This is a genomic window from Bacillus sp. AFS053548 (assembly GCF_002575105.1).
Lineage (GTDB): Bacteria > Bacillota > Bacilli > Bacillales > Bacillaceae_G > Gottfriedia.
Genome location: NZ_NUHI01000035.1, coordinates 57,672 through 114,995 on the forward strand (window position 1 = coordinate 57,672; position 57,324 = coordinate 114,995).

Sequence of the window (57,324 nt, forward strand, 5' to 3'; positions counted from 1 at the left end):
CCCACATGCTCGAACATGTTGTTTAGCTTCTGTAATAAATGTATGAAGCCTTTCTTTAGCACCCTCGACCGAATATAACTTAACATAAGTAGTTTTATCATTTTCTATATCACTACCAACTGGCTTACCAAGTACTTCTTCATCACCTATTACGTCTAAAATATCATCTTGTATTTGAAATGCGATACCGAGTTTATAAGCAAATTGTGTTAGGTGAGATAATTGTTCCACTGTTGCTTTTGAAATAATTGCACCTGCAATAACTGGATACATTAGCATTTTACCTGTTTTTCTTTCATGGATATATTGCAATTCTTCTCCACTAAGCTCTTTACTTTCACCTTCCATATCTGCTACTTGACCGGCAACCATACCTTCAGGACCAGCAGCAATCGCTAATTCACTAATTAATTGTATTTTCACTTGATCAGACACATGAAAATCATTCATTTCCGTAATTAATTTAAATGCGTATGTCAATAAACCATCACCTGCTAATACCGCAAGATCTTCGCCAAATACTTTATGATTTGTCGGTTTTCCTCTTCGAAAATCATCATCATCCATACATGGTAAATCATCATGAATTAAAGAATAAGTATGAATCATTTCTAAAGCACATGCAGGTTTTATCCCTATTAATGGGTCATTACCAAATGCATCTAGAGTTGCGAAAAGTAAAAGAGGTCTAATTCTTTTCCCACCACCTTGTAATGAATAGGACATAGATTCTTTTAATTTTTCTGGTGCTTTTAATTTTTCAACCGATTTAATCATTTCATCATTTACTATTCTACTGGAATACTCCATAAAATCTTTGAAAGTGTTCATTTTATTCCTCCTCAACAGTAAAAGGAGTTTGTTCACCCTGTTCATTTAATATAGAAGTCATTTGTTTTTCAACTTTAGTAAGCTTCTCTTGACAAATTTGAGAGAGTTTTATACCTTCTTGAAAGTATTCGATCGCTTTTTCAAGTGGTACGTCACCTTGCTCTAATTTTTGTACGATCATTTCAATTTCTTTTATTGCTTCTTCAAAAGAACGCTCATTTTGTGACAATTGATTCACTCTCCTTTTACTTCAAGTACTTCACAATTTAATTTCCCATCGGTCATTTGTAATTGGAACCGGTCTCCACTTTTTGCTTGTTTAACCGATTTCATTAATTCGTTATCATTTTTATATGCTAATGAATAACCTCTGGCCATAACTTTTAATGGGCTAAGTGCATCTAGTGTATGTACTGCTCTTTCCATTTCAAATTTCTTTTGGGTAATTAAACGATTAAATTCTTTTTGTAAAGCCATATGTAATTGCTGGTGCTTTTGCTTTTCAAGCTGAACTCTATTACTTGGATGATGAATAAGTAGCGATGAATTTAGTTCTTTATGCTTGTTTATTTTAGACTTAACAATTTCATTTATTGATGTATGTAAACGTTCATTAATCCGGTCAAATTGCTCTTGTTTTGGATGGAATAGAGAATTTGGATACCTAAAAACATAAGCATCTTGAACAGCCTTTAATTGCGCTTGTTTTCGTTCAATAATCGTATCCATCGCTTTATTAAGTCTTGCTTTTCGAACTGTAAATTGCTCAAGTATTTCTCTTTGGCTTAATGAAACTAATTCTGCTGCAGCTGTTGGTGTAGGCGCCCTTAGATCAGCGACATAATCAGCAATTGTCGTATCCGTCTCATGACCCACTGCGGAAATGATTGGGATTTTTGATTCAAAGATTGCTCTCGCTACTATTTCTTCGTTAAAGGCCCAGAGTTCCTCAATAGATCCTCCGCCCCGTCCGACTATTAACACATCTATTTCTTTCATTTTACCTGCTGTTTCAATTGATTTCACAATCGACGCTTTCGCCCCATCACCTTGTACAAGAGTCGGAATGACAACTATTTTCCCAATAGGGTATCTTCGTTGAATCGTTGTAATTATATCGCGAACTGCCGCACCAGTTGGTGAAGTAACAACCCCGATTACACTAGGAAAAGAAGGAATCTTTTTCTTAAATTTCTGATCAAAGAGTCCTTCTTCTAATAGTTTTTTCTTCAATTGTTCATAAGCTACAAAGAGACCGCCAACCCCATCAGGTTGCATGTCTCTTATGTAGATTTGATAGCTACCAGATCCTGGGTATACATTTATTTCACCTTGTACAATAACCTGCATACCATCAGTTGGTTGAAATGCGATATTTGCGTTATAGGATTGAAACATGACCGCTGCAATTCTAGCACCATCATCTTTTAACGTAAAATAATAATGACCGCTAGATGAATGACGTTTAAAATTTGAGATTTCTCCACGGAGCAGTATATTTTGCAAATTACGATCCGCTTGAAATTTTGCTTTTAAATATTTAGTTAATGCGGTAACAGTAACTGGTAGCTTTTCCGTCATGCATAGCCCTTCTTTCATTCTTACAAAGCAATTAGATTAAAGTTTATTACTCAAATTTAATTTATGATCAATTTGAGATGCTGCTTTTAACGTATTATGAAGTAGCATTGTAATTGTCATTGGACCTACTCCACCTGGTACAGGAGTAATATAACCAGCAACATTTTTTACATCTTCAAAATTTACGTCTCCGCATAATTTGCCATTTTCATCTCTATTCATGCCGACGTCAATAACAATTGCTCCCTCTTTAACATAATCAGCTGTAATTAATTTTGCTACACCAATAGCAACAATTAAAATATCAGCCTGCTTTGTAATATCTTTTAGATTAGTTGTACGTGAATGTGTATAAGTAACCGTTGCATTTTCGTTTAAGAATAGTTGTCCAACTGGTTTCCCTACAATATTACTACGCCCAATAACAACGACATGTTTTCCACTAATCGGAATATTTGTATTTTCTATTAATTTTAATATACCAAAAGGAGTACAAGGTAGTAATGAATCTTGATTCGTCATCATTCTTCCAATATTAATTGGATGAAATCCATCAACATCTTTTAATGGAGAAATTGTTTCAATTACTTTCTTTTCTGAGATATGAGCAGGTAATGGCAATTGAACTAAAATACCATGAATTGACTGATCATCGTTTAATTTGTTTACAACGGATAATAACTCATCTTCAGTAACCGTTTCAGGTAATTCAATTACTTCAGAATACATTCCTAATTCATTACATGCTTTATGCTTCGAATTCACATATGTTCTTGAAGCAGAATTATTTCCAACTAAAACAACTGCTAAACCTGGTGTAACACCTTGATTTTTTAAATCTGAAACACCATTCTTTAATTCCTCACGAATTGATACTGAAACTTCTTTACCATTAATTAATGTTGCTACCATTTTAGTTTCCCCCTATGCATATAAACAATCTATCTATTTAGAATTTTGATAATACCGCATTGATAAATTTACTAGAATCATCATCACCGTAAACTTTAGCAATTTCAATCGCTTCATTGATTGTTACACTTTTCGGAACATCCTCTAAGTAAGTAATTTCTACAAGAGCGATTCTAAGGATATTGCGATCAACGTTGCCTAAACGATCAATCGTCCAGCTTTCGATATTTGAAGCTAATTGTTCGTCAATCACTTCTTTATGAGTAACAAAATTGGTTACAATTGCCTCTAAAAATGCATCTTGTTTTTCTTCAGCTTCTTCTAATACATGCTCTAATGCATCTGAAGCATTCGCTTCACTTAAATCCATTTGGAATAATGTTTGTAATGCAAGTTCCCTTGCTTTTCTACGTTTCATCAAAATAATAAACTCCTTTAAGCTAAATTCATCATTCGTTGCATAGGTAATAACGAATTCTAATTTTGTATAGTAACACGTTATTTTACCATTTTTTTTAATAAGTTCCAACGACTGTCTGTATTAACTCTAATTTTTATTATTATTAACGTTTCTAAGCAAACTCAATACTTTAAACTGTTTTCTACATTTTAACTTAAAATCTAATAAAATAACAGAATAATGTTTGTGTTTTTATAAAAAAAATTCCTTTTTCTTACTTTAAAATAATATTTATATACCAAAACACGAACATTCTAATAGATAGTTTAAGAAAATGCGGGATTAAAGGGGGTGCAAAAGATTTTTAAGAAATAAAAAAACTTTCCAACTAATACCAAATTTTATTATCTTTCCTGTCCTTCCTGACCCCCAAGCCATTCATGTTCCAGTATGCTGTATAAATAAGTGTCTCTCCAGCCGTCTCTTAATAATAGATCTTCACGCATTTTACCTTCTAAATTTAATCCGCATTTTTCAAGTACTTTTGCTGATGCAATATTTCTAACATCACATGTCGCAAATATTCGATGAAGTTTAAAATTTTTAAATCCAAATGAAATTACTTCTTTAGTAGCTTCACTAGCAAATCCCATACCCCAATAGTTCGGATGAATTATATACCCTATTTCACCTATTTGATTAACATCATCCCTAATATTAAACTCGATTGATCCTATTAATTCATCGGTTTTCTTTTCTATTATTGCAAATGCAAATCTAGTCCTATTTATTTGTTTCATATCTTCTAGTATTTTTCGAATGAATTCCTTAGTCTCACTCTCTGTATTCGGTCCCCATGGCTGAAATTGACATACAACTAATTGTGATGCATATTTATGTACTTGCTGCCAATCGCTTTCAACAAATTCACGTAAGTTTGCTCTATTTGTGCTCAAATTTAAGATCATATTGTCACCTATTTCTATTTCATTTATAAATAAATTTTAACATATTTCAAAATATTTAATCCGTTATATTAGAACTGGACGAAGGATACACCAAAATGAAAAACTGCATAAAACTTTAAAGACTGTCCTTATTTCTGATCTAGCAAAACAAAAAAAGAGCCTCTATTAAATAGAGACTCTTTTTATAATATTAAAGTTCAATTGGAGCTTCTTGCTCAGGTTTCGTATCGAATTGAACTCCTACTACGTGAACATTTACTTCAGATAATTCAAGACCTGTCATCGTTAATAATGCTTGACGAATATTGTCTTGTACATTACCTGCTACAGTTGGGATTGACTTACCAAATTTAACTAGAATGTATACATCGATTGTAATTCGATCTTCTGATAAATCAACTCGGACACCTTTACCGTGATATTTCTTACCGATAATTTCAGAAATACCAGATGCTAGGTTTCCACGCATGCTTGAAACACCTTCAACTTCAGCAGCTGCAATACCAGCAATTACTTCGATTACTTCAGGTGCGATTTCTACTCGACCTAATGTCGCAGTACCCATTTCTAAAATTTGATTTTCGTTCATACAGATCCCTCCACTTTATCCTTTAACAAGCGCATGCTCCTCAAGGAATTTAGTATTATACTTCCCTTTTACGAAGATTTCATTTTGCAATAAATTTAAATGGAATGGAATTGTTGTGTAAATTCCTTCTACCACAAATTCTTCAAGTGCTCTTATCATTATAGCAATTGCTTCTTCTCTTGTCTTGCCATGCACGATAACTTTCGCAATCATTGAATCATAATATGGCGGAATTGTGTACCCGCTATATACAGCAGAATCAACACGAACATTCGGACCACCTGGTGGTAAATACGAATTGATTTTACCAGGAGACGGCATAAAGTTCTTATCTGGATTTTCAGCATTAATACGACACTCAATTGACCATCCTTTTAAAGATACGTCTGATTGAGTTATTTTTAATGGATGACCTTTAGCAATTAATAATTGTTGCTTAATAAGATCAATACCAGAAATATATTCAGTTACAGGATGCTCAACTTGAATACGTGTGTTCATTTCCATAAAGAAGAAGTTTTTAGTATGTGGTTCATAAATAAACTCAACTGTACCTGCACCCCAGTAATTTACTGCTTCAGCTGCACGAACAGCTGCTAGACCCATTTTTTGACGAGTTTCTTCGTCTAAAACAGGAGATGGCGCTTCTTCTACTAATTTTTGAAGACGACGCTGAATTGTGCAATCACGTTCTCCAAGATGTATCGTATTACCATGTTCATCTGCTAAAACTTGAATTTCAACATGTCTAAAATCAGTTATATATCTTTCAAGATATACACCCGGATTACCGAAAGCTGTTTGAGCTTCTTGTTGAGTAATTTGTATACCTTTTTCAAGTTCGGTTTCATCTTTTGCTACACGGATACCTTTACCACCGCCACCTGCTGTAGCTTTGATAATAACTGGATAGCCGATTTCTGCAGCAATCTTTTTACCATCTTCTATACTTTGAATAATACCTTGTGAACCAGGTACTACTGGTACCCCTGCTTCTTTCATTGTTTCACGAGCAACGTCTTTTGTACCCATTTTAGAAATGGAATCAGCCGTTGGTCCAATGAATTTCACATTGCACTCTGTACATAATTCTGCAAAACTAGCATTTTCTGATAAGAAACCATAACCAGGATGGATTCCGTCACAACCAGTTAATTTTGCAATACTAATGATATTAGTCATATTTAAATAACTATCTTTTGATAATTTAGGACCTACACAATAAGCTTCATCAGCCATTTGAACATGTAATGCTTCTTTATCTCCTTCAGAGTAAATAGCAACTGTTTCAATATTTAGTTCTTTACATGCTCGAATAATACGAATGGCGATTTCTCCTCGATTCGCTATTAAAACCTTTTTCATTTCTTCACCTTCTCTAGTAAAGTACTGTTAATTTTGTAGATATTAGGCCTTTACCAAGAATAATGGTTGACCGTATTCTACTAATTGACCATTTTTAGCAAGTACTTCAACGATTTCGCCTTCAATTTCAGCTTCAATTTCATTAAATAGCTTCATTGCTTCAACGATACAAACGATTGAATCATTTTTAATACGATCGCCGATTGATACGTATTCTTTTGCATCAGGAGATGGAGATGCGTAGAATGTACCTACCATCGGTGATGTAATCTTATGTAAGTTACTTGTATCTTCTTTTTCCACTACAGGTGCAGCAGCTTCTGCAGCAACTGGTCTTTCTAAAGTTGCAACTGGAGCAGATGTAACTACAGGAGCTACCTCTTGGTGTAAAACAGGAGCAGATGTAACTACAGTTGTTTGTCCACCTTTTTTAATTTTAACGATAGCACCATTATCCTCAAATTCGAATTCATTTATTGTTGATTGATCGATTAACTTAATTAATTCTCTAATTTCATGAATTTTCATTCTGTTCACCCCTTAAGACATATAGTCTAATCTTATAACCTAATACTAAACTTTTCAACAAATTATTTTAACCAAAGTAATTCCTAATTATTTTTAGCTATTTTACAAGGAATATTTATATTTTATTCCTTACCAAAAATAATTCAATATAAACTATTATAACAGGGAAAACCAAAGACGTAAAAGTGTATAGGAATTAGGAATAATCCTAAAATTCATATAAATTATTTATAAGGTTATTAAAAAAAATGAAGAGCAATTTGTTAACCCTACTGACAACAGGAGATCTAAACAATGGACAGCCTTTTATTTTGGCTATTACATACACAATGTTCTTCTAAATTGGTACTTAGTCGATTTTCATTCCAGGTTGAAAATCACCATTACGCTGGCTTCATTTATTGAGGAAAATTGATCAAATTGACAATTGCCTTTTACAACAAAATGATAGCCAGTAGAATGACTTCTACTGGCTTTGTCCATAAAATTATTTAACTTGGAATTTTACAACTACTAATTTTTCACCTAAGACACTTCTTGTCATTTGAATGATGTCATTCGCTGCTTTTCGGCTTGGTTTTGCAGATGTTACATCTACTTTTACTTCATCTTTGTCAGAACGAACTAGTGCATCTTTATAACCAGCTTCTTTAATCATCGTTTCTACATCTGATTCTAATGCAGTTAATTTTTGAAGTTCGTTCATATTAGTGAATGCATCACTCTTCTCTTGTGCTGATGCAGTTGCTGAGTCAACAGTAGCTTTATATTCATCAATTAATTGACTTCTTTCATCTTCTTGTTCCATACGTTGTTTTAAGAATACTTCACTAGTAGAATTTTCTTGAGAAGCAGTTTCTTTATCGTTTTGTTTAGAAGTATCTGAGTTTTGTTTAGAAGTATCTGTTTTAGAATCTGTTTTCTTAGTATCTTTAGGCGTTGAGTCTAGTGAATCTGTATTTGTGCTATTATTCATGTTCATAAAACTTGTTGTTTTTAAATTATCAGGTGTCGTAACATAATAAACTGATAATACAACTACTAAACTTAACATTGTTAATAACCAAATTGTTTGTTTTTTCATTTAACTTTTACCTTCTTCCTCTTATTTTTTGGGTTGTACAGAGACACGATAGCTTGGTACATCAAGTAATCGTGTAACAGCTTCTCTAATCATTTGTTTAATTTCTAGGTTTTGTGCACCTTTGGCTACAATAAGTACTCCTCTAATCCTTGGCATTTCAGTCTCGACTATTACTGGTTCTTGTTTATCTCCGTTATCAATAATGACAACTTGCTCTTCTTGTGATTGATCATCAATATTTCGTGTTCCACCTTGTTTATCTGTTTCATCAGTTTCTTGAGTTCGATTTGTTTTATTTGTTTGATAGACTTTCTTTTCACTACCTTCAAGATTTACTTCTACTTTTACATTACTTACACCAGCCATATTATTTAATGTGTCTGTAAGTTGCTGCTCGTATTTTTTTTCAATTTCTTCTATCTTGTTCGATGAGGATTTTCCACCACCACTTCCAAGAGTCTCAACAGCTTGTTCATTATTTTTTGGTGTTCCACTCGTTTCTGTGGAAATAGGTGAAAGCATTGAATTCGTTTTTTGATTTGTATTAGTAAATAGACTGCTTGCAATCATCCAACAAATCCCGAGTCCCAGTAGAGCTAGTACATATTTTCTCGTCAGTTTAAATGGACTTTTTTCTTTGTCAGAAGAGGTTTTGTCATCGCCATTTCCTTTTAGAAAGTCTGCTAATTTTATTGGTGGAATCTTTTTCTTCATTTATCATTACTCCCCTCCTTCCATTTTGACTTCGATTTGCTTGTCCTTAAGCTCCCATTTATTTGCTAAAAAAGTTTGTAACTCTTGTTGTTTAATTTTTTCATCGTCTGTCTGAACAGGCTGATCGGTATTAATTGATACTTCTTGAACAGGTTCTACATTGCTTGTCTCATCTTTTTTAGGGCCAACGTAAACGATTACTTTAGAAAGATCCTGAGCTGTTTTGACTGTATTAACTCCATCTTTTACTTGTAAATCCACATTTGTTATGACCTGTTCAAATTCTTTTGTAAAGTTTTTTTCAACGTCCTTTTTCATTTGGACAGCCATTTGTTTTAATATATATGCACGTTCTGCTTCTTGTATTTCATTTTTCTTATTATTTATTTCATTTTTTATTTCACCATTTGCTTCATACGTTTTAGACTGGTACCCAGCTAGCACTTCTTTTATATTTACTCTGAATAATTGAAAAATTGGTTGGAGCATCATGACAATTAATAATAGACTGGCTACAAATCGTACATATTTTGCTAAGCCGGTATTTGGAATTAACATCATAATGACGGTTGCAACTAATATATAGACGATAATATTTGAAACCCAGTGTATAAAGAATTCCATTTTTTCACCTACCTAAACATGACGACAATGTTTCCTGCCGCTATTATTAAAGTCATACTTAAGAAAAACATTAATGAAACAATTGATAAACAAACAAATAAATAAGTTACACTTTTTCCGATCGTATCAATTGTGCTAATGATATTTTTACTTCCAACTGGTTGTAAAATCGCCGCTGAGAATTTATAAATTAAAGCTAAAACCAATATTTTAATAGCTGGGAATACAACGATTGCTAGTAAAGTAACTAAACCTACTATCCCAACCGTATTTTTTAATAATAAAGACGCACTAATAACTGTATCAGTAACGTCCGCAAAAACTTTACCAACAACCGGAACAAAATTACTTGTTACAAATTTAGCTGTTTTTACTGCTACCCCATCCGAAACTGCGGTCGTCAAACCTTGTACACTTAATACCCCTAAAAAAATAGTTAAAAAGATTCCTAGTACACCTACAGCAACATTTCTTATTAAAGAAGCTAGTTTTGTCACCTTTAATTCATCATTAATAATACTTACAATACTTAAAATTGTAGATACAAGAATTAAAGGTAGTACAAAATACGTCACTAGTAATCCACTTGTATGCATTAAAAAAATTAAGATTGGATGGAAAACACCAACAGATATGACACCACCTGATGTCGCAATTAAAGCTAGTAAAATAGGTATTAGTGCTCGTAAAAAATCAATCATGACTGTAATTGCATCTTGGGTGGCCTGCGTGGCAACATAGAAACTATTTAATGCAAAAACTACTAATACTAGAAAGACCACATTATCAGCAATCTTACTGACCGTACTCTTCTCAAATGCATTTTGTAATGATTGGAGTAAAGAGCTAAAAATAACTAACATAATTAAGATCCCTAATATTTTCCCATTACTTAATAACTCAAAAAATATATATTTAGCAAATGCAATAAACCATTCTTGCAATGAAAATTTCTTTTCTCCCTTTATAAATTCGATAAAGTCCCCTTTTTGACTTTCTGGTAAAAAACCACCATATTGATGAACAACTTCATCCCAATATTGTTGAACTTCATCGATTCCTAACTTTTGTATTTGTTCATTTACTATTTCTGCAGGTGGAGGAGCAGCTTGTACAATTCTTGGTATTAAAAAAAAGAGAGTAAAGAAAAGAAGAAAAACTTTCATCCTTTTTGACATAATGTCCTCCTTTCCTTACATCTAAGAAATTTTTGGTAAAAAACTTAAAATTGTTTCAATTAGAGCTGTTAAAATCGGTACTGCAAGAACCAAAATGAGTACTTTGCCCCCTAGTTCAATCTTGGAAGCAATTGCCCCTTGGCCGGCATCTTTCGTAATTTGAACTCCAAATTCAGCTATGTATGCGATCCCAATTATTTTTAATAAAGTTTCAACATACACATTTTTAATGCTCGCTTGATTTGCTAGTTTTTGAATTTGATCTAATAAGAATTGCACCTTATCTAATAAAAATAAAAACAAAACACAGCTTATAAAAACAGTTATTGCTAAAGTAAAATTATTCATTTTAAATTGATTTAATAGAAGAATAACAAATGTAGCGGCTAACCCAATGCCAACAATTTGGATGATTTCCAAAGACTCTCACCCCTAATCTAATGAAATAGAAATACATCCCTAACTTTATTAAAAAGATCACCAGCTTTAGTGATAACTTGAAGAAATACGATAATGAATGCAGTAATAATCGTCCATGTAGCAAACTCTTCCTGTCCGGCTTTTTTTAAGACCGCATGGATAATTGCAGCAATTACTCCAATCCCAGCTATTTGAAACATCAGTGCATAATTTGTAATCAATTTAAATTCCTCCTACAAGAGTAATATAACGATTAATATTCCACTTAAAACGCCTAGCATTTTAGACATTCGTTCATAACTGCCCTGCGAATCGATTGCTTCTTGCTCTTCTCTTTCCAAATGTTTTAATGCTAAAATGATTTGTTTTTGTTGTGAATATTTATCATGCATACCAATTGTCTCACCAAATTGTAATAACACTTGTATGTCAGACTCTTTAATCGAGACAGTTTTAGCATATTTCATTAATGAATTTTCCCAGGCTTCTTTCGCTGAAAATGCACTCGTTTCAAGTTGAACTGCAAAATCCTTTAGACAACTATTAATCGGTCCTTTCAATTGACTCGAAATTCTTCTAAACGCTTCTTGAAGTGGCAATTGACTATACATTACCTCTGCCTCAAGAGATTGAAGAGCCAACTTCCAGCCCCTTAATTCTTTTGTTCGTTCTGATAATCTACCTGCAAAATAAAATCCAAGCCAGCTTGTTGAAAAAATGATAATAAGTGCTCCAATCCACCTCATCTAAAGCACCGCCCTCGGATGAAATAAACTAGTAAAATCCTTATTTTTAATATCCGTTACAGTACCAGGTGACGGAAAATTTGAAATTTCAATAAATCGTTCAAATGTCCCATTTTGAAACAAAGGCAAAAGTGAAGGGCGTTTTCTTATTTCCTCTAGTGAATAGCCATGGACGGTCACTATTAATTGAACACCGGCAAAGATCGCTTCTAAAATTGCATCGACATCTTCCTTTTTTCCAATTTCGTCTACAAGAATGACATGAGGACTCATCGACCTTACAAGCATCATCATTCCTTCAGCCTTTGGGCACGCATCTAATACATCGATTCTTTCACCAAAAGTATATTGAGGAACCCCTTTAACTGAACCTGCTATCTCAGATCGTTCGTCAACAATGCCAACTTTCCCAGGCCTTATTCCCCTGATGGCATCACCTTGACTCACCACTCTAGCAAAATCCCTAAGTAATGTTGTTTTCCCTGCTTGTGGCGGGCCAATCAGCATAGTGTTTTTCCATCTTCCTTCATAAACATACTTTACAAATGGACTAGCTATTCCTACTTTTTCTTTTGCAATACGAAAATTATAAGAACTAATATCTCGAATCATTTTAACCATTCCGTTTTCGGTTACAACGCGACCAGCTAACCCGACTCGATGCCCACCTTTAATTGTGATATAGCCTTTTTTCAATTCTTCCTCAATCGTATAAATTGAAAATTGACTTAACTTCCCAAGAATCTGGCCGCCTTCTTCTTCTGTTAGTATATAAGGAATAAAATTTGACTGATTATTAGAAATCACTTCAACTGGACGCCCGATTCTTAACCTTAATTCCTCGACTTGATGTAAGTCTCCATATGAACGCTGTAACTTTTCTTTTATTAATGTAGGCAATACGTTGAAAACCTCTTCCATAAAAGGTCACATCCTATCATTTAAAAACTGCCAACAATATTAAAAACACACCACAAACTACTAAAACTAATCGAATAGGATCCAATTTAGATGCAACCCCTATAATTCCAATAGCCATTGTTGAAATGAGGATAATAGGTCCGACAGTTGCCAAAACACTATTTACCGCCAATGCTTTCTTAATGTCGTTTAAATACAAAATTGTAAAAGCAGCAATCAATTCTACACTTCCACCAAAAACTCTGAGCATTCCCATACTTAGAACTGCTCGATCCATTGAATCAATCCAATCCTTCATAGCTACACACCTTTTTTCATTCTTTTTTATTACTAATATGCTGAACATGTCCATTTCAGAAGACAAACATTAATTCGAATGCACAAAAAAGAGAGAAGTCGTATGACTTCTCTCTTTAGACTTGCTTATGAATGGTGGTTGATATGTATCTGAAAAATTAAATATGAAAATAACTAACTCATAACAAGTCCATGAGTTAGTTAAAAAGCAGGATCCTGAAAATTACTTACTCATACAGGGGTCATGAGGTACTATTAAAGCTAGATAATTTGGTTTTATGATTAATTTATCAATTAGAATAAGTTGATTGGAATGAATCTTGATCGACTCTTATGGGAGATGCCGGAAGCCTGAGCCCCCGCTGGAACGAGGAGGCTCAGGTTCGGCCCCATGGAAAGCGAGCATCCTGTAATGGAAATCACTATGACAATACTTACTTTAAAACAAAATACATTCTTCGTTGTTTTAATATAAAATTCTAAAAAACAAATTAAAATATAATATAAACGAAAAAGATTATTACCATAATAACTTGCAATACCGCTTTTGCTAATGAGCTACTAATAAAGGAGACAACTGTCGCCCATGCAGATTTTATCGACTCATTCGTATTCTTCCCTTGTAATTTCTCAGCTATAAAAACAGAAATGAATGGGACAATAATTAAGCCAAAGGGAGGAAAAACAAACGAACCAACGATTACAGCCAAACAACCTACTCTTTCACCAGTTTTTGTACTGCCGTATTTTTTAAGAAAATATTTATTAGCTAGAATATCCGCTAGAAATATAACAGCTGTAAAAATCAGCATAATAATCCAAAACGATATGTTTAAATTAGTTTTATTTATACCAAAGTAATAAATTAAAAAGCCTACCCATAATACTGGTACACCTGGAATTATTGGTTTGATTAACGCAATAAACGCCAATGCAAAACAAATGATAATCAATGTCCAAAGAACAATTGATGTAACCATTTAATCACCCTTACTTATTTAAATTTGTTAATAAGAAAAAAGAGACACTCTTAAATAAGTGCCTCCATTTTTACATTTAATTAAGCTTTTGAACGTGAAACGTAGCTAGCTTCAGTTGTGTTAATAATCAATACTTCGCCTTCATTAATGAAGATTGGTACTTGTACAACTAAACCAGTTTCCATCGTAGCTGGTTTTGTAACGTTAGAAGCAGTATCACCTTTAATACCTGGTTCAGTTTCAACTACTTTTAGATCAACTGTGTTTGGTAATTCAACACCTAAAATTTCACTTTCAAAAGTCATGATATAAACTTCCATATTTTCTTTAAGGAATTTTAATTCACGTTCAATATTTGCTTCTGGTAATTCAATTTGCTCATAAGACTCATTGTCCATGAATACATGTTGGTTACCATTAGCATATAAATATTGCATTTTACGGTTTTGAATATGTGCTTTTGCTACTTTTTCACCAGCACGGAATGTTTTTTCTTGTACAGCACCTGTACGAAGGTTACGAAGTTTTGAACGTACGAATGCAGCACCTTTACCCGGTTTAACGTGTTGGAAATCCATTACTTGCCAAAGTCCACCGTCAGTTTCAATTGTTAAACCTGTACGAAAATCATTTACTGAAATCATTAAATATCCTCCTAAAAAATGAAATGGTTCTATAAGTATGTATTGTGTAAAAAAAGAACCATTTCTCTTACCATGAATTTCTTTTACAACTTTATATCATAAAGTAAAATACGCTTTTTGTGTAGTTCTATTTTCTAATCTAATAAAAACTTATAAAATGATTAGATTTTTTGGTGAAGACATTAAGTTTTCGTTACCACCAGTTTTAACGATTAAATCATCTTCTATACGAACTCCACCTAGATTTGGAATATAAATACCTGGTTCACAAGTTACGATCATATTTGGCTCTAATACTGTATCAGAACGGAATGATACGCCCGGTCCCTCATGTACTTCTAGACCAATACCATGGCCAGTTCCATGTCCATAATATTCTCCATAACCTTTTTCAGTAATATAATCACGAGTTAAAGCATCAGCTTCTTTACCTGTAATACCTGCTTTAATCCCATTAACACCACGTAATTGAGCTTCAAGAACGATATCATAAATTTTCTTCAAATCAGAATGAGGCTCACCTACAGAAACTGTTCTAGTCATATCTGATACATAACCTTTATAGTATGCTCCAAAATCTAACGTTACAAAATCACCAGTTTCAATTACTTTTTCTGATGCTACACCGTGAGGAAGAGCAGAACGAGTACCAGAAGCAACGATTGTATCAAATGATGACGAAGTAGCACCTAATTTACGCATAAAAAATTCTAACTCATTCGATACTTCTAATTCAGTAACACCTGGACGGATAAATCCTAAAATATGATCAAATGCAGATTCTGCAATTTTAGCAGCTTCCTTAATGATTGAAATCTCTGCATCTGTTTTAATTAAGCGTAATTTTTCAATTAATCCACTTACAGGAACTAATTCTGCTTTTACCACTTTGCGGTAAGAACCAAATTCTGTAAACGTAACATGATCTTGTTCAAACCCAAGTTTTGCTACGCCAAATTTCTCTGTTAAAGCTGAAACTTCAGCTGGAATTGAACCTTCATGTTTAACAATCTCATAACCTTCACATTGGCTAGTAGCTTGTTCAATATAGCGGAAATCAGTAATGAATAAAGCTTTGTCCTGAGTAATTAAAGCAACACCAGCAGAACCTGTGAAGTTCGTCATGTAACGTCTATTGTATGTACTAGTAACTAATAATGCGTCTAATCCTTTTTCTACTAAAGCTTCACGTAACTTTTTAATTTTTTCCATTGTTTTTCTCTCCCCTACTAATCTTTTTTAACGCACTTAAACCTAAATCATATCCATACACACCTAAACCAACGATTTGCCCTACAGTTACTGCAGCTAAAACTGAAGTATGTCGGAACTCTTCTCTTTTATGTATATTTGAAATGTGTACTTCAATTGTTGGTACGGTAATACTTGCAATTGCATCACGAATTGCATAACTGTAATGAGTAAATGCGCCAGGATTAAACAGAATCCCATCATAGACATTATTTGCCGCATGCAGTTGATCGATTAATTCACCTTCATGATTCGATTGAAAGCAATCAATCGTATCCCCATCTTCATGTGCAAGCGATGTTAAATGATCCTCAATATCCTTTAATGTAGTTGAACCATAGATAGAAACTTCTCTCTGACCGAGCATATTTAGATTAGGTCCATTCAATAATAAAAACTTAGCCATTTTAAAAGTCTCCACCCATCATTTTTTGCATATTTATCCCAAACACTCATATCTTGGAATACCCAAGGTTTATTTTATCATAGGCCAGACTATTTTGAATAGCCACGCAAATATGCCTTTTGCTCTTGAAATGCAAAAGAAACAGAATATGCAATAAAGGTTCCGTATAAAATGAATAAACAGATTGTAGTAACTGTCGTATCAGACGAGTAATCCTTAATTGCTTTTAAATCGAATGCTATTTTACCAAGAAGAATAAATACAATAACCCACAGAAGCAATCCAAAAAATATACCTGGCAGAACTCCGTTAAATTTTCTACCGATAAAATAAAATACAAATGCAATAAGGATTGAAATAATTCCTATACCAACTATAGAAATTAAGTTTTCAACATTACCATTTGCCCATTTTCCAAGTTTGATTCTTTCTAAAACAAAATTTGGACCAATTTGAGTAAAGTCAAAATAACTAAGAACTAACAAAACAGTAGACCAAAATATGCCACCGAAAAACCCAATACTTACAATCTTATTAAAGTTCTTATTCCCTTTTGAATCACCATCGCCACCTTGGACTAGGTATTCATTTTGACTTTGACTCTGATTTTGATCTTGGTTTTGATTGTTTTCTTTACCTTGCACATCCTTTTCTTGTTCTTGATCCTGACCTTGCTTTTTTTCTTGTTCTTTATCTTTTTCCTGCATTTAACATTTCCCTTTCCATACATTGCTAAATATCTCTGAGTATTATGTCCAACAAAGAAATGTTTAATGTGATTCCGGTTTTTTGTTAGAAAATTAAAAATATTATGATTATTATTTAGATTTTCCTACTTCTTACTTGCACCATTATTATGCTTACATTTACAATAGATAGTAATAGATAAAAAACAAGTTTAGGTTGGTGCAACATGAGAGAGAAAAATAAAGCAGTTTATGGGGGTCAAGCAATCGTAGAGGGCGTAATGTTTGGTGGCAAAACACATACAGTCTCTGCTATCCGCAGGACAAATGAAGAAATTCAATATTATGAAGAACCGATACATATAAATCGGACAATGCAAAAATTAAAGAAAATTCCTTTTGTCCGTGGTGTAGTCGCGATTATACAAGCAAGTATTAATGGATCCAAGCATTTAAATTACTCAACTGAAAGATATGGAATTGATCCAAAAGATGATGAGCAAATTGCAATTGAGCGTGAAAAACAAAAAGGTACGCTTGCAACTTATCTAGGACTTTCATTACTAGCCGTTTTATCATTTTTAGTTGGGAAAGTTATTTTTACACTTGTACCGGTACTACTAGCAGCAACACTGAAACCAATATTTGAAACCGATTTTCAACAAGTCGTAATAGAAACTATCTTAAAACTAGGTTTTTTATTAATTTATATTTACTTAGTTTCCTTGACTCCATTTATAAAAAGAGTGTTTATGTATCACGGTGCCGAACATAAAGTGATTAATGCATATGAAAATAATATTCCTTTAACGATTGAAGGAGTCCAATCACAATCTCGACTTCATTATCGTTGTGGAAGTAGCTTTATCCTATTTACTGTAATTGTTGGTATGTTCATATACTTCTTAGTTCCAACAAGCCCACTTTGGCTAAGAATTGTCGATCGACTTTTATTAATTCCAGTCGTTATAGGTGTTTCGTTCGAAGTTCTTCAATTAACAAATAAAGTTCGAAATATTCCTATATTAAGATGGGTAGGTTACCCTGGATTATGGCTTCAATTATTAACAACTAAAGAACCATCTGATGATCAAGTTGAAGTCTCAATCGCTTCATTTAACCGACTTTTAGAAGTGGAAAAAAATAACAAGATTTAATTGACAGAATTTTATAAAAAATATCAACTTATTGGATAAAATGTAATAAACTATAAGAAACAATATTTTTCTAATACATTATTTACACTTCACCATAGGAGGTGCTTAAAGTGAATCAAAAAGTGTACACATCAATATTTTATGGAATAATAGCATTAGCACTTTTTGGCTTAATTTCTCAGTTGATAAACGATCCAGCAAAATTATTACAACGATTTTTGTTTATTGGTTTAATCCTTTTAATTATTTATTTTATTTATAGAGTTTTTTCATCTTCAAACAGTCAAAGAAGCCAACAAGACTCCTATCGTAAGGCTGCAAAACAAACTGTAAAAAAATATAACACTCAAAAATCTAGCTCGTTTAAAAAATCGATTAACAAATCAAAGCCCACTTCAAGAAAAAGTACCTCCACGCCTTTGTTAAAAAAACGATCAAAGGATGCAAGTCACTTAACTGTGATTGAGGGTGAAAAGGGCAAAAAGAAAGACCGTGCTTCCTACTAAGCACGGTCTTTTTAGTTATTTGAATTCGATTGGGCCTCATTCGACTTCTGTATATCTTTTAATGCTTCGATTCGATTTTTATCTTCTTCAAAGAACTGAACTAGTTCTCCAATTCGATCAATCGCTTCCCAACTCATATGATGTTCCATTCCTTCAACATCTTGATAAATTAAGTTTTCATCCACACCAATAATTCTTAAGAATTGCTCTAGTAATACATGGCGATAGACAAGTCTTTTTCCCATCTTTTTACCTTTTTGTGTTAGAATTAATCCTCTATATTTTTCATAAATTAAGTAATCGTCTTTATCTAGTTTTTGCACCATTTTGGTTACTGACGATGGGTGTACAGATAATGCTTCAGCAATATCAGATACACGAGCATACCCTTTATCTTCAATTAAAAGGTAAATTTGTTCAATATAATCTTCCATACTAGGTGTGGGCATGTTCTTCCTCCAATACACTCATTCAAACTTTATTCCGTTACAATAAGCATCAAATAAAATGATACAACACATAAACCAAAAGTGCAATTAACATGAACACATTTAAATGATAATAGATCTTCTTTCTGTATAAGAGTATGATAAAAATAATAAGAGTGTACCTATAAAATAGATACACTTCATTATGTAAAATACTGAATTTCTCCATTAGGAAAATACTTTTTTATATAACCTGAAACGGTCTCTTCAATTGAAGCAGCCTCTTCCTTTTGATAAACATATTTTCCAATTCCATATTTGCCCCATTTATATTTCCTTTTCTCTTCATCCATTTCAAGTTTAGTATTAGGATACCTTTCTAAAATCACCTTTTTGGCAGGCTTAGTAAAACGATGCTGTATAAGTTCAAATGTCATCTTCTCATTTGCCAATTCACCTAATGCATCTTTTAATCGAATAAAAAGCTCCTCATAGCCCTCTTCCCAATCTTCATGCATATAAATAGGTGCAACAATAAAACCAAATGGATATCCTGCATATGCAACTTTTTTCGCGGCTTCTATTCTCTCATCAAATGAGCCAGTTCCAGGTTCGAAGTTTTTGATAACATATCTTGAATTTATACTAAATCGAAATGTTGTTTTTCCATTATGTTTTGCATCAAGTAAATGATCTACATGTGGAAATTTCGTTACAAATCGTAAACGACCGTATTCTGTTTCACCAATAAATTCAATCGTTTTCTTAAGAGAATGTGTTAAATAATCTATGCCAACTATATCAGAAGTACAAGCAGCCTCAAATCGTGTAATCTCAGGTTCGCGTTCCTTTATATATTTTTGGGCTTGCTCAAAAATATCTTCTAAATTTACATATACCCGAATATAAGGTTTGGAACCAAGCGTTGTTTGTAAGTAACAATAATGACAATGCCCCATACAGCCTGTAGCAAGAGGAATTGCATATTCCGCTGAAGGTTTAGATGTTTCAAACTTTAAAGTCTTACGCAACCCAACCACTAAAGTTGACTTAGCAATCCGGTATTTTTCCACATCATTTTCACCAGGTAAATTTCGAATTTGATTATGGGATGTTGTTTCTCTTATTTCTAAACCCATCTGCTCAAATTTCTCCTTTAATTCCTTACCTAACGGATACTCTAAAGCTTGGGGCTCGAAATAAACAAGCTTTGGTAAAAAAGGCTTCATATAATCTACTCCTTCTCCACTTTTTTGTTTAGTATTAACCCCGATAATAATTAAAACAATGGAAAAGGTAGGAAGTTCTCTTGTGATGCTCCTTTATTCATTCGTTGATGCCTAAAATTGAACGGATTGAGGGTATTTTATTGCTTGATCTACAATTTTAAAAATAAATCGGATTGATTTATTTAAAAAGGATTAACTTTTTATGGAATTAGACTTCATTCCGGCGGTTCCATTAAAATTTTGTATCTATAGGGACTTATATTACACTTTAACTTCGCTGGGATACCCTTAGCCGTATTAGTATATCTTTGATTTATTTGCAGTTTTCGTGTTTTTATTTGCAGTTTTAGAAATTTAATTGCACTTTTGCCTTTTTTATTTGCGATTATTGAATTTTAATTGCACATTTACCTTTTTTATTTGCACTTTTAATTTTTTTGCACTCTTCCCCCATTTATTTGCACCCATTTCTCCTTTATTTGCACCCTTACCTCTTTTATTTGAACTTCTACATTTATTTGCACCTCTCAGCTTTTATTTGCACTTCTAATTTATTCGCATCTCTAGCTCTCCCCCAAAAACTCAATACAAAAAAAAGAAAGCCAAAAAGGCTTTCAATAAAAAACTACTTACGTAAATTCCATTCCTCAGTACTATATTTAGTAGCAGCTAAATCCTGTACTTCCTTCTCTTGAGCCTCTGTTAATTCATAAGGCACCAACTCAATATCTAATCCAATTTCGAAGCCTTTTTCAAATGCTTCATACAAGTCAGCCATTGTTTTAGAACTATTACTTTCTGCATTGATCCATGTTGCACGATCTAAGAATCGTTTTTTCATTCTTTCTCTCACTGCGTCAGAAGAGAAAATATATAAGTCATATAACATATCAACATCAATATTTAAAGGAATTGAACCGTGCTGAAGAATTGAGCCCTTTTGTCTCGTTTGAGCACTTCCAGCAATTTTTTTATCATTTACAACAACTTCATACCATGATGGCGCATCAAAGCAAACGGCACTTGCTGGGTTTTTTAATTCATTTTTTTCTTCAGCAGTTTTTGGTACAGAAAATGAAGCATCTAAACCAAGTAGCTTGTACCCTTCTAAAATCCCCATTGAAATCACTCGATATGCTTCTGTAACAGATACAGGCATATTTGGGTAGCTTTCAGGTACAATTACGCTATAAGTTAATTCATCGTGATGAAGTACGCTTCTTCCACCAGTTTGGCGTCTTACGAAATCACCATTGTATTTTTTTAATGCTTCTAAACTTATTTCTTGGTTTTTTTGGAAATATCCGATTGTTACAGTAGGATTTTCCCATTCATAGAAACGCAGTGTTGGAAGAAAACCTTCTTCACTTTGCCACTTGATTAGGCATTCATCAAGAGCCATATTATAGCTACCTGATTTTACTCCGCTATTAATAAAATTCCACTTTGTCTTTGTCATGTTGAAAATCTCCTCATTTTTCGATAAATTTTTACTTTTTTAATGAAAGTTTCTTGCACATTCCTACTAGAGAATTATAATAAGATAAGTAGGTAATTGAAAGGTGTTGAAAAATTTGAGTCAGTTTTTACCAATAATTTTTGTCGTACTAGGTATCATTGTATACTCAACAGTTATGTATTTCTACCAAAAACGTTTAATTAAAACGTTAACTGAGGAAGAATTTCGTGCTGGCTACCGTAAAGCTCAGCTAATTGACTTACGTGATCAAGAAGATTTTAAGAACGGCCATATATTAGGTGCTCGAAATATTCCGTTCGCACAATTAAAAACGCGTTCAAAAGAAATTCGTAAAGATCAGGCAGTATATTTATATGATCAAATGGGCGTTCGTCCTGGACAAGCTGCACGTATTTTACGTAAACAAGGTGTAACAGAACTTTACCAACTTAAGGGCGGATACAAACTTTGGTCTGGTAAAATTAAAAAAGGTTTATAATCCATATTTAATTTAAATGAAAAAAACTACTTCATTTTTGTGAAGTAGTTTTTGCGTTTTATATAGAAGTCATTAAAACCAAGCTCAGGACGAGTTTATTCTTTATGTGTTTTTGGTTTGGCGTATTTCTCGCCTTTTGTATCAACCTTTATAGACTCAATGATTACTGGAGTAACAGGTTTTTCCATTGAATCCACTTCAACTGCGTCTATTTTCTTAACAATATCGATTCCTTCTGTTACTTTACCAAATGAAGCATATTGCCCATCAAGGTCGGGTGTATCGTTTGCCATTATGAAAAATTGACTTCCGGCACTATTGGGATCACCAGTTCGTGCCATAGATAGTACACCTGTTGTATGTTTTAAGTTATTTTTAAAGCCGTTTGATGTAAATTCACCATCAATTGCATATCCTGGGCCACCGCCACCAGTTCCTTCAGGGTCGCCACCTTGAATTACGAAGTCTCTAACAACTCGATGGAATGTTAATCCATTATAAAATCCTTTGTTTGCAAGTGTTATAAAATTATCTACTGTATTTGGTGCAATATTAGGATATAATTCAGCTTTAATGACACCGTAATCCTTTACCTTTATTGTTGCTATTGGTAATTTCCCATGTTTTTTACCATTTGCAGATTTTTCATTATTGTTACCACATGCTGCTAATAAACTGATTGTTAATACAAGACAGCTTATTAAAATTGCCCTAATCGATCTTTTTAACATTTTTCCTTCTCCCCCTCTTTCATTTTTTAGTTTACCAAATTTGACCATGTATTTTCTATAGTTTCGAAAAATTGGGAATTTTTACACAGACCGAGTTAGTTCACATAAATATTAAAAAACTGCTATTCAAATACGAAATGAATAGCAGTATCTTTTAATTCATTTATCCAACTCGTTTAGATGGTTCATCGATTTTATTTTTTGCAAATGGAAACCACCAATTCCATTTTCCAAATAACTGCATTAAGCTTGGAACTAAAACTAAACGAACGATTGTAGCATCCAAGAAAATGGCAATAGCAATCCCGATTCCCATCTGTTTAACAGGTACCATATCTGTAAAAGCAAATGCTCCAGTAATAACAATCATAATGGATGCCGCTGATGTGATAATACGGCTCGTCGATACTAACCCTTCTCTTGTTGAATAAGTATTATCTCCCGATTCATAGTATAGCTCTTGCATTCTCGACATTAAAAATACTTCATAGTCCATACTTAAACCGAAAACTAAACCAAAGACAAACACTGGCAAAATCAACATGATATTAGATTGAGGTAAGCCAAAATTACCACCTTGGAATAACCAAGTAATGATTCCAAACGTTGCACTTAAAGATAATACATTCATTAAGATCGCTTTGATTGGAATGATAATGGACCTAAATGCAATCATTAATATGATAAAAGTACTAACCATAATCACAAGTAAACCATATACAATATTATCTGTAATCTCATCAAATAATTCTTGTTCAAATTTCACTTGACCACCGACAGTATAATTAAGTCCTTCAATTTTCCCATTGTATTTATCTTCAAAATCTCTTACCCATTGCTTCCCTTTTTCTGATTTAGGATCAGAATTCAAGAATACTTGAATATAAGTCTTATTCTTTTTAAAATAGGCATCAATCGCAGGCTGAATTTTTGATGCGTTTGGAGATTTTAAAGCAGGTAATAATTGCTGAGCGTTTAAATTAACTGCATTCAACACACTTTTAACTTCATAAACATTTTTGTCATCTTCAAGCTTTTTCTGTACTTTATCTAATGCGTTTACATTATTTTGCTTTAAAAAGTCAGTATTAGATTCTAGTACAATTGAGACCGTTCCATGTTTTTGAGCTTCCGGAAGAAAAGCTTTTTGATATTTTTCATAATTAATTCTCGACGTTGCATCCTTTGGTAATGCATCAATTGTAGGTATATTAAGGTGCACATCCCTAATTGGAATAACGAAAAGACCTAAAATGATTAATGATGTTAGTGCCATGATGATTGGTCTTTTCATAACGAAATTTGCGAACTTTCTCCAAACTGCTTGTTGCTGGTCTTGGCTTCGATTCGCAATCGATTTTAACGTACCTTTATTAATATTTTTACCAAGAGCAGAAAGTACTGCTGGTAATAGGGTTAATGATAAAAATAAACTAACTAATACAACAACTGCACCACTTATTGCAACACTTCTAAATAAATCAATATTTATGTAGTACAGAGCTGATAATCCAATAAATACACAAATACCAGAAAAAATAATCGCTCTACCTGCAGTTGCAAACGTTACACTAATTGCTTCTTTCACTGATGAATGATTCTGTAATTCAGTTTTATAACGGCTTACGAATAATAATGCAAAATCGATTGATAGTGCTAATCCAATCATCGGTGCAACATTTAAGACAAAGATTGATAAATCAACATGCTTACCTATAAAGAATAAAATTCCAAATGTACTTAAAATACTAATCATACCGATTATAATTGGAATCGCAGATGCAACTAAACTTCCAAAAGCAAAAAATAGGACGATAAACGCAATCGGTACACCAATCATTTCTGCTTTCTTTAAGTCTTCTTGACTAGTTTTATTCATTACATCACTAATGATTGTAAATCCAGTTGTACCTACCTTTACAGTATCATTTGAAAAAGACTCTACTTTTTTTGCAAATTTATTGTTTAGATCAACAAGCTTATCGTGATCCTTCTCATTGAATAAAAGAGATAAGTAGGCAATATTCTCTTTTTTCATACCGGGATTCATTAGAGGGTGATGAAATTGTTTTATATTCTTTTCCTTTTGAACTTCCTTCACAATCCGTTCAATATCAGATTGGAATTCGGCGTTAGAGGCACCCTTTTTCCGCTCAAGTATGATGATGAGTGAATCTGGCGATTGTTCAAATTCTTTTTCTAGTACATTCTTAGCTTTTTCATACTCTCCAGGTGTCCTAAAACCATCTCCATCTAAAATGCCAGGTAAATGCTTCGAATAAATACCTAGAATAATTGAAAATATAGCTAAAATTACAATAACAATATACCGAAATTGATAAATCGATCGACCCACCTTTTTCCAAGCACTATTTTCACTTACTGTACTTTTCATTTTTCCACTCCTTATTTACATATCCTACCAATATCTTATCAAACTGATGTAAATTAGCCTATTGATTTATGATTTTGAGTCAGAAAATAGAGAAAGAAAACTCTCCAAGTGAAATCTTAAGGCAAAAGGAGTAGTTGCACTTCCTAAAAATGGCCACCCGTCGAATGAACTACCTCGATGCCAATTGATCTTTTCTTAATGTGTAAAAAAACGCCCATAATATAAATCAATTGATTTATATTAGAGCGTTAAAATTTTGAAACTATGATGGCAATGATGATTCCAATTAATGCTCCAACAACAACTTCATATGAAGTATGACCTACTAGTTCATTTAATGCTTTATAATTTTTAATTCTTCCATGAAAAAAATCATTTAATAACTTTGCATGTTTACTTACTGCCAATCTTACACCTGAAGCATCATACATAATAATCGTAGCAAAAATTGCTGAGATTGCAAAAGTAACATTTTCAAATCCTTCTGTTAATCCAACACTTAATGCTAATCCAGTTACTGTTGAAGAATGTGAACTTGGCATACCACCAGAAGCAAAAAACTTAGATAGATCAAATTCTTTTTCTTTAAATAAATGGATAATGACTTTTAAAAACTGCGCAATAAACCACGCTATAACAGCTGAAATTAATGGTTCGTTATGAAGTATCGTCAAAAGGAGCCTCCTTTAGGTGTTACTTAACTAATTGTTATTCCATTATTATCTTTCTTAAATAATTGTATATACATTAATAGCTTATAAGAACAAAATAATTTTTGTTAAATATTAAAATGCCAAACAGATTTTTACATTTGTACCAAAATTATTAGTTCAATGAATTAATTATCATACTGTTTTTTACTTATAATTTTTATTTAATATTTGACATATATCGGAGAGCTTCAATCACATAATACAAAATTAAGAAATATATAAATTTTTAAAAATTATCATTTTTGAAATTGACAATCCATATAATTCTGATAGACTTAGTTGTAATTAAATTCTAGGAGGAAGCTCATGAGCCAAACCAACGACTTAACACCCATCATTGAGGTCGTGGAATCGTTACTTAATGGTTTAAGATTTGGAACAATCACATTAGTCGTTCAAGATGGGAGAATTATTCAAGTAGAAAAGCAAGAAAAAATACGATTAAAGTAAATATGTTCCTGCTGACTAGAAAAACTAGAGGCAGCTCAAGTCTACGTATGAAAAATGTAGATTTGAGCTGCCTTTTCTTTTTAGGATAACTTGGCTTCTTTAGTCAATTGGAGGAAAAGAAAATGAGATTTGAAAATTGGAACGTGAAAAGTATTCCTGACTTTTCAATTGATAATGAAACAAAAGGTGCACTTGAAGTACTAGAGTGGGCTTACAAAACCTATGGTGATGGCCTAATTTATGCTTGTAGCTTTGGTGTTGAAGGAATCTTATTAATTGATTTAATTTCAAAAGTAAAACCAGATGCAAAGGTTGTTTTCTTAGAGACCGGCCTACATTTCAAGGAAACTTATGAATTAATAGACCGCGTGCAAGCTAAATATCCAAACTTACAAATAGAAAAGAAAACACCAAGTCTGACTTTAGAAGAGCAAGCAAGTATTCATGGAGATGAGCTATGGAAGCGTGAACCAAATAAGTGCTGTAATATTCGCAAAATCTTACCACTTCAAGAAGCTCTAAATGGTGCTCCAGCCTGGGTGTCAGGCTTAAGAAGGGAACAATCTCCTTCAAGACAAAAAACAGAATTTCTTAATCTAGATAATAAGTTCAGTTCAATTAAAGTTTGTCCCTTAATCCATTGGACTTGGAAGGAAGTTTGGCGATATGTATATTACAAAAATCTCCCATACAATCCATTACACGATATAGGGTACCCAAGTATTGGTTGTGAGGTATGTACATTACCTGCTTCGAATTCTTCAGATAGTCGCTCTGGTCGTTGGTCTGGTTCACAAAAAAATGAATGTGGATTACATGATTAATTGTCTTTATTAGATGCTAAAAAATGAAAGTTTATTCTTACTAACTATTAAAATAGGAAAATTTAAGGAGTGTTTAGAAATGAGCTTACCCCCTCATGGCGGAGTCTTAATTAATCGATTTAATCCAGAAGTTACTGTGAAGGATGGTTTGAAGGAAATTCCTTTAGATTTAATTGCGTTAAGTGATCTAGAGTTAATTGGAAATGGAGCTTATAGTCCCCTTACTGGTTATTTAGGAAAAGATGACTATGAGCAAGTCGTAAGCACAATGAGATTAAAAGACGGGACTGTATGGAGTATTCCAATTACCCTTCCTGTTAGTGGACAGATAGCTAGCAATCTAAAACTAGGAGAACTAGTTAAACTAACTTGGGAAAATAATGTGTATGGCTTGTTAAAGATTGATGATATTTATACACCTAACAAATTACTTGAGGCTCAGTTTGTTTATGGTACTACTGACACAAACCACCCTGGAGTCGCAAAAATGTATTCCCGTGGTGATGTTTATTTAGGTGGCGAAGTAACTGTTATTAGACAAATTAATCGTACCCAATTCACTGAACATTTTTTAAGTCCAAAAGAAACGAGAGAAAAATTTGCATCATTAAATTGGAAGAAAATAGTTGGGTTTCAAACTCGTAATCCAGTTCATCGTGCCCATGAATATATTCAGAAAACTGCACTTGAAATTGTGGATGGTTTGTTCTTAAACCCATTAGTTGGAGAGACAAAATCGGATGATATTCCTGCAGAAGTCCGAATGAAAAGCTATAAAGTCTTACTCCAAAACTATTATCCTACAGATCGTGTATTTTTAGCCGTATTCCCTGCCGCAATGCGATATGCGGGACCAAGAGAAGCTGTGTTCCATTCGATTGTTAGAAAAAATTACGGCTGCACACATTTTATTGTAGGGCGTGATCATGCTGGCGTTGGCAATTACTACGGAACTTATGATGCACAAAAAATCTTTCAAAAGTTTTCACAAGATGAATTAGGAATCTCTCTCCTATTCTTTGAAAATAGTTTCTATTGCTCAAAGTGCGAGAATATGGCATCTACAAAAACATGCCCGCATGGTAGTGAACATCACGTAACATTATCAGGTACGAAGGTTCGTGAAATGCTAAAAAAAGGTGAAGTTCCTCCTTCTGCTTTTAGTAGAAAAGAAGTTGTTGAAGTATTAATTGAAGGTTTAAAGGAACCTGAATCAATTTCTGTAGAATAGGAGAAAAGTTATATGTCTAAAAATATCGTTTGGCACCAGGCTAGTATTTCAAAAGAAGACCGACGACAAAAAAACAATCACCACAGCTGCATTTTATGGTTTACTGGTTTATCTGCATCAGGTAAATCGACGATTGCTAACGAGATTGCAAAAGCTTTATACCATCTTAATGTTCAACAATACGTATTAGATGGTGATAATATTCGTCACGGCTTAAACAAAGATCTAGGTTTCACTGATTTTGACAGAACTGAAAACATAAGACGAATTGGTGAAGTAGCAAAACTCTTTGTTGATAACGGGCAAATTGTCTTAACAGCTTTTATTTCCCCATTTATTGCTGATCGAAATATCGTTCGGTCATTAGTCGAACAAGACGAGTTTATTGAAGTTTACGTAGAGTGCTCCGTTGAAACTTGTGAGAGTAGAGATCCGAAAGGACTTTATAAAAAAGCAAAAAATGGTGAAATTCAAAACTTTACGGGTATCAGCTCTCCGTATGAGGCACCAATATATCCAGAAATTACATTAAATACTGATAAACAATCTGTACAAGAATGTGTTGAGACAATACTTCAATTTTTAAAGAGTAAAAATTATATTGGGTAAGGTGATGTTCGATGGTATTTGAAAAAATTTGGAAAGACAATCTTAAGCTAAATGAAACTGAAAAAAAGAAACTCGTTAAGGATGGACTTAAAATTTATGATGACATCCCCTACTATGCCGAAAATGGGTTTGAATCAATTCCAAAAGATCAATGGGATTTATTCAAGTGGGCTGGATGCTATTTACAAAAACCAAAAGAAGCCGGATATTTTATGATGCGAGTTAATGTTCCGTCTGGTATATTAACACATGAACAGCTTATAACATTAGCTGAAATCGCTCGTGATTATGGTCGAGATGTATATGATATTACAACCCGACAAGCGATCCAATTTCATTGGTTAACAATTGATCAAATACCAGATATTTTCACTCGTTTAGAAAAAGTTGGGCTATCTAGTGCTGGTGCATGTGGTGATATTACACGTAATATCGTTGGAAATCCACTTGCAGGGATCGATCCAAATGAATTATTTGATACTACACCTATCGTAAAGGAAATTTATGAATTCTTTCAGTTTAATGAAGAGTTCTCTAATCTACCTAGAAAATATAAAATGTCGATCAGTACTAATAAAAATAATGCATCAAATGCAGAAATTAACTGCATTTCATTTATTCCGGCTATTAAAGAAATTGACGGCAAAGAAACTTCTGGTTTCCATTTAAAAGTTGGTGGTGGGCTATCTTCCGCTCCACATTTAGCTCAAGAACTTGATGTATTCTTGTTACCACACCAAGTGAAGGAAGTTGCAATCGCCGTTACAACAATCTTTAGAGATTATGGCTACCGTGAGAAACGCCATCACTCTCGTTTAAAGTTTTTAGTTGCTGATTGGGGCGTTGAAAAGTTTAAAGAAGTATTAGAAGGATATACAGGTAAGCTATTAACAAAAGGAACTGGCTTTGAAGAGTCATGGAATGCAGGATATTTTTATGGGGTTCAACCACAAAAGCAAGAAGGATTAAATTATGTTGGATTAAGTATACCTGTTGGAAGATTGCATTCTAAGGAAGTTTTTGAGTTAGCTAGAATCGTTAAAAAATACGGTAATGGTGAAATACGTAATTGTAATTCACAAAATTTAATTTTGCCAAATATTCCAACTGAAAATATTGATGAATTATTGAAAGAACCAATACTTGAAAAATTCACACCAATACCGCCAAAATTTATTGGTTACTCTGTTGCTTGTACAGGAAATGAATACTGCAATTTAGCATTAGTCGAAACGAAGGCTCGTATGAAGGATACAGCTGCTTATTTAGATGAAAAAATTACTTTAGATGTACCTGTTAGAATTCATATGGTTGGTTGCCCTAACTCTTGTGGTCAAAGAGCAATCGCTGATATCGGACTACAAGGAATTAAGGCTCGTAATGATAAAAAAGAATTAGTAGAGGCTTTTGAAATCTATGTAGGTGGAACATTAGCCAACGGTGGGAAATTAAATGAAAAATTAAAAGGGAAGGTTGAATCCCCTGCCCTCCACCTAGTATTAGAAAAATTCTTGCAGCACTTTAGCGAAAATAAACTACCTTCAGAAACCTTTTTAGATTATGTATCAAGAATTGGAATTGAAGAATTACAAACCTATTTAACTTCCATTCTTGAAACTGTTAATGCATCTTAAAGAAAGTCGGTGACATATGTTTTTATATCGATTTGAAGCATCAATCGAAAGTCGGATCGTTCCAATTGTTATATTAGCAAGTGATGATGAAAAAGCATTTAAACTAGTTGATACAGAACTTGAAAAGTTTTATGTTAAAAAACCGGACGTTAAAGAACTACTGATGTATGAAAAAAAGAAAGTTAGTCAAAGTGGTGGATTTGTTTTAGATTTAGAAGTTTTAAGTAAACGATGATGATGAGGTGTGTGGAATGATTGGAAAAGTTTATTTAGTTGGTGCTGGACCTGGGGATGTTGATCTAATTACCGTAAAAGGACTAAAGTGCATTCAAAATGCAGATGTCATTATATATGACCGACTAGTAAATAAGGAACTATTAGAGTATGCAAAAGAATCCGTCGAGTTAATATACGCTGGTAAACTCCCAAACTACCATGCATTAAAACAAGAAACAATAAATGCTTTCTTAGTAAAGTATGCAAAAAAAGGCAAAAACGTAGTTCGATTAAAAGGTGGAGATCCTTTCATTTTTGGTCGTGGTGGTGAAGAAGCAACTTATCTTGTAGAACGTGGTGTCTCTTTTGAAATCATCCCTGGCATTACATCAGGTATAGCAGCTCCAGCTTATGCTGGTATCCCTGTCACCCATCGTGATTATAGTAGTTCCTTTGCTTTTGTAACAGGTCATTGTAAAGAAGAGGATACGGTTAAATGGGCCTCTTTAGCAAAAGGCATTGACACACTAGCAATTTATATGGGAGTTAATAACTTACCATATATTCGTCATCAACTAATTTCAAATGGAAAACATCAAGACACACCCGTTGCCCTGATTCACTATGGTACTACTGAACAACAGCGTACTGTCATTAGTACATTAAAAAATGTAATATCAGACGTTGAAAAAGAAAAAATAACAAATCCTAGTATGATTATCGTAGGTGAAGTAGTTAAATTACACCATCAATTACAATGGTTTGAGACTAACTATAACGAGATCACTGGACATAAAAACATTAATTATTCAAGTCTATAAATTCTCCCTTAAAATGGAATGAGGTGCTTTAGAATGGATGCAATCTTATATGTATGTCATGGAAGCCGTGTAAAATCGGCTGTCCATTCAGCCATACAATTTGTTAAAAAAGTACAAAAACAAATTGATTGCCCTGTTCAAGAAATTAGTTTTATTGAACTCGCTGAACCATCAATTTCAGTAGGATTAGAGAATTGTTTGCGTAAAGGAGCAAAATCGGTAACAGTATTGCCGGTTTTACTCCTTTCTGCAAATCATGCAAAGGTGGATATCCCTCTTGAAATCGCAAAATTTCAAAGGGAATATCCACACATAAAAATAAAAATTGCCACACCAATCGGAATACACAAAAATATGATCGAATTAATCCAAAAGCGAATTAATGAAAAGGTTAAGCATTTAATAAAGCCAACTAAAATACTGCTAGTTGGACGAGGTAGTAGTGATCCATTAACGATAAATGATTTCAATTCAATCGTTAAACTCCTTGAAGCAAATTTAAAGCATCCTGTTCTTCCCGCTTTTATGTCCGTTTCAAAGCCTTCTATTCACGAAGCTTGGAATCAACTATTGACTGAAAAAAATCAACAAGTAATAATTGTTCCCTATTTATTTTTTTCAGGAACTCTTATGAATGAAATAAAAGATAAAATAAAAGCTCTACCTCTAGAAATGCAAACTAACTGGATATTATGTGAAACCTTAGGGTACGATCACTTAATTTCATCAATTTTTACTGAAAGAATACTTGAAGCTCAAAAAAAGGAATTATATACAGCAATAAAATAAAAGCACTTGTTTCCTCAAATAGAAAACAAGAGCTTTTATTTTTCGTTTATTTACTTTCAACTTTAATAAAATTTGTAGGTTCGTAAGTTGGAAGAGTCTGTAAGAATCGATTAATCCTTTTTGTAGCTTCAATTAATTGATTTAATGAAGTTGCATAAGAACATCGAATATACCCTTCTCCACAATCTCCAAAAACATTTCCCGGGACGACCGCTACTCTCTCTTTTAATAATAATTGTTCAGCGAACTCCTCTGATGTTAAGCCAGTATTCTGTATTGATGGGAATACATAAAAAGCTCCACCTGGAAGATGACATGATAATCCAATTTCTTGAAGAGATTGCACAAGGAAATTACGACGTTGCATATAACTGCGTCGCATTGCTTCTACATCATGATCGCCATTTCGAAGTGCTTCAACTGCAGCATGCTGTGACATAGTTGGTGCACACATAATTGCATATTGATGAACTTTAAGCATATGGGAAATAATGTCCGAAGGTGCTGCAACAATTCCAAGTCGCCAGCCTGTCATTGCAAATGTTTTAGAAAATCCAGAAATTAAAATTGTATGGTCTCGCATACCATCGATATTAGCAAAGCTTGTATATTCGCCATCATAAACAAGCTCAGCATAAATTTCATCAGAAATGACAATTAAATTATGTTTTTTAACAAATACGGCTAAATCCTCTAATAATTCTTTTTCTAGTAGAGTACCAGTTGGATTATTAGGGTTACAAAGTAAGATTGCCTTTGTTTTCGGTGTAAGTTTCTTTTTCAATGCTTGAAGATTGATTTTAAACTCTTCTTCTCCTGTCGTTGATAAATGAACTGGAACACCGCCTGCTAGTGAAACTAAAGGAGCATATGAAACAAAGCATGGATCAATAACGATTACTTCGTCCCCTGGATTTAAAATTGTTCTTAAAGCAATATCAATCCCTTGACTTGCCCCTACAGTTATAATTAATTCATCTTCTGGACTATAATGCACATCAAATTTTTTAGCAAAATAACGACTTACTTCTTGACGTAATTCTAGCAGTCCAGCATTTGAAGTGTATGCCGTATGTCCTGTTTCTAACGAATAAATACTTGCTTCTCTCACGTTCCAAGGCGTGACAAAATCAGGTTCACCTACCCCAAGTGAAATGACATTATCCATACTAGCCGCTAAATCAAAAAACTTTCGAATTCCTGATGGTTGTAGTGTAGTTACTGTATTTGATAAATTAAATTTACTCATGGCGTGATCACCATACGCTTATCACTTTGTTTTTGACCGTATACGATACTATCATGTTTATAACGTTTTAAAATAAAATGGGTAGTCGTTGATAAAATAGATTCTAAAGTCGATAGTTTTTGGGATACAAATGAAGCAATTGATGTCATTGTTTTTCCTTCAACTACAACTGATAAGTCATATGTTCCTGACATTAAATAAACTGATTTTACTTCTGGGTATAAATAGATTTTTTCAGCAATCTCATCAAACCCTACGCCACGTTTTGGAGCTACTTTTACATCAATCATAGCAGTTATACTTTCTTGAACTGGGACTTTCCCCCAATCAATAAGCGTAATGTATTGAAGAATAATACGATCGTTTTCAAATTTTGTTAAAATATCAGCTACCTCTTCTTCAGTAGCTCCTATCATTTTTGCTATTACGTCATTACTTAAGCGTCCATTTTGTTCAATACACTGAAGTAATTGTATTTCTTTTTCTGTCATATTCATATACTCCTTATGTATTCCATTTTCTGGAATTACGTTAGATGTTCATTCTATTCATCTATATTTTAGTAATTTAGTTAGATGACACTTTTTGAGAAGAATTCTTCATAAATAACTTGTACTGCTTTTTTCTCATCACATGATTTTACTCCAAACATCATACTTACTTCTGAAGAACCTTGGTTTATCATTTCAATATTTATTCCCGCATTTGCTAACGCTTTACTCGCTTTTGCAGTAGTACCAACATTATGACGCATCCCCTCACCTACTAACATAATCAAGGCGAGGTCTCTTTCAACGACCACGTGGTCTGCATCTAATTCATCTTGGATCCGATTAATAATTTGAAATTCTAATTCAACTGGTAATTGATTTTGGCGAATAATAATAGAAATATCGTCGATTCCACTTGGCTGATGCTCATATGAAATCTGATAATCCTCAAGTATTTGCAATAATTTACGCCCAAATCCTATTTCTCTGTTCATTAAATACTTGCTTATATAAATACTACAAAATCCATTATCACTCGCGATCCCAATTAAAGGACCGTTTGATAACGTACGTTCCTTAACAATTCGTGAACCAGGAGCAGTTGGATTATTCGTATTTTTAATATTAACTGGAATTCCAGCTTGAAAAGCAGGTATCAATGCTTCGTCATGAAATACGTTAAAGCCTGCATAAGATAACTCCCTCATTTCTCGATAAGTTAATTCTTTAATTTCCTTTGGATTATGAATAATCGCAGGATTTACAGAAAAAACTGCATCAACATCAGTAAAGTTTTCATATAAAGTAGCTTTTACTCCGTTGGCAACAACAGAACCAGTAATATCTGAACCACTGCGAGAAAATGTAACGATCTGTCCATCTTCTGAATATCCAAAAAATCCTGGGAAAATAAGAATTCCAGATTTTTTTCTCAATTCAAATAAGTTCTCATAGCTTTTCGCTAAAACTTGGGCATGTCCTGGTTCATTTGTAACAAATAAACCTGCTTCTTTTGGATTAATATAACTTGCCTCAAGTTCTTTTAACTGAAAATATGACGCTACTAATCTAGCACAATTATCTTCCCCACATGCCATAACAGCATCCATATATCTTGCAGGATGATCCTTTTTACTACTTAAAGAAAGTTCGATACCTAGTGAAATTTCATTCATAATATCCTCAGATAAACCTAATCCATTTGCAATTTCAGAATACCTTTGAATAATTTGATTGAATTTTTTCGAATAATCCTTTCCCTGTAGAGCAAGTTGTGCGCAACTAATTAGTAAATCGGTAACTTTGATATCATCTGGAAATCTCTTACCTGGTGCAGATACAACGATAATTTTACGTTCAACATCTGATGTAACAATCTGAAATACTTTTTCAATTTGCTCCGAAGTGGCTAATGAAGACCCACCAAATTTTACGATTTTCATTTTTATTACCCCTAATTTAGTTAATTTTCAGTTAAAAATAATGTTACAATTATCCTCCTTATGTGAGAAAAAATCAACACCATTTATTAAGTTTTTTGGGAAACTTTAGTATGTTACAAAAAGAATTTGATGTTGTTGTGGGTATTTATTCAATTCAGTGAAAAGAATGACAATAAGAAATTGTAGATTATTAGGGAAGAGTTTAGGTTTATAAAAGCAAGGAATTAAATGCAGATAATGGAGAAAGCAAGGGTAAAGGTATACTAGTAGTTTTTAAAGACTCTATTACTCTTTAGTCCCTACTCCTCCCCCTGTTCTTCTTTTATGCCTTGTACTACTGTTGGTCCATTTTATGTATTGTATAAAAATGCAATTAAAAATAATTTTAAAAATATTTAATAAATAACCTAAGAAAACGAACAAAAAATAGCGTAAATAAACTCCCTATTTTAGCAAATAGGGAGTTTATTATGATAAATCTAGTAAAACAATGAAATTTGTATACTCGTTTTCTATACTTGATACTGATATCGTCCCACCTAAACGATTCATTATTGACTGAGCGATTGATAAACCAAGTCCATAGCCTTCCGTTTTTTTTGCTCTTGATGGATCTGAACGGTAGAATCGATCAAATACTTTTGGCAAATCTTTGGCAGGAATACCATTGCCACTATTTTTTATAACGAACTTCACTTGTCGTTTTAATTTTGTAAGTGTTACTTCAATCTGTCCATGTTCATTAGTATATTTAACTGCATTATCAAATAATATAATCATTAATTGCTTAATTTTTTCTGGATCACTTTCTATCATAAGATCCGATTCAATGGAATGATTTAATATAATTCTCTTATCCTTCAATACCGTTTCCATTGACATCATTACTTCATTTATTTCCGTACTCAGATCAAAATGCTTTATATTAATTTCATCAATTGCTTCTTCCATTTTAGTTAAAGTTAATAGGCTATTAATTAGTTTTGTCATTCGATCGGAACCAACTTTTATATGGTTGAACCATTTTTGCTGGTTTTCAATTGTTTCTTCCTTATGTGCCATAAGCACATCATAATTCGCATTAATAATTGCTAAAGGTGTCTTTAATTCATGTGATGCATCTGTTACAAACTGATTTTGCTTTTTCCAAGCTTCGGCAATAGGTTCAATTGCTCGATTTGCAAAATAACGACTGATAAAATAAATAGCAAAAAGCGTTATTAGTCCAACACTGATTAATGTGGTTAGAAGTTTAAATAAAGCTTTATGAGATTCCGTAACGTCTAAAAAATTTATTAAAGTCACTTTATTTATTATTTGTGGTTGTTCATTCATTTGATTAACAATCATTTCTGCTGGTTTAATTACATACTGCCACTTTTTCCCATCCAAATTGAAAGTTGAAAAGTTCTTTTTATTTTCCAAAGCAATTTCTGTAGCTTTTTTAAATGTCTCCGTAGGCATTGAAATAAAAGAATGTCCCTCAACAACATTTCCATTTGAATCGACTTCCACACTAAAAGACACTGAATCTCCAAGAGAAATTTTTTGTGTAACAATTCCACCTGTACCAATTATATTCGTTATTTCTTTTTTAGTTTCGACTTTACCTTTTATATCATTTTTTAGCTCGGAACCTATTTCTTTATTTTTTATCTCTCTTTGAATCGTAATTAGTTTTTCAGTCTGTGCATCTAGCTTTTTTTTATTTTCATTTTGAATATTGTTGTAAGTCATTAAGTAGATGATTGTAAAAGCCACAACCATTACTAATGAAATAACCGACATATTAATAAGGAGAAATTTATTTCGAAGTTTCTTAAACATATTTTTCCCCAGCTTTACCAGTTTTCAAAAAATAGCCTGCACCTCGAACCGTTCCAATTGAAACATTTGATTCAACCTGTCTTAGCTTTTTTCGTAAAAGTGAAACTTGTACCTCAACATGACTGTCGTCGGTGTCTGTGTCGTAGCCCCATAGCTTCTCGATAATTGTTTCTTTTGAACTAATTGCATCTTTTCGATTAATAAGCATTTCCAATAGTTGAAATTCTTTTAAAGTCAACTTAACTTCGTAATCTCTACAGCATAAAACTAACATTTTTTGATTAAGCGAAATATCTTCATAAGTAAGAATACCATCTCTTATTAATTCTGTTTTTCGTCGCCCTAATGCTCTTAGTCGTGCTAATAGTTCATCCGTATGGAATGGCTTTGCTAAATAATCATCTGCACCGCTGTCTAAACCTCGAATTTTGTCAGTAATATCGCCCTTAGCTGTCAACAAAATCACAGGAGTCTTGATTCCTTTATTTCGTAATTCTATTAACACTTGGATGCCATCCATTTTTGGAAGCATGATATCTAGAATAATAATGTCATATATATTTGACAGTCCACAGTCTAGTCCAAACTCACCATCACTGGCTAAATCAACACTATAGTGATTCTTCCTTAAAACTTGAGCAATCGCTTCAGAAATATAAATTTCATCTTCAACCATTAATATTCTCATGATAACCTCTTTACTTTGGATTCTTTTATCCTGAGTATCTCCAACAAATGAGCTGTACACTTCTCATTCGTTGGGGATGCTCTAAGTATATACTGTAGTGAGTAAATTCATTTAAATAATTAAGTGTATCTTAATACTCTGTCAAATATAGATTAATCAATTTTCTTTTTTACAATGATTGAACCATCATCATTTTTTATAATTGTTACACCTTTTGGAGCTTGCTCAGTCCAAGTTTTCCCTCCATCTATAGAAAACTTCACTTTTCCATTTTCTTTTTTCGTCATAAATGATTTTTGCATTTCTGGCTCACCATTAATCCATGTTTTGCCACCATCTTTTGAGAATTTAGCTATACCATTTTCTTTTTTTACAATCAGCTTCTCTTTCAGCAGTCTGTCTTTCACTATAACTGATTTATCGCCTTTTTCTACCATTTTGAAATCATCTGGAGCTTTATCACTCCAAGTCTTTCCACCGTCTTTAGAGAACTTAAGCTTTTTTCCGTCCTCTTTCTTTACCTTTAAGCCGCCAAAAGGTTTAGCATTTGAATCACCAAAAATAAAAGTTTCCTTGCCATCAGCATTATGGATGACTTTTCCCCCTTCAGGAGCACCTGGAATCCAAGTCTTTCCATCATCAGTTGAGTGACTAATTACCCCATTTTCATTTTTAACTAACATTTTTGTTTTAATTTTCTCACTTAGTTGAGTAACTGATGCCTGATCATGTTTTGTTTGGGAGCCATCATTATTTGCAGCGTATGCAGCTCCTGAACCTATACCTAGAACTAACGCGCCACAAACCGATGCCGCAACTGCCTTCTTTTTTGTTGTATTTAACAGCTTATAAATTTTTTCTTGCATTTTTATTTCCTCCTAAATTCAAATTTATGTAAGCAGCTGTCTTACAATAATAATAGTAGTAGACAGACCTTTAACGAACCTTTAGTGGTTTTATATTTCTTAAATTTGCTTTTATTTTTTGCTAGCTATTGTCTATAGCTTGTTTTTAATACACTACTCATACTATTAATTTTTCTTAGGAACGCATTAATAATCTGTTTTTAAATTTAACTGAAAATTCACACTAGAGTAAAGAAGTTTTAACAATCCTTCCCTATGCTTAGGAAGTAACCTACTAGCAAATTAGGAGGGAGAATATATTGAATTGGAACGCATTGAAAAAAGCAGTTCTTGCTTTTGTTCTTACGACCACATTATCTGCAGGAGTATTTATGGCTTCTAGTAAGCCAGCTGCTAGAAACATTCCTATTAACACCAAGAAAGATAAGAACCGTTTCATTCAAGTAAAATTACTTGGCGTTAATGATTTTCATGGACAATTAGATACGACCCGAAAATTTAACGGCAGGAATGTTGGCAGAGTAGAATATCTTTCCGCATATTTGAATCAAAAGAAAAAGGAAAACAAAAATACTATTTTAGTTCATGCTGGTGACATGGTTGGTGGAAGTCCTCCGATCTCTTCATTTCTTCAGGATGAACCTACAATTGAAGTATTAAACAAGATGGGCTTTGACTATGGAACTCTAGGAAACCATGAATTCGATCGTGGTGTGAATGAAATGTTGAGGTTGATCCGAGGAGGAAACAATCAAAAAACTGGTTATTTTACTGGGGCAAATTTCCCGTATATATGCGCCAACGTAATCGACAATCATACAGGTAAGACCATTCTACCTCCATACAGTATAAAAAATATTAATGGCGTACCGATTGGATTTATCGGCGTCGTAATAAAAGATACTCCAAAGATTGCACCACCAAATAAAACAGATGGTGTAAAGTTTATTGATGAAGTAAAAGCAATTAATAATTCAGTTAAAACACTTAAAAAACAAGGTGTAAAAACAATCGTGGTGCTGGCACATAATGGTGGAAATCAGTCCAAAGCAAATGGAAATGCTACAGGTGAAATCGTTCAAATGGCCAAAAAAATGGATGATGAAGTTGACATAATAATTTCTGGACATACACATACTTATCTTAACAAAGAAGTAGACGGAAAACTGATTGTTCAATCCTACTCTTATGGAACTTCTTTCTCCGACATTCAGTTAACAATTGATCCAAATACGAAAGATATCGTAGACATAAAGGCAAGTATAGAGATGGTCTACCAAGATGGCATAAAATCAGATCCTGAAATAAAGAAAATGATACAAAATTATGAATCTAAAATTGAACCTATCGTAAATAAAGTCGTTGGAAAAGCTGCAAACGATATCTTAAGTAAGAAGAATCATAATGGAGAATCAAGTTTAGGAAATATAATTGCAGATTCACAACGAATTGCAATGAAGTCCGATTTCGCATTTATGAACTTTAGTGGAATACGTGCTGATCTTCCAAAAGGGGATGTAACTTTGGATGAATTGTTCACGATCCAACCATTTAAAATGAAACTCGTTAAAATGACATTATCTGGTGAACAAATTCGGAAACTTCTCAATCAGCAATGGCAGGAACATGGAAGTGTTCGAATGCTACAAATATCAGGTTTAAAATACACTTGGGATAGTACAAAAAGTTCGGGGCAAAAAGTGATTAATATCATGCGAACAGATGGTACTCTAATTAATCCACAAACTAGTTATACTGTCACTACAAATAGCTATCTTGCAAATGGCGGTGACAATTTCTCGGTATTACTAACAGGGAAAGATAAAGTGGAAGGTCTAACAGATTTTGATGCATTTGAAGAATTTATGAAGGAACAAAAGCAACCTTTGGTCCAGACATTTGATGGTCGGATTAATCGGATTAAATAGATTTTAAGAAGGTCAAAAACACGAGTTTCATTTTGATAAGATTCTATAATACCATTGGAGAAATACGACCATAAAAAAAGTTCCCTTGGATAAGGGAACTTTTGATTTATGCTTTAATATAACGTAATACAGGTTTACGTGCTGCTAAAGTTTCGTCAAGACGACTTACAACAGTTGTATGTGGAGCCTCTTGTACGATTTCTGGATTTTCTTCAGCTTCTTTAGCAATTGTAATCATTGTATCGATAAATGAATCTAATGTTTCTTTTGATTCAGTTTCAGTTGGTTCAATCATAATACATTCTTCCACGTTTAATGGGAAGTAAATTGTTGGTGGGTGGTAACCAAAGTCTAATAGGCGTTTAGCGATATCTAATGTACGAACACCTAATTTCTTTTGACGTTTTCCACTTAATACGAACTCATGCTTACAATGACGATCGAATGGTAGGTCAAAATGTGGTTCTAAACGACGCATCATATAGTTAGCATTTAAAACTGCATCTTCTGTTACTTGTTTTAAACCTTCTGGACCCATTGAACGAATGTAAGTATATGCACGAACATTAATTCCAAAGTTTCCAAAGAAAGGTTTTACACGACCGATTGACTCTGGACGATCGAAATTTAAAACATATTCTTCTCCAACTTTTTCAACGATTGGTGCTGGTAAGTATGGAATTAAATCTGCTTTAACCCCTACAGGACCTGAACCAGGGCCACCGCCACCGTGTGGACCAGTGAATGTTTTGTGAAGATTTAAATGTACTACATCAAATCCCATATCTCCAGGGCGTGCTTTACTTAATACAGCATTTAAGTTAGCTCCATCATAATAAACTTTTCCGCCTGCAGCATGGATGATCTCAGAAATTTCATAAATATCTTCTTCAAATAGACCTAATGTATTGGGATTCGTAAGCATTAATGCTGCAACGTTTTCATCAACTACACGACGTAAATCTTCTAAGTCAACTAAACCTTTTTCATTTGATTTTACAGTGATTGTTTCGAAACCTGCAACAGTTGCTGATGCTGGGTTTGTACCGTGAGCAGAGTCAGGTACGATTACTTTAGTACGGTTGAAGTCACCGCGGCTTTCGTGATAAGCACGGATAATCATTAATCCAGTCCACTCACCATGTGCACCTGCAGCTGGTTGTAAAGTTACTTCATCCATACCAGTAATTTCTTTTAATTCTTGTTGTAGCTCATGCATTAATTCTAAAGCGCCTTGAACAGAATACTCATCTTGTAGTGGATGAACATGTGCAAAACCTGCTATACGAGCTACAGCTTCATTAATTTTTGGATTGTATTTCATTGTACAAGATCCAAGTGGATAGAAACCAGAGTCTAAACCATGATTTCTTTTTGATAGCGCTGTATAATGACGCATTAAATCTAATTCAGATACTTCTGGTAAATTCGCTTTTTCTTTACGTACATAAGCCGCTGGAATTACTTCCTCGATATCGAAATCCTCAACGTCCATCGTTGGAAGACTATATGCGATACGACCTTCTCTACTCATCTCAAAAACTAACGGTTGATCCTTCAGCATGTTGCATCCCCTTTCCGTCTACTAATAAAGCTAGCTCTTCTACAAATGTATCAATATGTTGTTTAGAACGTAATTCTGTTACTGCGATTAACATATGATTTTCCATAGCAGGTTCAACTTTTGCTAAGTCATAACCACCGATAATTTTCTTTGTAAATAAATGTTTATTAATCTCAGTAACATTTTGTTTTACATCAATTACTAGTTCATTAAATGCTGCGCCACCGAATACTACTGAGATACCGTTTTCAGTTAATTTCTTTTTCATATATTGTGTACGTTGAATATTTTGAGTTGCCATTTCAACTGCACCATTTTTTCCAAGAGCTGTCATCGCAACAGAAGCTGCTAAAGCATTTAATGCTTGGTTTGAACAAATATTTGAAGTCGCTTTGTCACGACGAATATGTTGCTCACGCGCCTGTAATGTTAATACGAAACCACGACGACCTTCGCCATCAACAGTTTGACCAACTAAGCGACCTGGCATTTTTCGCATTAATTTAGTTGTAGTTGTAAAGTAACCGCAGTGAGGTCCACCAAACTGAGTAGGAATACCAAAAGTTTGTGCATCACCAGCAACGATATCAGCTCCGAATTCTCCAGGAGGAGTTAAAGCCGCTAATGCTAATGGATTACTTGAAACTACGAATAAGCTTTTTCCTGTATGAGCAATTGGCTCGATTTGATCTAATTCTTCAATTTGTCCATAGAAGTTAGGGTATTGAACAACAACACAAGCAACATTATCGTTCATTTCATTTTTAAGCTCTTCTAGATCAGTTTTTCCATCTTTAAGTCCAATTTCAACAACCTCTAAGTGTTGACCTTTAGCATAAGATAAAATAACTTCACGTGATTGTGGGTGAACAGCTTTTGAAACTAAAATGCGCTTTTTACCAGTATGACCAGCTGCTAAAGTAGTTGCTTCAGCAAGAGAAGTACCTCCGTCATACATTGAAGAGTTTGCTACATCCATTCCTGTTAATTCACAAATCATCGTTTGGAATTCAAAAATTGCTTGAAGTTCACCTTGTGAAATCTCAGGTTGATATGGCGTATAAGCAGTATAAAACTCTGAACGAGATATAACATGATCTACAACTGTTGGTAAGTAATGATCATAAACACCAGCACCTAAGAAAGACACATACTCCCTTAAGTTAGCATTTTTTTTAGCTAATTCGCTTAACTCCTGAATTAAATCAGATTCAGATTTTGCTTTTTTAATGTTTAATAAGCCATTAAAACGAACTTTTTCAGGAATATCACTAAATAATTCATCAACTGATGAAACACCTACTACTTTTAACATCTCTTGACGATCTTGCTCTGTCATTGGTAAATAACGATGCATTAAGGTAATCCCCTTTCTCCCCCTAGTTACTTCTTCTCTCTTTTGTAAAATGGTTTTGAAACTACAATTGCTTTTAATTTTTTATTTCGAATTTCAACTTCAAGTTCAGTACCTAAAGCAGAAAATTCAGATTTGATTAATGCAAGTCCAATATTTTTCTTTAATGTTGGAGATTGTGTACCACTTGTTACTTCACCAATTACTTCCCCGTTTACATATACAGGATAGTGAGTTCTTGGAATACCTTTGTCAATCATTTCAATTCCAACAAGTTTACGAGGTACACCTTGCTCTTTTTGATTTTTCAGAACTTCTTTACCGAAGAAATCTTCTTCTTTATTTAATTTCACAGCAAAGCCGATACCAGCTTCTAATGGAGTAATATCTTTAGTTAGTTCTTGACCATATAATGCTAGAGCTGATTCAAAACGAAGTGTATCACGAGCACCTAATCCACATGGTTTTAAACCGTCATCCTTACCTGCTTCTAAAAGTAAAGTCCAAAGCTTAGACGCATCTTCAGCAGCTAAGTACAGCTCGTACCCATCTTCACCAGTGTAACCTGTACGTGAAACTAAAACATTTAGATCACCAATTAATACATTATCTTTGAAAGTAAAATACTTAATATCAGTAACGCTCTCATTCGTTAAACGTTGTAAAATTGCAACAGATTTTGGCCCTTGAAGAGCTAATTGTGCAACTTCATTACTTTTATTAACTACTTTTACATCACCTTCAACATGTGAAAGTAACCATTCAAAATCTTTTTCAATATTAGACGCATTTACAACTAATAAATAGTGTTCATCGTTATACTTATAAACTAATAAGTCGTCTACAGTTCCAGCATTTTCATAGCACATTGCTGTATATAATGCGCCTTCTTCATTTAATTTAGAAATATCATTTGTCATCATTTTTTGTAAATATTTAAGACTATCTTTACCAGTTACTTCAATTTCTCCCATGTGAGAAACATCAAATAAACCAGCTGCTGTACGAACAGCTTCGTGTTCTTCTTTAATGCTCGAAAATTGCACAGGTAGCTCCCAGCCACCAAAATCAATTGTTTTACCACCTAATACTTTGTAATCTTCAAACAATGGTGTGCGTAATAAAGTCGTCATGTAGCCATTTCCCCCTTATCTACATGCTAGCATGATGGAAAACTAAATTAATAGTTCGTCCAGCTAACCATTAAATAATTTACATATTTTGTATATTTTCGGAAAAACTAGTAGAAAACAAGAAAATATATTATCAAACTATATTAGTTAACTGTTTTTTCTTAACAATAAGAGTTTTTTGTTTAATAAAAGAATAATAAATTTTTACTTTTTTTCTACACTATTATCCTAACATTAAACGACAAGTTTCATCAATATCCAAGTGAAAATTTTTAAAAATAAAATAACGAACGTTATACCAGTTATCTTACTATAATGTTCATAATTATCCAATATAAAAATGAAACAGGTGAGGTTTACATGTCAATTGAGATTAAATTCCATACAGAGTGGCAAGAAGAGTTCTTAGAGAAGCTTGAAAATGATGGACCATGGTCAAATTGGGAGAATTATAAGCTTGCCTATCATACTTCTACAAAATTAGCAATTCCATCTTTTACAGGTATGATTGCTCCTACACATTTACCAAATTTAACTCCATTGCCTCATCAATTAGATGTTGCTACGACAGTAATTGAAAAAATGAATGGAAAAGCAATATTAGCTGACGAAGTAGGATTAGGTAAAACAGTTGAGGCAGGTTTAATATTAAAAGAATATATGATTCGTGGTTTAGTTAATAAAGTGCTTATACTAGTTCCAGCATCACTTGTATCACAGTGGACCTTTGAATTAAATACAAAATTCCATATTCCAGCAATCGCACAACAAAAAAAGAATTATGTTTGGGATAGCTGTGATGTAGTTGTATCATCAATTGATACTGCAAAAAGAGATCCTCATCGAGAAAAAATATTAAGTATCAATTATGATCTCGTCATTATCGATGAAGCTCATAAACTGAAAAATAATAAAACAAAAAACTATGAGTTTGTACAACTTCTTAAAAAGAAATATTGTTTACTACTAACTGCTACACCAGTTCAAAATAACATTGAAGAAATTTTTCATTTAGTTTCTTTATTAAAACCTGGCCATTTAGGTAATAAATCTAGTTTTGAAGAATATTTTTCTGCTAAGAACCGCTCATTAGAGCATGAAGACTTATTACGAGAACTCATTGGAAAAGTAATGGTTCGAAATCGCAGACAGGATACAGGCATCGAATGGACAAAGCGAAAGGTAGAAACAGTATTAATTAATTTTAATGAAGAAGAACAAAAACTTTATGATTTAATCGATGAATGGCAGAAATCACAATATACTGGGGTAACCTCAGCATTCTCCTTTTTAACATTTAAGCGTGAAGCTTGTAGTAGTCGTGAAGCTGTTTATGTATCAATGAAAAAAATGCTTCAAAGATTTGAAAAAGAAAATATTGATATTAACGATCCTTATATCGAGAAAATTTTTCATCAAATTAATCAAATTACGTCTAATTCAAAAGCAAATAAAGTTATTGAACTAATTAAAAAAATAAATGATAAAGTAATTATTTTTACTGAATATCGCGCAACACAGTTATATTTACAATGGTTATTAAAGCAAAACGGTATTACATCTGTACCATTTCGCGGTGGTTTTAAACGTGGTAAGAAAGATTGGATGAAAGAATTATTTAAAAATCGTGTACAAGTTCTAATTGCAACCGAAGCTGGTGGTGAAGGTATTAACTTACAATTTTGTTCAAATATGATTAATTATGACCTTCCATGGAATCCTATGAGGCTAGAACAAAGAATAGGACGTATACATCGACTTGGACAAACAGAGGATGTAAGTATCTATAACTTTGCGACTGTTGGCTCAATTGAAGAACACATACTAAGACTACTTTATGAAAAAATCAATTTATTTGAGCGTGTGATTGGTGAACTGGATGATATTCTAACTAGAATTCCTTATAAAGATTTTGAAGCTCATATGAATGAAATATTTATTCACTCTAAAACTGAAGGCGAAATGAAAATTAAAATGGAAAATTTAACGTCCATCATTCAATTACAGCAACATAAACAAGCAGGTGATAGTTATGCAGCAACATGAAATCCATGATTATATCGAATACTTTTTTAGACATAATGATTGTGAAATTCTACAGAAAACACCAACATATTTAGAAATACAATTAACAATTGAGATGGATAAAAAATTAATGAATCGTCCTTTCTATTGGCATTATTTAGAAAAAACAGGCGGTATCCCAAATCCAATGAAGTTAACACTGATTACAGATAGTGATAATGCACCTGAAGATCTTAAAGGTGAACAAATTCATTTTGGGTCGCCCCGCCTTCACCAAATTTTCTCAATCGTTAATGAACTAGGACAGTCAATTAGACTTTATGAAGATACAAAAGCACCAATGGGTCAACAAATTGCATTACACCCTTGGTTAGCTGTTAATTATCAGGTTTCTTTTACTTGTGATCATAAAAAAGATTATTTATATTCTTTTGGAATCCATTTAATTTCCGGAAGAATTATAGAAGATTTTCATATAAAACTTGAAAAAATCCAATTCAACTCTAAAATACCTGATTTTTGCTATTCCATGTCACCTTTGATTAAACCAATAAGTGGTTTAAATCGTATGGAACAATTACTTCGAAACAAAATTGAAAAAGAAGATACTGTATGGGGTGAAGAAGCAAGGAATAGATGGCAACATGATTTAGATTTATTAAATCAATTTTATGAAGCTGATGAAGAAAAACCTGAAAATTATCATGTAGAATTCAATGCACTTAAAGAACTTTACGAACCAATTATTCATGTTGATGCAATTAATGGTGGACTTTTTTATCTATCACCAAACACAATGAATAAATTAAGTTAAATGATTTTAAGTGGAGATTAGGTTTGAGGGAAATCTAAATAAGATTGTTCCTCTTCCCTTTTTTCCTATCACAGAAAAATAAAGACTGACTTCTTTTTTGAAATCAGTCTTATTAACTAAATACTTTTCTTTTCTTTGTCTTTACGATTTTGAATTTTTTTCATAAATAAAGCTAGACTTAATGGTAACATTCCAAACATGTTAGTAGAAAATGGAGCCTTCAACTCTTCTTTTTCTTGTTTTATTGAATCCCGTTTCTCTTTTGGTTGATCGATATAATTAATAAATTGTTCTGTCATATATTTTACATAATCATTTGTTTTCAATAGAAATCACCTTACTTTCTTGTCACTTATTTCTACTATCTCCTCCTTTTGAATAATTTAAACAGTCAATGATTTCCAACGCAATTTCAATTGGTGTTAAATTATTCGTTGAAATTTCATAATCTGCTTTTTTATATTGTGATTCTCTTTTTCGAAACAGTTCCGTTAGTTCTTCAATCGTTCGATTTACAGCATTTGGTCGGTTAGAATCCAAATGGATTCTTTCGTATATTATTTCAATTGGAGTTTCAAGATAAATTATTTTGCCAGTTTCTTTCATATATCCAATGTTTTCATCACGAAGAATGATTCCACCACCAGTTGAAGTAATCATTTTTTTTGATGGTAAATTTTTTAATACTTGCGTTTCTATATCACGAAAACCGCTTTCACCAAACTCATTAAACAATTCTGGTATGCTTTTGCCTGTTTGAGAAACAATTTCCTCGTCTAAATCAATAAATTTTTTGTTTACTCTTTTAGCTAATTCCTTTCCAACAGTCGTCTTACCACACCCCATAAATCCCACTAAATAAATTGATTCCATTTCATCCTCCAACTTAATCGATCCAATCCGATACTTGATTTGTACTTTTTTTATATTTAAATTGAACTACATATTTTTTTATTTTTGAATTACTACTAGTTAAAGTTACATGATATTCATCATTTGTAACTAAATAAGTATTCAATATAATTTTTGTATTATTATAATACTTTACTGTATTTCCTTGAAGTGGTAAATTACCATGCTTTAAATCGCAAATTGCTTGTGAATGCACGCGGTCTAGTTTGTTTTGATTTCTCGTATAAGAATAAAATGTATTAAACGAATGAAAAATATCTATTTGTATTAGAAAAAAAATTAGTAAAATATTTATCATAAAGATCGTGTAAGGTAAATACACTCCATTTTCACCAAGTATTTTAAATTTAATTGATAAACATCCGAATAGTTTTTTCATATATTCCACCATTTAAATCGATTACTTTTACTAGGATTTGCCTTTCGCTTATTTGTTCAAACTTTATATCCCTTATATTCTGAAGTACAATTTCATGTCCTAATCCTAGCCTTTGACGTCGAATTATTGTTGCATATTTCCGATAACTAATCGTAACTTGATTAAACTCTTCAAAGAGAAGAAGGTCGGAATGAACTGTAAAACTTATACTTTTGTTTGCCTCTTTTTGAACTTCTTTTATAAAATTATCTAATTCTAACCTATTTACGGATTCATTACTGTAATTTCGTTTAACAAAGCTTTTTATACTAGAAGTTGATATAGAAATAATCATTAAAAATAAAACAAGTGAAAAAAGTGTTTCTAGTAAAGTAAAGCCTTTTTCATTCTGCAATTTCTTCACAAATTTCACTTTCCTTTTTTCGATCAGTCCAAATAACACAAATCGAATTAAAATTATTTCTTGAGTTTATTTTTACTAAAAACTCTCTGCCATTCTTTGTATAGAAACCCACTTTAAAATCTTCTCTGTTAATAAAATAAAGATGAACCATATCTGTTAATAAGTCATCTGCCATATTGCTAATCGTCATCTTATCTTTTTTTTGTAAAAATAATGACATTGAAGGAACAATCATAATACAAAAAATAATTAGTAAGTTTAAAGATATAACTGCCTCGATAAATGTAAATCCTTTTTCATTTCCGATCATATTTAAATCGACCACTTCCTAAATAAAAAGTAACTATATATTCTGTTTTTTTATATTTAATTGAAATCGTTCCAGAGCTTGAGATATTACCATCGGAGTTAAATCTTAACGGAGGTTTTAAAGTAAGGTTAGTTATACTAATTGATTTGTCAAAATTTCGAATGACTACAGGGGGATTTAGTAAATTATCTTCCATTTCATATTTATTTTGATAAAAGATGATCCTAGTAGGAATTTGTTTTATTATTGCATTCCTTTGTGCAAGAAAGATATCATTTTGAAGCATTTGAATAAATAATGTTAACTTTTGTTCGTCTTCTATCTTCCTAACTTGATTAATCGGTAAACCCAATAACAATATCATAATTGAAAGGACTAATAACATCTCAACAAATGTAAAACCAAACGAATTATCCAACCTTTTTTTAAGGTATTGATACAGATCCAGTTGCTTTGTCATATGATAATTCAACTTTATTATTGCATTTATATGATGTTATATAGCCCTGTTCTTTTAAGACTGATAAACTCTCAGGTAATTGTTCATTTTCTAATCGATATGATTCAACACTTGACTGAACCATTTTTTGAAGTGCAGAACATCCTTTCGTTTGAATCGACTGTTGCTGTTTTCCTAAATTTGGTATCACAAGCAATAAAAGAAGTGAAATGATAAATAAAACAATTAACATTTCAATTAAAGTAAATCCTTTTTCATTCAAACTAACTCCCCCTAGATATTGTTCATCAATTGAAACATAGGAAACAAGATGGCTATATACAGTGATAGAATACTTGATGAGATTAGGATTAAAATAATCGGCTGAATGATCCTTATCGATTTATGAAAGTAAGCTTCAATACTCTCCTTTAAATAATCAGCATAATCAGCAAGTTCTTTACTAAGAGTACTATTGTTCATGCCATGTTCAATCACAAATATAATATCTCTATGGAATGCACGTTCATTTTTAAATGCTTCCTGCATAGAAATTCCGTTTAATATTTGATTGTAGAAAACTACTGCTTTTTCTTTTACAAATGTCCTACTATCATTATTCTGCATTGTTTTTAGTGCATCAACTATGGGAAAACCAGCATGTAATAATATACTTAACTGCATTGAAAATTCATAAGTATTCATTGTAATTAAATACTTCCTTACTAACGGGATTTGAATTAATTTATCCATCCGCTCGATTGAATTTAATTTATTAATTGCCAATAAGTATCCATAGGCTGTCAAACCAATTAGGAAAAGAGAAGTAAACATAATGGAAGGTAATCTTTTTATAACTTGAAGATAGATGAAAATAAAAGAGTTCTGATTAGAATGGAATGTTGAAAATAGCATTTCATATTGAGGAATGATTATATTTCTAAACAAAAACAAAATTAACAATAATATTGTGATTAAAAAAATAGGATACCCCATGATTTTTCTTATGTAAGCTCTATGTTGAATCTTTTTTGTAAGCATATAACTGCCTTCCCCTAGCGCTAAGGACAAATCACCATGCTTTTCTGCATAATACAAGTAAACGAGTACATCTTGATGAAGACCAAGCATTTTAGCAAAATCGATAAATGATCCTCCTTCCACCAAAGCTATTTTAGCTTTATAAATCAATTCTTTTAGGTCATCTGGGAATTGAATCGTTAAGAATTCAATTGCTTGAATTAGCGGATAACCTTTTTGTAAAAGTTCTCCTAATATTTTTAATAGTTTAGCCTGTTCAATATAAGTTAATTTTCTTTTATTAAAAAATTTACCCATAGATTATACTTCTGTCCAAATGTTTGTTATCAATAAAACCTAATGCATAGCCTTTAATGAGTTGATTATTTAAAGTAGAAAATTGAACTTCTTCTTGTATCCCTCTAAATTCATTAATAACCGAATTTAGAGCTTTACCATAAAGCAATTCATATACCCCTAATCTTCTGTGATTTCGATTTACAAAACAGTTTGGTTCACATTCCCCTTCACAAAAACGGCATTTTATTGGAACTAATCTTTGAGAAACGATAGCAACCATTGCCTGAAATAATTCCTCCTTTGGAATTCCAAGCTCTAACATTCGATATAATGCACCTTTTGTATTATTTGAATGAATTGTCGTTAATACTAAATGACCGGTCAATGCTGCCCGAACGGCAATTTTCGCAGTCTCTTCATCCCTAATCTCTCCTACCATTACTATATCTGGATCAGACCGGAGAATAGCTTTTAATCCAGTTGCATATGTTAAACCTGCTTTTTCATTAACTTGGACTTGAAAATATTCGTCAGATTTCCTTTCAATCGGATCCTCTAAAGTGATAATATTTCTTGCTATGTCTTTTTTTGCTGACTGTAATAAGGAATACAGCGTTGTCGTTTTCCCGCAGCCTGTTGGTCCTGTAAACATCATTAGCCCATGAGAATGATGTAATAAAGACAAAAGCTTACGAGTAGTAGATGGGAATAAGGAAAGACTTTCTATTGGAGCGATTTTTTGTTGAGGATGAATACGAATAACCATAGATTCATCAATAATCGTTGGTAAGGTAGCCAAGCGAAGTGATAATAAAATTTCATTAATGTTAACAACTAAAATTCCAGTCTGTGGTCGTCTAATTTCTCCTATATCCATACTTCCTAAAAACTTCAAATGCATGATAATCCTCTTAGACTTCTCTTTATTTATTCGTTGAATCAGTTTCAACTCACCATCAACACGAAAAAAAATTTGTACATCATCCTTTTTTGGTAATAAATGAATATCCGATGCTCCAAAATGGCAAGCTTTTTTTAGAAGTTCTTCGACCATTTTTTCTACTGATACCATTTTTATTCCCCCTTTCTATATGAGCAATTATATTTTTGTTTTCCTCAGCTATCAAATCATGATAATTATGAAACTAGACGAAAGTTTTAAATTTAGCTAACATTTATCTATAAACTAAAGTTAATTTATCGAAATAACGTACAAGAAAATCAAATATATAACATAACACAAAAAGTATGTTTTCAAATCAATGTATAGAAAATCATTAAATAAGAAAAATAATATCAGATATGGTTAATTTCATTATCTCTAGAATCAATTTAGAATTGTATTAATACATTGTTTACAATTGTAACTTTCTTATTTTATAATAATGAATGGGTAGAAATTTTTTATGGGGGGATTTAGGATGGATCGAATGTTCCGCGTTCTAGGATTCTGGACAGCTATATTTACGGTAATGTTCTTTGTTGGACATATGTCAGCAGCTGCACTTATTTTCGCATGTCAAACAGCATTTTTCGTAGTATTAGGCTATCTAAAGCTTTCTGAGCGTATGTACATCTATATCTTTGGCGCATACTTAACTGTGTTCTTTATTGGATTTACATATTATAGTACTTTCTTATTAGTACCAGGCTTTAGTGAGTAATAGAAAAACCAGTCATATGACTGGTTTTTTTATTTGTATTCATTTAATGAAATCAATTCAATCAACTTAGTAAGATCGTTTGTTGACATACCTTTTGTTTGCAATAGCCATTGGAAGGAATCACTTATTCCCCCAGGCATTATTAAAGATTGTACAGCTCTATTTTGTTTATATTCGCTTGAAAATGGATTTGACTGAGCATGCGGAATAAGCCAATTTAAAATACCAAAATCTAATATTGCATCTCTTTGGTTAGAAAAGTATAGATTTTCGATATGATTCTGTAATCCGAACTTTTTTAATTCATCCCAATGAATATGAGTTGTAATGTCCATATGCCCTAAATGCTCTAGTATATTTGATTTCATTTCATGCTTGTAATAACCGCGCAAACTTCCCTTAATTCGATGGGGTGCATCCCATTCTTCCCTCGTAAAACCATAATCAACAGTTAAAATGATTCCTTTACTAATTTTCGATTGTAAAAGGTCATATACTTTTTCCATACCAACAGGAATTTCAATTCTTTGCCCATTTTTTCCTACAAAATTGTATCTACTTAGAAAATCACTGATTTCACTATCTTGTATTTTAACGAGATTTTCTTTCAGATTATTTTGTCCATCAATTACAATTACTACCTCATGCCATTCGTTTTGATTAAATTCAACTACTCGAACAGGCAAAGCATCAAACAATTCATTTGAAAATACCATTCCACTATTGATTTGCTCGATTTCTAATATATTTAAGAAGTATTTACAATTCAAATGGTTCGCCAATAATTCTATTTGTAATTTATGATGATATTGGCTAGCATCAATAATATAATAAGTTAAATTATGATAAATTTCAGGCTCTTTTTTTTCACAGTACGAAAGAAAGGCTGCGGCGAATCTGCCATTTCCACCACCAACTTCAACAAAAAAAGGTTCGATTAGGTTATTCTTAACAAACCGACAAAATGTAGCTGCAATTACTTCTCCATATACTGTACCTACTGAGCTTGTAGTATAGAAATCACCTTTCCGTCCAATTTTTTCATTTGCCATTTGATAATAACCTTTTTCATGATCATAAAGCACTAACGAAATAAATTGTTCGTATGTAATAAAACCTTTTTTGCTGTTATTTATCGCATTAATAATTATGTTTTTCATCATATTACCTTATTACAAAAATGGATTATGTCTTTTCTCATCACCAATCGTTGTAGTTTCTCCATGACCACTACATACAACGACATCATCAGGTAAAGAAAGAAGTTTACCTTTTATACTTCTAATCAACTGGTCGTGATCCCCACCAGGTAAATCAGTTCGTCCAATGCTTCCTTCAAATAATGCATCACCAGAAAATACTGTCTTTATTTCTTTACAATAAAATGAAACACTTCCTGGTGAATGGCCTGGAGTTTCGAAAATTGAAAATAAGAAACGACCAATTTCCATTTTACCTTCTTTTTCAATCAAGTGATCTGCTTCCCTTGCAAATATTGACTGATTTCTCATAAATAATTCAGAACCATTTTTTTGTCCATCTGTTAGCCAATCTGCTTCATATTTATGAATATAAACGGGTATATTATATTCATCACGCACATCATCAACAGCCCCAATATGATCAAAATGGGCGTGGGTTAGAAGGATTGCTAATGGCTTTAATTTATTTTCTTCAATAACATTAAAGATTACATGTGCTTCTTCGCCTGGATCAAAAATAACTGCTTCATTCATATCATTACTTAAGATATAACAATTAGTTTGTAATGGACCTAATGGTAATTGTAAAACATTCATATTCATACCCTGCTTTCTTTTTAATCTATATAATACTATATCATAATTTTGTTTTAGCACTTAATTTCAAATAGACAATTGTTCGCAAAAGTTTTACAATAATAATGATGTGATAGCAAACAGGGGTTGCTTGACGAAATTTATAGGGGGTTTACAATGGGTACAGTTATTATTTTTATACTAGTAGCTATTCTAAGTGTTCCTGCTTTATTAGGATCATTAAAGAAGAAGAACTTTTTAGCCGTTTTTTGGTCTGGCGCTACATTAGTTTTATTTGGTTGGTTTGCCATTATGACAATTTTACATAACGGTTATCCACCAGCGCACTTATAATATTTATTTCTTTATGTAACGGACTATTTTCTACATATAGAAAACATGTTACATAAATAAAAAAGCTGACAAAATTGTCAGCTTTTTTATTTATGAGATGATTGGATATTTTCTAAATTAAATAATGACGCTAACAGAATTGGAAATGTCTCGGAAAAAATCGATTCAAACATAGAAAGTGGCAATGGATTTATTCCTTTACCTAATTCAAGTGTAAAACCTGGTTTCCGAAAATCTTGTATATACCAATCCTTATAACCAGCATGGCTATCAATTGTTTTTACTGCTTTATACGGACTAACACTAGAAAAATAATTAGCATAGACTTCCGAGATAGGCGGTTCAAGATTATCATAACCCCAATAAAATTCTTTCCCCTGGGTATGCAAAGCCAAAATAAGATCAAACTTTCTTTCAATTGCTAAATTACTCATAGCGATTGTTTCTGGTTCAGTTAATGGAGCATCTCCTGGGTAGTCTCTAGGAGAGAATGTTTTTTGTTTCTTTCTTTCTTTTTCAAACTCCCAATGTGCAGGAAATTGATTGTTTAAATCTACACCTCTTATATTTGCTTTCCATCCAGTAAAACCATCATTTCCTTCGTTAATTTTATGAACAAATTCCATATAATCACTTTGTTCAACAGCTCCATTTATAACTAAATTTACCCCATCAGGATTCACCATAGGGACAATCGACAAAGTATTCTCATTAAATAAAGCTACCAATTCTTTATGAAATGGCAACTCTTCAGTTTTTAAAGTGTTACATATCCAAAAAAGCATTTTCATGATTACACAAGTTGTAATCCATTCATTTGCATGAAACGAACCATTCCAATGTACCTTTCTATGTCCATTTCCAATTTGAATCTCATATATAGGCTGATATAAAACACTGTGTCCAATCGTATTTAAACGAAGAAAAGGAAATTCTTGTACTAATAAACTAATATCTTTTGAAAGTTCATTAAAATCATATCTTCTTGGATGAAAGGATAAAGGCCGATTGTTTTTATACAAAATTTTCACCTCATCAGTTATTTTCTAGTTAATTGTATGTAATTAAAATAAAGAAAAGCACTTTCGTTTAGGAAGTGCTTAATTTAGCGTTTTAAATAGCCATATTGAATTATTAAAGCTTCATGAGTTCCCGACTTCTTGTGGGATTAGCAGAATGGATGAGAGATGGGGCTAGAAGACCTCAGGACGAATGTGACAAGGTAGCTCCAAAATCTCGTTACACTTAAAGGCAAACATCCTGTAATGGAAATCAACATGCTATTATTTTTTTTAATGACAAATTACTCTTTTAGATTGTTGAAATATAAAAACAAATTCAATTAATTAGTTTATTAATTAATGTTCGATCATAATTGACCTACTAAATAATAAACAATTCTTAGTTTACTCTAAGTAAAGGCTATTTGGATTAGGGTTTATTGCAGACTTTTTTTGATGAATAAGTTGATTGGAATGGAGGGGTGCTCGACTCCTATGGGATAAGCGGGAAGGCTAAAGACCCCGGAGGCTCGCCGAGGAGGCTAAAGAATCTCGCCCCATGGAAAG

The 57,324-nt window shown here is 32.7% G+C and carries 66 protein-coding genes (1 of these 66 cut by a window edge); 16 read left to right on the plus strand and 50 right to left on the minus strand.

The window, feature by feature from the left end; genetic code table 11:
• The 23 genes from CN946_RS18340 to CN946_RS18450 form a co-directional block, all read right to left on the minus strand.
• Positions 1-831, minus strand: the 5' portion of a protein-coding gene (locus tag CN946_RS18340) for a polyprenyl synthetase family protein (protein WP_098862447.1). The gene continues 57 nt to the left of window position 1, outside the view; 831 of the gene's 888 nt are visible here — the first part of the coding sequence; it begins with the start codon at positions 829-831; its stop codon lies beyond the left edge, outside the window.
• A 1-nt stretch (position 832) separates the two neighbouring features.
• The gene (locus CN946_RS18345) at positions 833-1,060 is read right to left on the minus strand and encodes an exodeoxyribonuclease VII small subunit (protein ID WP_387327302.1); all 228 of its coding nucleotides are present in this window, start codon (positions 1,058-1,060) and stop codon (positions 833-835) included.
• Between the two features lie 5 nt (positions 1,061-1,065).
• Positions 1,066-2,412, minus strand: a complete 1,347-nt coding sequence (gene xseA, locus CN946_RS18350) for an exodeoxyribonuclease VII large subunit (protein WP_098862448.1) — start codon at positions 2,410-2,412, stop codon at positions 1,066-1,068.
• Positions 2,413-2,448: 36 nt separating this feature from the next.
• The gene (gene folD, locus CN946_RS18355; protein WP_098862449.1) at positions 2,449-3,324 is read right to left on the minus strand and encodes a bifunctional methylenetetrahydrofolate dehydrogenase/methenyltetrahydrofolate cyclohydrolase FolD; all 876 of its coding nucleotides are present in this window, start codon (positions 3,322-3,324) and stop codon (positions 2,449-2,451) included.
• Positions 3,325-3,361: 37 nt separating this feature from the next.
• Positions 3,362-3,742, minus strand: coding sequence for a transcription antitermination factor NusB (gene nusB, locus CN946_RS18360; RefSeq protein WP_098862492.1), 381 nt, complete (start codon positions 3,740-3,742; stop codon positions 3,362-3,364).
• A gap of 386 nt (positions 3,743-4,128) precedes the next feature.
• Entirely contained in the window at positions 4,129-4,692 is a 564-nt protein-coding gene (locus tag CN946_RS18365) for a GNAT family N-acetyltransferase (RefSeq protein WP_098862450.1), read from the minus strand.
• A gap of 190 nt (positions 4,693-4,882) precedes the next feature.
• A complete protein-coding gene (locus CN946_RS18370; RefSeq protein WP_056475162.1) occupies positions 4,883-5,281 on the minus strand; it encodes an Asp23/Gls24 family envelope stress response protein in 399 nt (132 codons plus the stop codon).
• A 15-nt stretch (positions 5,282-5,296) separates the two neighbouring features.
• Complete coding sequence (gene accC, locus CN946_RS18375) at positions 5,297-6,646, minus strand: acetyl-CoA carboxylase biotin carboxylase subunit (RefSeq protein WP_098862451.1); 1,350 nt, start codon at positions 6,644-6,646, stop codon at positions 5,297-5,299.
• A 42-nt stretch (positions 6,647-6,688) separates the two neighbouring features.
• A complete protein-coding gene (accB, locus tag CN946_RS18380) occupies positions 6,689-7,174 on the minus strand; it encodes an acetyl-CoA carboxylase biotin carboxyl carrier protein (protein WP_098862452.1) in 486 nt (161 codons plus the stop codon).
• Between the two features lie 487 nt (positions 7,175-7,661).
• Complete coding sequence (locus CN946_RS18385) at positions 7,662-8,258, minus strand: SpoIIIAH-like family protein (protein WP_098428800.1); 597 nt, start codon at positions 8,256-8,258, stop codon at positions 7,662-7,664.
• Between the two features lie 21 nt (positions 8,259-8,279).
• Positions 8,280-8,972 (minus strand): stage III sporulation protein AG, encoded by a 693-nt coding sequence (gene spoIIIAG / locus CN946_RS18390; protein ID WP_098862453.1) that lies wholly within the window; start codon positions 8,970-8,972, stop codon positions 8,280-8,282.
• Between the two features lie 6 nt (positions 8,973-8,978).
• Positions 8,979-9,596, minus strand: coding sequence for a stage III sporulation protein AF (gene spoIIIAF / locus CN946_RS18395; RefSeq protein ID WP_098862454.1), 618 nt, complete (start codon positions 9,594-9,596; stop codon positions 8,979-8,981).
• An 8-nt stretch (positions 9,597-9,604) separates the two neighbouring features.
• A complete protein-coding gene (gene spoIIIAE / locus CN946_RS18400) occupies positions 9,605-10,774 on the minus strand; it encodes a stage III sporulation protein AE (protein ID WP_098862455.1) in 1,170 nt (389 codons plus the stop codon).
• Positions 10,775-10,795: 21 nt separating this feature from the next.
• Positions 10,796-11,185, minus strand: coding sequence for a stage III sporulation protein AD (gene spoIIIAD, locus CN946_RS18405; RefSeq protein ID WP_069034314.1), 390 nt, complete (start codon positions 11,183-11,185; stop codon positions 10,796-10,798).
• Between the two features lie 26 nt (positions 11,186-11,211).
• On the minus strand, positions 11,212-11,415 hold the full coding sequence (gene spoIIIAC / locus CN946_RS18410; protein ID WP_088072847.1) for a stage III sporulation protein AC: 204 nt from the start codon (positions 11,413-11,415) through the stop codon (positions 11,212-11,214).
• A gap of 12 nt (positions 11,416-11,427) precedes the next feature.
• Positions 11,428-11,940, minus strand: a complete 513-nt coding sequence (spoIIIAB, locus tag CN946_RS18415; protein ID WP_098862456.1) for a stage III sporulation protein SpoIIIAB — start codon at positions 11,938-11,940, stop codon at positions 11,428-11,430.
• Positions 11,941-12,861 (minus strand): stage III sporulation protein AA, encoded by a 921-nt coding sequence (gene spoIIIAA, locus CN946_RS18420; protein ID WP_097978560.1) that lies wholly within the window; start codon positions 12,859-12,861, stop codon positions 11,941-11,943.
• 16 nt (positions 12,862-12,877) lie between these two features.
• Positions 12,878-13,159 (minus strand): YqhV family protein, encoded by a 282-nt coding sequence (locus CN946_RS18425; protein ID WP_025672203.1) that lies wholly within the window; start codon positions 13,157-13,159, stop codon positions 12,878-12,880.
• Positions 13,160-13,649: 490 nt separating this feature from the next.
• Positions 13,650-14,138, minus strand: coding sequence for a DUF456 domain-containing protein (locus tag CN946_RS18430; protein WP_098428803.1), 489 nt, complete (start codon positions 14,136-14,138; stop codon positions 13,650-13,652).
• A gap of 80 nt (positions 14,139-14,218) precedes the next feature.
• A complete protein-coding gene (gene efp, locus CN946_RS18435) occupies positions 14,219-14,782 on the minus strand; it encodes an elongation factor P (RefSeq protein ID WP_098233937.1) in 564 nt (187 codons plus the stop codon).
• Between the two features lie 150 nt (positions 14,783-14,932).
• On the minus strand, positions 14,933-15,994 hold the full coding sequence (locus tag CN946_RS18440) for a M24 family metallopeptidase (protein WP_098862457.1): 1,062 nt from the start codon (positions 15,992-15,994) through the stop codon (positions 14,933-14,935).
• Positions 15,981-16,439 carry a type II 3-dehydroquinate dehydratase gene (gene aroQ / locus CN946_RS18445; protein WP_098862458.1) on the minus strand — a complete coding sequence of 153 codons (459 nt, stop codon included), beginning with the start codon at positions 16,437-16,439 and terminating at the stop codon, positions 15,981-15,983. Before aroQ ends, CN946_RS18440 begins: the two co-directional genes overlap by 14 nt.
• Positions 16,440-16,528: 89 nt before the next feature.
• Entirely contained in the window at positions 16,529-17,146 is a 618-nt protein-coding gene (locus CN946_RS18450; protein ID WP_098862459.1) for a YqhR family membrane protein, read from the minus strand.
• 206 nt (positions 17,147-17,352) lie between these two features.
• Here CN946_RS18450 and CN946_RS18455 point away from each other — a divergent pair, with 206 nt between their 5' ends.
• Positions 17,353-18,282 (plus strand): DUF1385 domain-containing protein, encoded by a 930-nt coding sequence (locus tag CN946_RS18455; protein ID WP_098862460.1) that lies wholly within the window; start codon positions 17,353-17,355, stop codon positions 18,280-18,282.
• A gap of 110 nt (positions 18,283-18,392) precedes the next feature.
• Positions 18,393-18,788 (plus strand): SA1362 family protein, encoded by a 396-nt coding sequence (locus CN946_RS18460; protein WP_098862461.1) that lies wholly within the window; start codon positions 18,393-18,395, stop codon positions 18,786-18,788.
• An 11-nt stretch (positions 18,789-18,799) separates the two neighbouring features.
• Here CN946_RS18460 and mntR read toward each other — a convergent pair whose 3' ends face one another.
• The 3 genes from mntR to CN946_RS18475 form a co-directional block, all read right to left on the minus strand.
• Complete coding sequence (mntR, locus tag CN946_RS18465; protein ID WP_069034089.1) at positions 18,800-19,237, minus strand: transcriptional regulator MntR; 438 nt, start codon at positions 19,235-19,237, stop codon at positions 18,800-18,802.
• 182 nt (positions 19,238-19,419) lie between these two features.
• Positions 19,420-20,445, minus strand: coding sequence for a spore photoproduct lyase (gene splB / locus CN946_RS18470; RefSeq protein ID WP_098862462.1), 1,026 nt, complete (start codon positions 20,443-20,445; stop codon positions 19,420-19,422).
• Between the two features lie 625 nt (positions 20,446-21,070).
• Positions 21,071-21,904, minus strand: coding sequence for a lipoate--protein ligase family protein (locus tag CN946_RS18475; RefSeq protein WP_098862463.1), 834 nt, complete (start codon positions 21,902-21,904; stop codon positions 21,071-21,073).
• A gap of 175 nt (positions 21,905-22,079) precedes the next feature.
• Between CN946_RS18475 and CN946_RS18480 the strand changes: the two genes are divergently transcribed.
• Complete coding sequence (locus CN946_RS18480; protein ID WP_084006937.1) at positions 22,080-22,403, plus strand: rhodanese-like domain-containing protein; 324 nt, start codon at positions 22,080-22,082, stop codon at positions 22,401-22,403.
• Positions 22,404-22,498: 95 nt separating this feature from the next.
• Here CN946_RS18480 and CN946_RS18485 read toward each other — a convergent pair whose 3' ends face one another.
• The 3 genes from CN946_RS18485 to CN946_RS18495 all read right to left on the minus strand — a co-directional run bounded on the left by CN946_RS18485 (position 22,499) and on the right by CN946_RS18495 (position 26,203).
• Positions 22,499-23,134, minus strand: a complete 636-nt coding sequence (locus CN946_RS18485; protein WP_098862464.1) for a peptidylprolyl isomerase — start codon at positions 23,132-23,134, stop codon at positions 22,499-22,501.
• Positions 23,135-23,297: 163 nt separating this feature from the next.
• Positions 23,298-25,529, minus strand: coding sequence for an MMPL family transporter (locus tag CN946_RS18490; RefSeq protein WP_098862465.1), 2,232 nt, complete (start codon positions 25,527-25,529; stop codon positions 23,298-23,300).
• A gap of 248 nt (positions 25,530-25,777) precedes the next feature.
• The gene (locus tag CN946_RS18495) at positions 25,778-26,203 is read right to left on the minus strand and encodes a divergent PAP2 family protein (protein ID WP_286133980.1); all 426 of its coding nucleotides are present in this window, start codon (positions 26,201-26,203) and stop codon (positions 25,778-25,780) included.
• A 345-nt stretch (positions 26,204-26,548) separates the two neighbouring features.
• Here CN946_RS18495 and CN946_RS18500 point away from each other — a divergent pair, with 345 nt between their 5' ends.
• From CN946_RS18500 to CN946_RS18535, 8 genes are all read left to right on the plus strand, one after another.
• Positions 26,549-26,692, plus strand: coding sequence for a YezD family protein (locus CN946_RS18500; protein ID WP_097978548.1), 144 nt, complete (start codon positions 26,549-26,551; stop codon positions 26,690-26,692).
• A gap of 122 nt (positions 26,693-26,814) precedes the next feature.
• Positions 26,815-27,516: a phosphoadenylyl-sulfate reductase gene (locus tag CN946_RS18505; protein WP_098862466.1), complete on the plus strand. Its 702-nt coding sequence runs from the start codon at positions 26,815-26,817 to the stop codon at positions 27,514-27,516.
• Positions 27,517-27,595: 79 nt separating this feature from the next.
• On the plus strand, positions 27,596-28,747 hold the full coding sequence (gene sat, locus CN946_RS18510; RefSeq protein WP_098862467.1) for a sulfate adenylyltransferase: 1,152 nt from the start codon (positions 27,596-27,598) through the stop codon (positions 28,745-28,747).
• A 12-nt stretch (positions 28,748-28,759) separates the two neighbouring features.
• A complete protein-coding gene (gene cysC / locus CN946_RS18515; RefSeq protein WP_098862468.1) occupies positions 28,760-29,356 on the plus strand; it encodes an adenylyl-sulfate kinase in 597 nt (198 codons plus the stop codon).
• An 11-nt stretch (positions 29,357-29,367) separates the two neighbouring features.
• Positions 29,368-30,990, plus strand: coding sequence for a nitrite/sulfite reductase (locus CN946_RS18520; protein ID WP_098862469.1), 1,623 nt, complete (start codon positions 29,368-29,370; stop codon positions 30,988-30,990).
• Between the two features lie 16 nt (positions 30,991-31,006).
• Entirely contained in the window at positions 31,007-31,225 is a 219-nt protein-coding gene (locus CN946_RS18525; RefSeq protein ID WP_098428819.1) for a DUF3906 family protein, read from the plus strand.
• A 16-nt stretch (positions 31,226-31,241) separates the two neighbouring features.
• Positions 31,242-32,027, plus strand: a complete 786-nt coding sequence (gene cobA, locus CN946_RS18530; protein ID WP_141546941.1) for a uroporphyrinogen-III C-methyltransferase — start codon at positions 31,242-31,244, stop codon at positions 32,025-32,027.
• A 33-nt stretch (positions 32,028-32,060) separates the two neighbouring features.
• On the plus strand, positions 32,061-32,816 hold the full coding sequence (locus CN946_RS18535; protein ID WP_176547377.1) for a sirohydrochlorin chelatase: 756 nt from the start codon (positions 32,061-32,063) through the stop codon (positions 32,814-32,816).
• A gap of 46 nt (positions 32,817-32,862) precedes the next feature.
• On the opposite strand, the gene CN946_RS18540 is transcribed toward CN946_RS18535, so the two are convergent.
• From CN946_RS18540 to CN946_RS18565, 6 genes are all read right to left on the minus strand, one after another.
• Positions 32,863-34,065: an aminotransferase gene (locus CN946_RS18540; protein WP_098862471.1), complete on the minus strand. Its 1,203-nt coding sequence runs from the start codon at positions 34,063-34,065 to the stop codon at positions 32,863-32,865.
• Entirely contained in the window at positions 34,062-34,562 is a 501-nt protein-coding gene (locus CN946_RS18545; protein ID WP_175403500.1) for an Lrp/AsnC family transcriptional regulator, read from the minus strand. Before CN946_RS18545 ends, CN946_RS18540 begins: the two co-directional genes overlap by 4 nt.
• A 74-nt stretch (positions 34,563-34,636) precedes the next feature.
• Positions 34,637-35,998, minus strand: coding sequence for an aspartate kinase (locus CN946_RS18550; RefSeq protein ID WP_098862472.1), 1,362 nt, complete (start codon positions 35,996-35,998; stop codon positions 34,637-34,639).
• Positions 35,999-36,466: 468 nt separating this feature from the next.
• Positions 36,467-37,825 (minus strand): ATP-binding protein, encoded by a 1,359-nt coding sequence (locus CN946_RS18555; RefSeq protein ID WP_098862473.1) that lies wholly within the window; start codon positions 37,823-37,825, stop codon positions 36,467-36,469.
• Positions 37,818-38,513, minus strand: a complete 696-nt coding sequence (locus CN946_RS18560; RefSeq protein WP_098862474.1) for a response regulator transcription factor — start codon at positions 38,511-38,513, stop codon at positions 37,818-37,820. The genes CN946_RS18555 and CN946_RS18560 overlap by 8 nt, the downstream gene beginning before the upstream one ends.
• 152 nt (positions 38,514-38,665) lie before the next feature.
• Positions 38,666-39,379 carry a sialidase family protein gene (locus tag CN946_RS18565; RefSeq protein ID WP_098862475.1) on the minus strand — a complete coding sequence of 238 codons (714 nt, stop codon included), beginning with the start codon at positions 39,377-39,379 and terminating at the stop codon, positions 38,666-38,668.
• A gap of 371 nt (positions 39,380-39,750) precedes the next feature.
• Between CN946_RS18565 and CN946_RS18570 the strand changes: the two genes are divergently transcribed.
• The gene (locus CN946_RS18570) at positions 39,751-41,307 is read left to right on the plus strand and encodes a bifunctional metallophosphatase/5'-nucleotidase (protein WP_098862494.1); all 1,557 of its coding nucleotides are present in this window, start codon (positions 39,751-39,753) and stop codon (positions 41,305-41,307) included.
• A 106-nt stretch (positions 41,308-41,413) separates the two neighbouring features.
• Here CN946_RS18570 and gcvPB read toward each other — a convergent pair whose 3' ends face one another.
• Genes gcvPB through gcvT form a run of 3 tightly spaced genes read right to left on the minus strand, consistent with a single transcriptional unit; the run spans position 41,414 to position 45,358 of the window.
• Positions 41,414-42,871 (minus strand): aminomethyl-transferring glycine dehydrogenase subunit GcvPB, encoded by a 1,458-nt coding sequence (gene gcvPB / locus CN946_RS18575; protein ID WP_098862476.1) that lies wholly within the window; start codon positions 42,869-42,871, stop codon positions 41,414-41,416.
• Positions 42,843-44,228 carry an aminomethyl-transferring glycine dehydrogenase subunit GcvPA gene (gene gcvPA / locus CN946_RS18580; protein WP_286133982.1) on the minus strand — a complete coding sequence of 462 codons (1,386 nt, stop codon included), beginning with the start codon at positions 44,226-44,228 and terminating at the stop codon, positions 42,843-42,845. Before gcvPA ends, gcvPB begins: the two co-directional genes overlap by 29 nt.
• 26 nt (positions 44,229-44,254) lie before the next feature.
• A complete protein-coding gene (gene gcvT / locus CN946_RS18585) occupies positions 44,255-45,358 on the minus strand; it encodes a glycine cleavage system aminomethyltransferase GcvT (protein WP_098862477.1) in 1,104 nt (367 codons plus the stop codon).
• A 360-nt stretch (positions 45,359-45,718) separates the two neighbouring features.
• Here gcvT and CN946_RS18590 point away from each other — a divergent pair, with 360 nt between their 5' ends.
• Together CN946_RS18590 and CN946_RS18595 are read left to right on the plus strand one after the other, a co-directional pair.
• A complete protein-coding gene (locus tag CN946_RS18590) occupies positions 45,719-47,404 on the plus strand; it encodes a DEAD/DEAH box helicase (protein ID WP_098862478.1) in 1,686 nt (561 codons plus the stop codon).
• Positions 47,391-48,197: a YqhG family protein gene (locus tag CN946_RS18595; RefSeq protein WP_098862479.1), complete on the plus strand. Its 807-nt coding sequence runs from the start codon at positions 47,391-47,393 to the stop codon at positions 48,195-48,197. Before CN946_RS18590 ends, CN946_RS18595 begins: the two co-directional genes overlap by 14 nt.
• A gap of 116 nt (positions 48,198-48,313) precedes the next feature.
• Here the strand turns inward: CN946_RS18595 and CN946_RS18600 are convergent, their stop codons facing one another.
• The 9 genes from CN946_RS18600 to comGA are packed head-to-tail and all read right to left on the minus strand — an operon-like array spanning position 48,314 to position 53,032.
• Positions 48,314-48,523, minus strand: coding sequence for a YqzE family protein (locus CN946_RS18600; RefSeq protein WP_098428829.1), 210 nt, complete (start codon positions 48,521-48,523; stop codon positions 48,314-48,316).
• 22 nt (positions 48,524-48,545) lie between these two features.
• Positions 48,546-49,070, minus strand: a complete 525-nt coding sequence (locus tag CN946_RS18605) for a shikimate kinase (protein WP_098862480.1) — start codon at positions 49,068-49,070, stop codon at positions 48,546-48,548.
• Between the two features lie 13 nt (positions 49,071-49,083).
• The gene (locus CN946_RS18610; RefSeq protein WP_098862481.1) at positions 49,084-49,488 is read right to left on the minus strand and encodes a hypothetical protein; all 405 of its coding nucleotides are present in this window, start codon (positions 49,486-49,488) and stop codon (positions 49,084-49,086) included.
• Positions 49,457-49,891 carry a competence type IV pilus minor pilin ComGF gene (gene comGF, locus CN946_RS18615; RefSeq protein ID WP_098862482.1) on the minus strand — a complete coding sequence of 145 codons (435 nt, stop codon included), beginning with the start codon at positions 49,889-49,891 and terminating at the stop codon, positions 49,457-49,459. The genes CN946_RS18610 and comGF overlap by 32 nt, the downstream gene beginning before the upstream one ends.
• Positions 49,872-50,201 (minus strand): hypothetical protein, encoded by a 330-nt coding sequence (locus CN946_RS18620; protein ID WP_098862483.1) that lies wholly within the window; start codon positions 50,199-50,201, stop codon positions 49,872-49,874. Before CN946_RS18620 ends, comGF begins: the two co-directional genes overlap by 20 nt.
• Positions 50,188-50,661 (minus strand): competence type IV pilus minor pilin ComGD, encoded by a 474-nt coding sequence (comGD, locus tag CN946_RS18625; protein WP_098862484.1) that lies wholly within the window; start codon positions 50,659-50,661, stop codon positions 50,188-50,190. The genes CN946_RS18620 and comGD overlap by 14 nt, the downstream gene beginning before the upstream one ends.
• Positions 50,627-50,923 (minus strand): competence type IV pilus major pilin ComGC, encoded by a 297-nt coding sequence (gene comGC, locus CN946_RS18630; protein WP_098233287.1) that lies wholly within the window; start codon positions 50,921-50,923, stop codon positions 50,627-50,629. Before comGC ends, comGD begins: the two co-directional genes overlap by 35 nt.
• A gap of 11 nt (positions 50,924-50,934) precedes the next feature.
• Positions 50,935-51,978, minus strand: coding sequence for a competence type IV pilus assembly protein ComGB (gene comGB, locus CN946_RS18635; RefSeq protein WP_098862485.1), 1,044 nt, complete (start codon positions 51,976-51,978; stop codon positions 50,935-50,937).
• Positions 51,971-53,032 (minus strand): competence type IV pilus ATPase ComGA, encoded by a 1,062-nt coding sequence (gene comGA, locus CN946_RS18640; RefSeq protein ID WP_098862486.1) that lies wholly within the window; start codon positions 53,030-53,032, stop codon positions 51,971-51,973. Before comGA ends, comGB begins: the two co-directional genes overlap by 8 nt.
• A gap of 349 nt (positions 53,033-53,381) precedes the next feature.
• On the opposite strand from comGA, the gene CN946_RS18645 reads away from it, so the two are divergent.
• A complete protein-coding gene (locus CN946_RS18645) occupies positions 53,382-53,624 on the plus strand; it encodes a DUF2626 domain-containing protein (RefSeq protein WP_056475051.1) in 243 nt (80 codons plus the stop codon).
• A 29-nt stretch (positions 53,625-53,653) separates the two neighbouring features.
• Here the strand turns inward: CN946_RS18645 and CN946_RS18650 are convergent, their stop codons facing one another.
• Together CN946_RS18650 and CN946_RS18655 are read right to left on the minus strand one after the other, a co-directional pair.
• Positions 53,654-54,784, minus strand: a complete 1,131-nt coding sequence (locus CN946_RS18650) for an SAM-dependent methyltransferase (protein ID WP_176547378.1) — start codon at positions 54,782-54,784, stop codon at positions 53,654-53,656.
• Between the two features lie 12 nt (positions 54,785-54,796).
• Positions 54,797-55,423 (minus strand): MBL fold metallo-hydrolase, encoded by a 627-nt coding sequence (locus tag CN946_RS18655; RefSeq protein ID WP_056475045.1) that lies wholly within the window; start codon positions 55,421-55,423, stop codon positions 54,797-54,799.
• Positions 55,424-55,579: 156 nt separating this feature from the next.
• On the opposite strand from CN946_RS18655, the gene CN946_RS18660 reads away from it, so the two are divergent.
• Complete coding sequence (locus tag CN946_RS18660; RefSeq protein WP_098428838.1) at positions 55,580-55,756, plus strand: DUF2759 domain-containing protein; 177 nt, start codon at positions 55,580-55,582, stop codon at positions 55,754-55,756.
• Positions 55,757-55,842: 86 nt separating this feature from the next.
• Here the strand turns inward: CN946_RS18660 and CN946_RS18665 are convergent, their stop codons facing one another.
• Positions 55,843-56,778 (minus strand): M14 family metallopeptidase, encoded by a 936-nt coding sequence (locus CN946_RS18665; RefSeq protein ID WP_176547379.1) that lies wholly within the window; start codon positions 56,776-56,778, stop codon positions 55,843-55,845.
• Between the last annotated feature and the right edge of the window lie 546 nt (positions 56,779-57,324).

Bases quoted from the DNA above. Each gene is read 5' to 3' on its own strand.
- xseA (WP_098862448.1), bottom strand. From the start codon at position 2,412: ATGACGGAAAAGCTACCAGTTACTGTTACCGCATTAACTAAATATTTA.
- folD (WP_098862449.1), bottom strand. From the start codon at position 3,324: ATGGTAGCAACATTAATTAATGGTAAAGAAGTTTCAGTATCAATTCGT.
- nusB (WP_098862492.1), bottom strand. From the start codon at position 3,742: ATGAAACGTAGAAAAGCAAGGGAACTTGCATTACAAACATTATTCCAA.
- CN946_RS18365 (WP_098862450.1), bottom strand. From the start codon at position 4,692: ATGATCTTAAATTTGAGCACAAATAGAGCAAACTTACGTGAATTTGTT.
- CN946_RS18370 (WP_056475162.1), bottom strand. From the start codon at position 5,281: ATGAACGAAAATCAAATTTTAGAAATGGGTACTGCGACATTAGGTCGA.
- accC (WP_098862451.1), bottom strand. From the start codon at position 6,646: ATGAAAAAGGTTTTAATAGCGAATCGAGGAGAAATCGCCATTCGTATT.
- accB (WP_098862452.1), bottom strand. From the start codon at position 7,174: ATGAAAATTCATGAAATTAGAGAATTAATTAAGTTAATCGATCAATCA.
- CN946_RS18385 (WP_098428800.1), bottom strand. From the start codon at position 8,258: ATGAAAAAACAAACAATTTGGTTATTAACAATGTTAAGTTTAGTAGTT.
- spoIIIAG (WP_098862453.1), bottom strand. From the start codon at position 8,972: ATGAAGAAAAAGATTCCACCAATAAAATTAGCAGACTTTCTAAAAGGA.
- spoIIIAF (WP_098862454.1), bottom strand. From the start codon at position 9,596: ATGGAATTCTTTATACACTGGGTTTCAAATATTATCGTCTATATATTA.
- spoIIIAE (WP_098862455.1), bottom strand. From the start codon at position 10,774: ATGTCAAAAAGGATGAAAGTTTTTCTTCTTTTCTTTACTCTCTTTTTT.
- spoIIIAB (WP_098862456.1), bottom strand. From the start codon at position 11,940: ATGAGGTGGATTGGAGCACTTATTATCATTTTTTCAACAAGCTGGCTT.
- spoIIIAA (WP_097978560.1), bottom strand. From the start codon at position 12,861: ATGGAAGAGGTTTTCAACGTATTGCCTACATTAATAAAAGAAAAGTTA.
- CN946_RS18425 (WP_025672203.1), bottom strand. From the start codon at position 13,159: ATGAAGGATTGGATTGATTCAATGGATCGAGCAGTTCTAAGTATGGGA.
- CN946_RS18430 (WP_098428803.1), bottom strand. From the start codon at position 14,138: ATGGTTACATCAATTGTTCTTTGGACATTGATTATCATTTGTTTTGCA.
- efp (WP_098233937.1), bottom strand. From the start codon at position 14,782: ATGATTTCAGTAAATGATTTTCGTACAGGTTTAACAATTGAAACTGAC.
- CN946_RS18440 (WP_098862457.1), bottom strand. From the start codon at position 15,994: ATGGAAAAAATTAAAAAGTTACGTGAAGCTTTAGTAGAAAAAGGATTA.
- aroQ (WP_098862458.1), bottom strand. From the start codon at position 16,439: ATGGCTAAGTTTTTATTATTGAATGGACCTAATCTAAATATGCTCGGT.
- CN946_RS18450 (WP_098862459.1), bottom strand. From the start codon at position 17,146: ATGCAGGAAAAAGATAAAGAACAAGAAAAAAAGCAAGGTCAGGATCAA.
- CN946_RS18455 (WP_098862460.1), top strand. From the start codon at position 17,353: ATGAGAGAGAAAAATAAAGCAGTTTATGGGGGTCAAGCAATCGTAGAG.
- mntR (WP_069034089.1), bottom strand. From the start codon at position 19,237: ATGCCCACACCTAGTATGGAAGATTATATTGAACAAATTTACCTTTTA.
- splB (WP_098862462.1), bottom strand. From the start codon at position 20,445: ATGAAGCCTTTTTTACCAAAGCTTGTTTATTTCGAGCCCCAAGCTTTA.
- CN946_RS18475 (WP_098862463.1), bottom strand. From the start codon at position 21,904: ATGACAAAGACAAAGTGGAATTTTATTAATAGCGGAGTAAAATCAGGT.
- CN946_RS18480 (WP_084006937.1), top strand. From the start codon at position 22,080: ATGTATTTCTACCAAAAACGTTTAATTAAAACGTTAACTGAGGAAGAA.
- CN946_RS18485 (WP_098862464.1), bottom strand. From the start codon at position 23,134: ATGTTAAAAAGATCGATTAGGGCAATTTTAATAAGCTGTCTTGTATTA.
- CN946_RS18490 (WP_098862465.1), bottom strand. From the start codon at position 25,529: ATGAAAAGTACAGTAAGTGAAAATAGTGCTTGGAAAAAGGTGGGTCGA.
- CN946_RS18500 (WP_097978548.1), top strand. From the start codon at position 26,549: ATGAGCCAAACCAACGACTTAACACCCATCATTGAGGTCGTGGAATCG.
- CN946_RS18505 (WP_098862466.1), top strand. From the start codon at position 26,815: ATGAGATTTGAAAATTGGAACGTGAAAAGTATTCCTGACTTTTCAATT.
- sat (WP_098862467.1), top strand. From the start codon at position 27,596: ATGAGCTTACCCCCTCATGGCGGAGTCTTAATTAATCGATTTAATCCA.
- cysC (WP_098862468.1), top strand. From the start codon at position 28,760: ATGTCTAAAAATATCGTTTGGCACCAGGCTAGTATTTCAAAAGAAGAC.
- CN946_RS18520 (WP_098862469.1), top strand. From the start codon at position 29,368: ATGGTATTTGAAAAAATTTGGAAAGACAATCTTAAGCTAAATGAAACT.
- CN946_RS18525 (WP_098428819.1), top strand. From the start codon at position 31,007: ATGTTTTTATATCGATTTGAAGCATCAATCGAAAGTCGGATCGTTCCA.
- cobA (WP_141546941.1), top strand. From the start codon at position 31,242: ATGATTGGAAAAGTTTATTTAGTTGGTGCTGGACCTGGGGATGTTGAT.
- CN946_RS18535 (WP_176547377.1), top strand. From the start codon at position 32,061: ATGGATGCAATCTTATATGTATGTCATGGAAGCCGTGTAAAATCGGCT.
- CN946_RS18540 (WP_098862471.1), bottom strand. From the start codon at position 34,065: ATGAGTAAATTTAATTTATCAAATACAGTAACTACACTACAACCATCA.
- CN946_RS18545 (WP_175403500.1), bottom strand. From the start codon at position 34,562: ATGAATATGACAGAAAAAGAAATACAATTACTTCAGTGTATTGAACAA.
- CN946_RS18550 (WP_098862472.1), bottom strand. From the start codon at position 35,998: ATGAAAATCGTAAAATTTGGTGGGTCTTCATTAGCCACTTCGGAGCAA.
- CN946_RS18555 (WP_098862473.1), bottom strand. From the start codon at position 37,825: ATGTTTAAGAAACTTCGAAATAAATTTCTCCTTATTAATATGTCGGTT.
- CN946_RS18560 (WP_098862474.1), bottom strand. From the start codon at position 38,513: ATGAGAATATTAATGGTTGAAGATGAAATTTATATTTCTGAAGCGATT.
- CN946_RS18565 (WP_098862475.1), bottom strand. From the start codon at position 39,379: ATGCAAGAAAAAATTTATAAGCTGTTAAATACAACAAAAAAGAAGGCA.
- CN946_RS18570 (WP_098862494.1), top strand. From the start codon at position 39,751: ATGGCTTCTAGTAAGCCAGCTGCTAGAAACATTCCTATTAACACCAAG.
- gcvPB (WP_098862476.1), bottom strand. From the start codon at position 42,871: ATGCTGAAGGATCAACCGTTAGTTTTTGAGATGAGTAGAGAAGGTCGT.
- gcvPA (WP_286133982.1), bottom strand. From the start codon at position 44,228: ATGCATCGTTATTTACCAATGACAGAGCAAGATCGTCAAGAGATGTTA.
- gcvT (WP_098862477.1), bottom strand. From the start codon at position 45,358: ATGACGACTTTATTACGCACACCATTGTTTGAAGATTACAAAGTATTA.
- CN946_RS18590 (WP_098862478.1), top strand. From the start codon at position 45,719: ATGTCAATTGAGATTAAATTCCATACAGAGTGGCAAGAAGAGTTCTTA.
- CN946_RS18595 (WP_098862479.1), top strand. From the start codon at position 47,391: ATGCAGCAACATGAAATCCATGATTATATCGAATACTTTTTTAGACAT.
- CN946_RS18605 (WP_098862480.1), bottom strand. From the start codon at position 49,070: ATGGAATCAATTTATTTAGTGGGATTTATGGGGTGTGGTAAGACGACT.
- CN946_RS18610 (WP_098862481.1), bottom strand. From the start codon at position 49,488: ATGAAAAAACTATTCGGATGTTTATCAATTAAATTTAAAATACTTGGT.
- CN946_RS18620 (WP_098862483.1), bottom strand. From the start codon at position 50,201: ATGATCGGAAATGAAAAAGGATTTACATTTATCGAGGCAGTTATATCT.
- comGD (WP_098862484.1), bottom strand. From the start codon at position 50,661: ATGACAAAGCAACTGGATCTGTATCAATACCTTAAAAAAAGGTTGGAT.
- comGB (WP_098862485.1), bottom strand. From the start codon at position 51,978: ATGGGTAAATTTTTTAATAAAAGAAAATTAACTTATATTGAACAGGCT.
- comGA (WP_098862486.1), bottom strand. From the start codon at position 53,032: ATGGTATCAGTAGAAAAAATGGTCGAAGAACTTCTAAAAAAAGCTTGC.
- CN946_RS18645 (WP_056475051.1), top strand. From the start codon at position 53,382: ATGGATCGAATGTTCCGCGTTCTAGGATTCTGGACAGCTATATTTACG.
- CN946_RS18650 (WP_176547378.1), bottom strand. From the start codon at position 54,784: ATGAAAAACATAATTATTAATGCGATAAATAACAGCAAAAAAGGTTTT.
- CN946_RS18655 (WP_056475045.1), bottom strand. From the start codon at position 55,423: ATGAATGTTTTACAATTACCATTAGGTCCATTACAAACTAATTGTTAT.
- CN946_RS18660 (WP_098428838.1), top strand. From the start codon at position 55,580: ATGGGTACAGTTATTATTTTTATACTAGTAGCTATTCTAAGTGTTCCT.